Here is a 57,671-nt window from a genome sequence, read left to right on the forward strand (position 1 = left end):
GGCAAAGCTAAATGTTATTGCTCGATATAAAGAACCTGACCATTGAGCTGGAAACCGCCGATGGTTTGGTGCGGGCGGTTGATAGAGTAAGTTTGAGTCTGCGTGAAGGTGAAACCCGAGGCTTGGTTGGAGAATCAGGTTCGGGTAAAAGTCTGATAGCTAAAGCCATTGTTGGCGTTCTGAACCGCCGCTGGCAGGTTACAGCAGACCGCTTTCATTGGTTGGGTAAAGATCTACTACGGCTTAGCTCAGAACAAAGACGGCAAATTATTGGCCGGGATATCGCCATGATTTATCAGGAACCAAGCCGCAGCCTTGATCCTACCGCCGTTATCGGAGAACAACTGGAAGAAGCGATTCCTGATCATCTGCTTAATGGCCCCTGGTGGCGCCGCAGAGCCCTCAGACGCAAAAAAGCGATAGGCCTGCTGCATAAAGTTGGTGTGCGTGAACATCAACGGGTATTGCAAAGTTACCCCTATCAATTGTCAGAAGGGATATGTCAAAAAGTCATGATCGCGATGGCTATCGCTAAAAATCCCAAATTACTGATTGCTGATGAGCCGACTACGGCATTGGAAAGCACCACGCAAGCCCAGCTTTTCAGGTTACTGGCGAGTTTTAATCAGCTAAAAGGGATGTCAGTGCTATTGATAAGCCATGAACTGGAAAGCGTGGCCCGCTATACCCAAAAGCTCAGTGTTTTATATTGTGGCCAGTTGGTTGAAGCCGGTGAAACCCGTCAGCTACTGCACGCCCCCTTGCATCCTTACACCGATGCTCTGATTAAAAGTGTGCCAGAGTTTCAACCAGATTTAGCCGCCAAAACGCCGCTTTATGCGCTACCGGGTAGTATACCAACGTTACAACACGTACCAATCGGCTGCCGCCTGGGACCACGCTGTCCCAATGCCCGCAAAGAGTGCGTGAAAACTCCGGCATTGGAGCGCCAGCAAAATCATTATTTTAGCTGCCATTTTCCATTAACGACGAAGGGTAGTTAATGAGTGATTTACTGGAAGTTCAGGCACTGGGCAAAATGTACAGTAAACAGCGCGGCTGGTTTGGCCGTCAACATATTACTGCGTTGGAGAACATCAGTTTTACCCTGGCAGAGGGAAAAACGCTGGCGGTTGTAGGTGAAACCGGATCAGGCAAGAGCACGCTTGCTAAACTATTGGTCGGTATTGAAAAACCTGATAGTGGTCACATTCTGCTGGCGGGTAAACCGGTCCAAATCAGTCACTATAAGAAGTACAACCATGTCATCCGATTTATTTTTCAGGACGCGGGACGTTCGTTAAATCCATCACAAAAAATAGGTCAGATGCTCGAAGACGTATTATGTTTCAGTACAGTACTTGATCAACAACAACGCCGGGTTAAAATTGGGCAAACCTTAAAATTACTGGGTTTACTGGACGAACACGCTGAATACTACCCTCATATGTTTTCGGGCGGTCAGTTGCAGCGTGTGGCGTTAGCCAGAGCACTGATCTTAGACCCTAAGCTGCTGATCCTTGACGAAGCGCTGACCGCGTTAGACCCGACGTTACGAGCACAAATTGTTAACTTGCTACTGGAGTTACAGCAAAAATCAGGCTTGGCTTATTTGCTTATCAGTAACCAACTTCGATTAGTACGCCATATCAGCGACAGCATTCTGGTGCTCCATCAAGGACACGCCGTTGATTACGGTACTACCGCAGCGGTGTTTGCTGCTCCGGCCCATGAATACACTAGAAAGCTTATTAACAGCTCTGGGGTCTGATGCAGATTAGCCTGGCAGTAATTGTCAGCCAAAAATAAAAAACCGTGCTTAAAGCACGGTTTTTTTAGCTAAGCGCTACTAATCCACTTAGTTTTGTTCCGGGGTAGCTGCTCGTAAATTACGACTGATTTCGGCATTAGCTTTTAATGCGGCAACCAACGCAAGATAACCCTGCTCAGCCTGTCGCTGCGCCATGCTCTCGAGTTCTTCCTCTGAGGGGACGGTCGTAACTTCTACGTCCTGCACGCCAGACACCGCAACGATTGCAACATCACCGCTGGCTAGTGTTACCGAGTCAATGCTAGGCTTACCCGCAACCGGCCGCGCCATTTTAAACGCCTGACTGCGAATCTGCGGATCTAAGCTGCCACCGAAGCGTGGGGTTGCCGCCGCGGTTCGCAACGTTACACCAGCCTGCTCTGCCATACTGCTGATATCGGCCTGTTCAGCCAATAGTGCTGCAACTTGCTCCTGAGCCAAACGAGCTTGTTGCTCAACTTTCAGAGCCTGAGTAATTTGGTCTGAAACTTCTGCCAGCGGTAAGGTTCGGGCTGGCTGGAATTCCTTTACCCTGACGACCAACAAATGCTGATTCCCAATTTCTATAGGATCACTATTCAAACCATCACTAATAAATTGCTGATCAAAAAGCTTGTTGATCACGGCTGGATGGGTCAGAGGCTCAGTGGCCTGCTCTTTGCTGAACAATGGCGTTGAACGTACACGCTCACCCAGCACGGCTGCAGTCTCATCCAGATTGTCAGGTACTTCAAACGCCACTTCAGCCATTCGGGTTTGCAGCTGATAGAATTGCTCTGTCGCCTGCTCCTGTTTTAACCGCTCTACAATGCTTTCCTGAACTTCAGCTAATGGCTGCTGCTGTCCCGGGGTATAACTAACCAGTTTAATAATGTGATAACCGTATTCGCTTTGTACGACCTCACTTAACTGGCCGGCCTCAGTCAGGGCAAAAGCAGCCTGCTCGAAGTCAGGATCCATTTGTCCGGGTTCCACAGTGCCCAGTACGCCGCCATTCTCTGCTGAGAAGGTATCCGCAGAACGTGTTTTGGCTAACTCGGCGAAATCTGCGCCCTGGCGTAACTGGCTTAACAACGCAGCTGCTTCAGCAGCAACGGCATCGTCAGCACCTTCAGATTCCAACATGATATGAGCAACCTCACGCTGTTCATCAGTGCTGAAACGTGCCTGGTTGGCGTCATAGTAAGTCTGGACCTGCTGTTCAGTTATCTCAATATCTTCGGCAATAGCTGCTGCAGATAACTCCACATACTCGGCAGCCACTTTGGGCTCGGTTTCAAAGCGCTGCAGTTGCATTTGATAGTAGTCTTCTATCATTTGCTCACTGATTGTTACCTGTTCTGCAAAGTTTGCCGCTTTTACCACGAAATAGCTGATGTCCCGGCTTTGTTGTTCAAGCTGACGAATTTGCTGGATTTCAGAGGGTAAATAGAACTCACTGGCAAATACACCAGCACGGAATTGACTGGCCGCCATATCTTCCCGCACCATTTCACGGAAATCAGCGCTTTGATAGCCCATCTGCCGCAACAGGGCGATATAACGGTCATTGTTAAAGGTACCGTCTACCTGAAACTCACCCAGGTTTCGGATAGTATCTCGCACCTGATCATCACCAACCCGAATGCCCAGTTTGCGCACAAATTGCTGTTGCAACGTTTCATCAATCAGTCGCTCCAGCACTTCACCGCGAAACCGGCTGTTATAAGCCGGATCGGCAGCAATGGTCTCGTACATTTCACCAAATTGCTGCTGCATACGGGCACGGTCACGTTGTAGTGCTTGTTCAAACTGAGTCTGATTAATTTCTTCGCCATTTACTACTGCCACCGCAACTTCGGTTGGCGAGCTTAAGTAACTGCCAACGCCCGCCAGGGCAAAAGTAAGAATGACCAAACCCAAAATGGTTTTGGCAATAACCCCCTGGGAGCCTTCTCTGATTCTCTCTAACATCTTCGGGACATCTCTATATTCAACTTACGCTAAGTTGTCTTAAAAAAAAAGCGCATCTTAACAGATGCGCCTTTTTTAATGAAGCCCGATAACTCATCCGGGCTTTACAGGCTGCCCCGGCGCGCCGGGGCAAGCAACCAGTTAGTTTACGGCGTCTTTTAACGCTTTACCTGGCTTGAAAGAAGGAATTTTCGCAGAAGCGATTTGAATAGTAGCGCCGGTTTGCGGGTTACGGCCTGTACGGGCAGCACGCTCACGTACGCTGTAAGTACCAAAACCAACTAAAGCTACAGAGTCGCCTTCTTTAAGAGCATCAGTAACAGCGTCAATGAACGCGTCCAGTGCACGACCAGCTGCCGCTTTTGAGATATCTGCATTAGCAGCAATTTTGTCGATAAGTTGAGACTTGTTCACAATATCATCCCCTTCAATTGTTATTATTTTCTACAACTAGTAGTTATTAGCTTTTCTAGACTGCGCTTCGTTATAACAAGCATCTTGATGTCTTGCAAGCAGAAGACGCTTTCAAACTAATATTTTTTTGCTTTAACCGCAGCCCTTATTTTATAAGGGCTGGGTCGAAACTGACCATAACTTAGCACAGCCAACAGGAATGAAAAGCCCCTAAGCAGGATTTTTTGTGGTTTTTTTGCTATTTGCTGGATTTTTTGCCGTATTTACCACGTTAATGCGGTCTGTAGGCTCCTGCAATGCATATTGAAGCACATCTTCTATCCACTTCACCGGCTTGATCTCAATATCCCCTTTAACGTTATCCGGTATTTCTTTTAAATCACGGATATTGTCATGAGGGATCAGAACCCGTTTAATGCCGCCACGATGCGCTGCCAGCAACTTCTCTTTCAAACCGCCTATAGGTAACACTTCACCACGCAGGGTAATTTCGCCGGTCATTGCCACATCTGCCCGCACCGGATTACCAGTTAGGCTTGAAACCAAGGCCGTAACCATGGCGATACCTGCACTGGGTCCGTCTTTGGGTGTTGCCCCTTCCGGCACATGAACATGAATATCACGTTTCTCGTAAAAGTCTTCGTTTATCCGCAATACTTCAGCGCGACTGCGAACGACGGTCATTGCGGCCTGGATAGACTCTTTCATTACGTCTCCCAGTGAACCGGTATAGGTAAGCTTGCCTTTACCAACCACAGATGCAGCTTCTATAGTAAGTAAGTCACCACCCACTTCGGTCCAGGCCAGGCCTGTCACCTGCCCTATCCGGTTACTGTCTTCAGCTTTACCATAATCATGCCGCTGCACCCCCAGAAACTCTTCCAGGTTATCGGCGTTAATCACAACTTGTTTGGTATCTGAATCCAACAATATTTGCTTAACCGCTTTGCGACACAATTTAGAAATCTCGCGCTCCAAACTCCGCACGCCGGCTTCTCTGGTGTAATAACGAATCACACCGATAATTGCGCTGTCTTCGATAGTAAGTTCGTGCGGCTTTAAACCGTTTCTACTGATTTGCTTGGAAATTAGATGCTGTTTGGCGATATTCAGCTTTTCATCTTCGGTATAGCCCGACAAACGAATAACTTCCATTCTGTCTAGCAATGCTGCCGGAATATTCAGGCTGTTTGATGTCGCAAAAAACATCACATCCGATAAATCGTAATCCACTTCAAGGTAATGGTCACTAAAGGTGGCATTCTGTTCAGGATCAAGCACTTCTAACAACGCTGCCGCAGGATCTCCCCTGAAATCAGACGCCATTTTATCGATTTCGTCCAGTAAGAAAAGCGGGTTACGAACGCCCACTTTTGCCATTTTCTGAATAATTTTGCCAGGCATAGAGCCGATATACGTGCGTCGGTGCCCGCGGATCTCGGCCTCATCACGCACACCACCCAAGGCCATCCGCACATATTTGCGGCCGGTTGCCTTTGCTACTGATTGCCCCAAAGAGGTTTTACCTACGCCAGGAGGGCCGACCAGACACAAAATCGGGCCTTTTAACTTATTTACCCGCTGTTGCACTGCCAAATATTCAATAATGCGTTCTTTGACCTTTTCTAACCCGTAATGATCAGCATCCAGAACCTGCTCTGCGGCCGCCAGATTCTTTTTCACCTTGCTGCGGGCTTTCCAAGGAACGGTGGATAGCCAATCAATATAGCTGCGCACGACTGTGGCCTCAGCTGACATCGGCGACATCATCTTCAGCTTCTGCAGCTCAGCCCTGGCTTTATTTGCCACTTCCACCGGCATTTTCGCTTTTTCAATCTTTGCTGCCAGCGCTTCAAACTCGTCTGGTGCGTCTTCCAGATCGCCAAGCTCTCGCTGAATCGCCTTCATCTGCTCATTAAGGTAGTATTCGCGCTGGCTCTTCTCCATTTGCTTTTTGACCCGGCTACGAATACGCCGTTCAACCTGCAAAATATCAATTTCGCTTTCCATCATGGCCATCAGATATTCAAGACGCTCGGTTACATCAACCAGCTCCAGTACCTTCTGCTTATCATCGACCTTAAGTGGCATATGGGCAGCCATGGTATCGGCAAGGCGTGCCGCATCGTCAATACCGCTTAAGGCAGTAAGCACTTCTGGCGGGATTTTTTTATTAAGCTTGATGTAACCCTCAAACTGGTTAATGGCAGAGCGCAGAAACACTTCCTGCTCGCTGCTATCAATATCAATGGAAGGAATAAGCTCAACGTGCGCAGCAAAAGCGTCTTCTGTTTCGGTAAACTCGGTCAGTCTGGCACGCTTGGCACCTTCGACCAGTACTTTGACAGTACCATCTGGTAACTTAAGCAATTGCAGAATAGTGGCAACCGTACCTATCTGATACAAATCATCAGCACTGGGGTCATCCAGGGTAGCGTCTTTTTGCGCGACCAGAAAAATCTGCTTGTCATTGTCCATTGCCGCATCTAAACACTTAATAGACTTAGCCCGACCAACAAACAGGGGGATCACCATGTGGGGGTAAACGACGACGTCACGCAACGCCAATACCGGCATATGCAAACGTTCAGTTTGTTCTACTGTCATTGTTTATCTCTCGAATTAATACTGCGGGCGACACCTGATAGCCAGTATATGGGGTTAATTTGGCAAACTTCAATTGTGTATACGAAAAAGGAGCTGATTCAGCTCCTTTTTGTTAGTTTGATAGCGTTATTTTGACTGTGCGACTTCCGGCTCACTGTTTTCATAAATCAGTATCGGCTGAGTTTCGCCACGGATCACCGTTTCATCAATGACCACTTTACTGACATCTTCCATCGACGGCAGTTCATACATAGTATCAAGCAGCACACCTTCTACAATTGAGCGCAAACCACGGGCGCCTGTTTTGCGCTCCATTGCTTTTTGACCAATTGCTTTTAAGGCATCGTCACGAAACTCCAGTTCAACATCTTCCATTTTAAATAACGCAGCGAACTGCTTAACCAACGCATTTTTTGGTTGACTAAGGATTTGTACCAGTGCATCTAAATCCAGTTCAGTTAAGGTAGCCACCACCGGTAACCTGCCAATAAATTCTGGAATTAAACCATATTTAACTAAATCTTCAGGTTCTACATCACGGAACGATTCACTTAAACTACGAGTGCTTTCCTTACTCTTGACCGTGGCACCAAAACCGATCCCGGCGCCTTTGGCACTGCGCTGCTCAATGACTTTATCCAGCCCTGCGAAAGCGCCACCACAGATAAACAAGATCTTAGAGGTGTCAACCTGTAAAAATTCCTGCTGAGGGTGTTTACGGCCACCTTGTGGCGGTACTGAGGCGATGGTGCCCTCAATCAGCTTTAAAAGCGCCTGTTGTACACCTTCACCGGATACATCGCGGGTTATCGAAGGGTTGTCTGATTTACGAGAAATTTTATCAATCTCATCAATATAGACTATACCGCGCTGTGCCTTTTCAACGTCGTAATCACATTTTTGCAGCAGCTTCTGGATAATATTTTCAACGTCTTCGCCTACATAACCGGCTTCAGTTAACGTTGTAGCATCCGCCATGGTAAACGGCACATCCAACAATCTTGCCAGTGTCTCAGCCAGCAATGTTTTACCACTTCCGGTTGGGCCAATTAGCAGTATATTACTTTTGCTAAGTTCAACTTCCTGTTTATGCTGAGCACTGCGCAGACGTTTATAGTGATTGTATACTGCCACGGCCAATACTTTTTTGGCATGCTCCTGACCGATGACGTAGTCATCCAGATGTGAGCGAATCTCGCGTGGTGTGGGTAACGTATCAGACTCGCGTTTAGGCGAAATATCTTTAATTTCTTCACGGATAATGTCGTTGCATAAATCAACGCATTCATCACAAATATACACTTGCGGGCCTGCGATCAACTTACGCACTTCATGCTGTGATTTGCCACAAAACGAGCAATATAATAATTTGCCGCTTTTATCGCCGTCATTGCGGTGATCAGACATGTAACTACCTCTTTTTACGTCGCTGGCGGCCTCAACACTGGCCACCCGGCTTCAATTATTTCGCGTCTCTTTTACTTAATATGGTGTCAATCAGGCCATAATCCAAGGCTTGCTGTGCGCTTAAGAAGCGATCGCGTTCTGTATCATTAACAATTTCTTCGTACGTTTTGCCTGTATGGTCGGCCATCAGACGATTTAATTTTTCCTTAATACCCAGAATTTCGCGGGCATGAATCTCAAAATCGGTCGCCTGGCCCTGAAAACCACCCAATGGTTGATGAATCATCACCCGGGCATTGGGCAGACAATAGCGCTTACCTTTGGTACCGCCTGACAATAAAAAAGCGCCCATACTGGCAGCCTGACCAACGCACACTGTAGCGATATCTGGTTTAATATAGCGCATTGTATCGTAAATTGATAAACCCGCGGTCACAGAACCACCTGGCGAATTGATATAAATGTAGATATCTTTTTCCGGGTTTTCCGATTCAAGAAACAAAAGCTGTGCCACAATCAGGTTAGCCATATGGTCTTCAACCTGACCAGTCAAAAATATAACCCGTTCTTTTAACAACCGGGAAAAAATATCATAAGAACGTTCACCTTTCGCGGTTTGCTCAACCACCATCGGTACTAAAGCGTTAACGATGTCAGTCATCTCACGTGACATTGGCATAAAATAGGGTCCCTTAATGAAAACTCGGAATTGTTTGGCCGGAAAACAAAATGGCCCGAACTGCTGTTCGAGCCATTAAAACCGTCATACCACGATAAGTCAATCTTAGTTGGTGGCTTGCGGGTTCATTATCTCGTCAAAAGCAGCAGCTTGCTCATTGACCTTAGCTTTAGTAAGAATTAATTCTATTGCCTGCTCTTCCAGTGCCACATTACGCATGCTCTGCATTAATTCGTTATTGCTATGGTAATACTGAACAACCTCAGCCGGATCTTCATAAGCAGACGCGACGTTAGCAATTAATTCTTCAACTTTGGCATTGTCTACTTTCAGGTCATTAGTTTTGATAACTTCACCTAACAGTAAACCTACTTTAACCCGATCTTTAGCCTGCTCTTCGAACAATGATGCAGGTAATTCAGGTAATTGTTTAGGATCAACGTTATTGCCAAAACGTTGTAATGCTTGCTTACGCAGCACTTCAACTTCGCCACCAATTAACGACTGGGGTACTTCCACTTCGTTATTGGTAAGTAAGCCTTTAATCACCTGCTCTTTTACTTTGCCTTTAATCGTTTGCTTAAGCTCGCGTTCCATGTTTTTACGCACTTCAGTTTTCAACGCGTCGACACTGGCTTCTGCTAAGCCAAATAAGGTGGCAAACTCATCGTTTAACTCCGGTAAAACCTGCTCTTCTACGGTATTAACGGTAACAGCAAAGCTGGCCGCTTTACCTTTGAGGTTTTCTGCATGGTAATCTTCAGGGAATGTCACTTCAACCGTGGCCTGCTCACCCGCTTTTTTACCAACAACGCCATCTTCAAAGCCTGGAATCATCCGGCCCTGGCCCAGCTCTAACTGGAAGTCGCTTGCCTTGCCGCCTTCAAACTCTTCACCGTCAATAGAGCCGACAAAATCCATTGTTACCCGGTCGCCAGTAGCCGCGGCACCTTTTTTCTCCTGCCATTTCGCATGTTGCTTGCGCAGCGTTTCCAGCATTTTTGCCAGATCATCTTCACCAATTTCAACCTTTGGCTTATTAACTTCAATTTTTTCCAGATTTGCTACTGTAACATCCGGATAAACTTCAAATGTTGCTGCGAATTCTAAATCTTTACCCGCTGCTAAGGTACCTGGAGCAAAAGTTGGTGCTCCGGCTGGGGTTAATTTGTTTTCGATGACGGCTTCGTAAAATGAACGTTGCATTTGTTCTGATGCAACTTCCTGCAATACAGCCTGACCGAAACGTTTCTGGATAATTGACACCGGTGCTTTACCCGGGCGAAAGCCATCAATACGCTGGCGTTTTGCCAGATCACGCAAGCGGTTTTTTACTTCTGAATCAATCTTATCAGCCGGTACAGTAATCGTTAAACGGCGCTCTAAACCCTGGGTGGTTTCCACAGAAACTTGCATCTTGCTACCTCGAAATCAAAATCAGGCGTCTGAAATACGCCGTGCTTGTATGGCCGGGACTCGAAAAACTTAAGCTGAACCTGACCTGTTATAAAATTGGACGCGGCATTATAGCGGGCTAAATCCTCATAGTCGAGCCTTTAGCCCTGCTTGTTTTCGCTGTTAATCTTGACAAAAAATAAAAAACAGACTTAACCTATTAAAGTTAAGTCTGTTCAATACGTTAACTAATTATCTATTAGCGTTTCCTGCCAGTTTTAGCGATTGATACAGCATTGCCACACTAATTGCGAATTTGACCGCTACCGGTAACGACGTATTTTTCAGTGGTCAGCGCTTCCAGGCCCATCGGACCATAAGCATGCAGCTTGCTGGTCGATATGCCTATTTCAGCACCTAATCCCAACTCACCGCCGTCAGAAAAACGCGAAGACGTATTATGCATCACCACGGCCGTATCAACAGTGCGAATAAATCGATCAGCATTGGCTTGATCTGCAGTGCAGATTACCTCTGTATGCTGACTGCCGAACTGATCAATATGCTCAATGGCCGCGTCCATGTCATCCACCACTCTGATAGCGATTTCCGGCGCCAGGTACTCCTGACCAAATTCATCGTCAGCAATGGCCGAGGCACCACTAAAGTAGCCGACGCTTTGTTTACAGGCATGTATTTTAACCTGATGCTCGGCCAGTGCTTTAGCAACCATTGGTAAAAAATCGGCCGCCTGATGCTTATTTACCAGTAAGCCTTCGAGTGCATTACATACTCCGGGCCGTTGCACCTTACCATTAATCAATAAGTTAAGTGCCATGTTTAAATCAGCACTTTGGTCAACATACAGATGACAAACGCCTTTAAAGTGCTGAATGACCGGAATACGGCTTTGCTCAGTAACAAAACGAATTAAGCCTTCACCACCACGAGGAATAACCAAATCAATAAACTGATCCTGTTTAAGCAATGCGAGTAACAAATCCCGATCAGGATCCGGCACGATGGTAATCACTTCTTCTGGCAAGTCATGGTCGCGTAACGCCTGACGCATTGCAGACGCAATAGCCAGGCTGGTGTTAATGGCTTCACGACCACAGCGTAAGATCACCGCGTTACCTGATTTAAAACACAATGCCCCCGCATCAGCAGTAACATTTGGCCGGGCTTCGTATATCATACAAATAACACCAAGAGGAATGCGTGTCTTTGCAATATTTATCCCATTAGGCCGCTGCTCAATTTGCCGGGTAGACCCGACTGGATCAGGCAACTGAATAATCTGTTCAATCGCCTGCGCCATCGCTTCAATACGTTCAGGGTTTAAGGTTAAGCGGTCTATCATCGCCGCACTGGTTCCGTTACTGCCAGCCTGGGCAACTTCATCTTTATTTGCGGTAATAATCGCACCGGTAGCTTCACGTATACGATTAGCAACGCTTTGTAGTACAAAGTTTTTTTGCTCTGTTGATAAGATAGCAACAGCTTTGGCAGCTTTAGCTGCCTGAGCAGCCAACGTGGCTGCAACATCAGAAATCATAATTTCTCCAATAACATCATTTCACTACGGTGAATTACTGCATCACTGCCTGCCGGACAGTAGCCCAGATATTTTGGAATATCCCGGCTTTGTTGCCCTTTAATAGAAAACAGTTCCGTAGCACTAAAACGGCTTACACCCTTGGCAATGCGACGCGTACCTTTAGCACAGCGAATAATCACGGCATCACCTGAATCAAATTCACCTCTAATTTGAACGATACCACTGCTAAGTAATGATGCCCCATGTTGGCTTAATGCCTCCACACAGCCGTCATCAACCCATATTTCACCCTTAGCCCGCAGGGTATGGCGTACCCAATGCTTTTTAGCCGGTAACGGTTTGTGCTGGCCAAAAAATACTGTGCCAGGATTCTCACCCGCTAAAAGACACTCAAAGGTTTCCAGCTGATGACCATCAACGATCAGGGTATCGACACCCTGCGCGGTGGCTTTTTCAGCAGCTTCCACTTTAGTACGCATACCGCCGGTGCCTACTGCAGAAGCAGCACCACCTGCCAGGCTATAAATAGCAGCATCAATTTTGTTTACTTCCGGAATAAGCGTTGCCAACGGGTCTTTACTCGGATCCGCGGTATACAGTCCTTTAACATCAGAACAGATAATCAGCGCGTCAGCCTGAACAACGGTTGCAACCATCGCAGCAAGATTATCGTTATCACCGACTTTCAGCTCATCCGTAGCAATGGTATCGTTTTCGTTAACAATAGGCAGGACCTGATGATCCAGCAGTCGGCGTAAGGTATTTTGAATATTGACATGACGCACTCTGTCACTGAGGTCGCCATGAGTCAGCAATACCTGAGCACAAGGAAAATCAAAGCAGTTGGTCCAGAAGTTCATCATCTGGTTTTGACCGACAGCAGCCATCGCCCTTTTCAGAGCCATCGGCACCCGTTGATGCGAAAAATTAAAATGATGACGGCCTGCCGCCACACTACCAGAGGACACCAGGATAACTTCCCGGCCTTGCTCTCTGCACTGGTGGATAAATTCAGCGATTGGACGTAAATATTGTTCGCTACATCCTTCGTTGTCTGGCGCTATCAGGGCACTACCCACCTTTAGTACGACCCTACGCCAGCTTGGGTTTATCATAACTCCTCCGGTATTTTGACCGCCGGCAGTATAGCAAAAACACCCACCCGGCACCACCGGCTAGCAACATCAACCCAAGCATGACAGCGGAAAATAAGCATTAATATTCATTAATTTAGCATTTATTCAGGCACTTTTCGACAAGCAACTGATTGCTTTTTAACCGGTAAAACTGTAGTTAAATTACCGTTTTAGCCAATATTTGTGCCTTATGATCAAAGACAAATACGAATGCATAAAAGCCCCCATTATAGATTTGATGAATACCTGGTATAAACGATATAAAATAAGGAAATGAAAGAATCGGGGGTGCAAAAAAGCTGATTTATTTAGCAGGATAGAAAATTAGGTTAGGTGTAGAAGGTCAAAGCAGGTGATGCAGGATTTGAACCTGCGACGCGTGGGATCAAAAAACACCCAAACCAGGCGCGCTATTTTAACTTAAGGGAGAATGGTCGGTGATGCAGGATTTGAACCTGCGACCCCTTGGACCCAAACCAAGTGCGCTACCAAGCTGCGCCAATCACCGACAATAAAAACTCAGGGAAAAGATGGGGTGGATGATGGGGTTCGAACCCACGACAACCGGAATCACAATCCGGGGCTCTACCAACTGAGCTACAACCACCACTGAAACTTTCTTGCGCTTGTTATGGCGCGCCCGATAGGATTCGAACCTATGACCCACGCCTTAGAAGGGCGTTGCTCTATCCAGCTGAGCTACGGGCGCAATATCAAAAGCCCTACCAAGCTATAAACTTATTGGTTGGTGATGCAGGATTTGAACCTGCGACCCGTGGATTAAAAGTACCCAAACCACGTGTATACCAGACCTTTTTAAAATTGGTCGGTGATGCAGGATTTGAACCTGCGACCCCTTGGACCCAAACCAAGTGCGCTACCAAGCTGCGCCAATCACCGACTTCGCTGCACTGCTGCAACGGGGCGGAATATTAACGCCCGCCACCTGAAGCGTCAAACCTTTTTTTTCAATAATCAGCCGATTGCTGATTATTTGAACCTTTATTGGTATTAAATGCTCAGGATGGAGTTATGACAGCGGCTGTGCGAAAATAGCCGGATTAAAAATGTGACAGAGAAGCCCCAACATGACAGCGCAAATTATTGATGGTAAAGCAGTAGCCCAGGCAACAAAGGATAAAGTAGCCGCTCAGGTCAGAGCACGAGTTAAGGCAGGAAAACGAGCACCAGGGTTAGCTGTCGTTTTGGTAGGCGTTGATCCGGCGTCGCAGGTATATGTTGGTAGCAAACGTAAAGCGTGTGAAGAAGTGGGCTTCCATTCGGTGTCTTACGACTTGCCGTCAGATACCACTGAGCAACAACTGACAGACTTAATTGATAAACTAAATAGCGACAGCACGGTAGATGGCATACTGGTGCAACTCCCGTTACCTGCAGGCCTCGACTCATCGGCTATCTTAGAGCGGATCGTGCCTCACAAAGATGTCGATGGCTTTCACCCGTACAATATCGGCCGCCTGGCTCAGCGCATGCCAGCGCTGCGCTCTTGCACCCCTAAAGGCATTATGACATTGCTGCAAAGCACCGGTGTCAATGTCAAAGGTATGGATGCCGTTGTGGTTGGCGCCTCGAATATTGTTGGTCGGCCAATGGCGCTGGAGTTATTGCTTGCTGGATGCACCACTACGGTATGCCATAAATTCACCAGAAACCTGGAAGCTCAGGTACGCCGTGCCGATTTACTGGTCGTCGCCGTCGGCAGGCCGGAGTTTATCCCTGGTGACTGGGTAAAACCCGGAGCTCTGGTTATTGATGTTGGTATAAACCGACTGGACAGCGGCAAATTGGTCGGCGACGTGGAGTACGGCACAGCAGTTAAACACGCCCGCTACATCACACCAGTGCCGGGTGGTGTGGGCCCGATGACAGTGGCCAGCTTAATTGAAAACACGCTTGAAGCCTGCGAGCTTTATCACGATAAGCACTAAGCTAACTGTTTAAGTAATAAAAAACCGCCAGCTGGCGGTTTTTTAGTGGTAGCTCACTGGCAGGCTTTACGCTTTGCGCCAGCTGGTCACGCCATTTTTATCTTCAACAATAATGCCTTTACCGGTTAGCGCATCGCGGGCGGCGTCTGCTGCTGCCCAGTCTTTGTTAGTACGGGCACTATTACGTTTGGCAATTAGCGCTTCAATTTCTGCCACATCGTCATCCGACGCACCGGACTGCAAGAACGTCTCTGCTTCGCCTTGCAGCATACCTAAAGCACCCGCTAATAGTTTAAGCAACGCGGCTAATTCAGACGCTTTTGCTGGCTCAGCTTCTTTAAAGCGGTTTACTTCCCGGGCTAATTCAAACAGCACCGGTAATGCTTCCGGGGTGTTAAAGTCGTCATCCATCGCAGCTTTAAACCTGGCGATATACGGGCTTTTTAAATCGATACTATGGCTTGGTGTCACATTGCGCAATGCAGTATATAAGCGGCCTAATGCAGCATGCGCCTGTTCCAGGTTTTCCGCCGAATAGTTTAATTGGCTGCGGTAATGGCTGGATAATAAAAAGTAGCGCACCGCTTCGGCATTATATTGCGCCAGCACGTCTTTGACAGTGAAAAAATTGCCCAAAGATTTCGACATTTTTTCTTTATCGACCTGCACCATACCGGTATGAACCCAGGTATTGACATATTTGTGATTATGCGCACAGGTAGACTGGGCAATTTCGTTTTCATGATGCGGAAACTGTAAGTCAGAACCGCCCCCATGAATATCAAAATGCTGGCCTAAATGCTTCGCGCTCATGGCCGAGCATTCAATATGCCAACCAGGCCGGCCGTCGCCCCAGGGTGATTGCCAGAACGGCTCACCTGGCTTCGCGCTTTTCCACAACACAAAATCCAGCGGGTCGTCTTTATTGTCTGCTACTTCTACCCGCGCGCCGGATTGCAGCATTTCGAGGTTTTGCTGGCTTAGCTCGCCGTAGGCATCATATTTGCTGACATCAAATAATACGTCACCGTCGTTTGCAACGTAAGCAAAGCCCTTTGCTACCAATGTTTCAATCAGGCTGATTATCTCAGCCATATGGGTCGTTACTTTAGGCTCAATATCAGCCGGCAATAACCCCAAGGCGTTAAAGTCGCGATGCATGGCTTGCGTAAACCGGGCTGTCAGGGCATCACAGCTTTCGTTATTTTCCGCCGCGCGCTTAATAATTTTATCGTCGACATCAGTAATATTGCGCACGTAAGTAACATCATAACCAGAAAAGCGTAAATAGCGATTCATCACATCAAAAGCGACATAGGTACGGGCGTGGCCCACGTGGCAATAATCGTAAATGGTGATACCACAAACATACAAACCTACTTTGCCAGGCTCAATCGCGTTAAATACTTCTTTTTTACGGCTTAGGGTATTGTAGATTTGTAACATGAGCATCCTCAAAAACGTCGGTATAACGGCTTAACATTCAGCCTGCTAGTGTACCATCGGCAAACTGAAGCCGCTATCCTTGCTTTATGAAATGCGCCACCTGAGTTACAATAGCATCATTAAAACAGAGGACATTATTTAATGATTAAATTACATACCAATTATGGCGTTATTACTCTTAATTTATTTGCCGATAAAGCCCCGGTTACCGTGGAAAATTTTATCAGTTATGTAAAAGAAGGGTTTTTAGATAATACGATTTTTCACCGGGTAATTGATGGCTTTATGATTCAGGGCGGTGGCTTTACCCCGGATATGGAACAGAAAGAAACCAAGGCATCGATTAAAAACGAAGCAAACAATAAAGTGCCCAATAAAAAAGGCACCATTGCCATGGCACGCACTAACGATCCGCATTCTGCTACCTGCCAGTTTTTTATTAATATTGCTGATAACAGCTTTTTAAACCACACTGCAGAATCAAGTCAGGGCTGGGGCTACTGTGTATTTGGTGAAGTTAGCGAAGGCATGGATGTGGTAGACAAAATTCGTCAGGTCAAAACCGGCCGTTTTGCCGGGCACAGTGATGTACCAGTAGAACCTGTAGTCATTGAGAAAGCTGAGCTTATTGCTTAAGCACCGCTGATGCCCAGTCCACACACCCTGTTTATCGCCGATCTGCATTTGTCTGCAGATCGGCCCGATATCACCGCCGCCTTTCTACGCTTTTTACAAGAACAAGCTGTAAAGTCCGAGGCGCTATATATTCTCGGTGATTTGTTTGAAGTCTGGATAGGCGATGATAACCCAGAGCCATTGCTCGACACGGTGGCAACAGCATTAACTACATTAAGCCGTCAGTTACCCATCTACTTTATTCATGGCAACCGGGACTTTGTCCTGCGTCAGGCCTATGCCAGCCGCGCTGGCATGCAATTATTACCGCAGCAGCAGGTCATCGACCTGTATGGCACACCTACCCTGATTATGCATGGCGATAGCTTATGCACCCTGGATATTGCTTACCAGCGATTTCGTAAATGGTGGAATCAGCCCTGGTGGCAATGGTTGCTGTTAAAAACGCCGTTACCATTTCGGCAGGCGATTGCAGCAAAAGCCCGGCGTAAAAGTGCTGCAAATAAGGCGCGCTATGCCGCACAGCAGCAAGTGCAAATAATGGATGTTACACCGGATGAAGTTACCAGAGTAATGGCTGAAGCCGGCGTGCAGAAACTTATCCATGGTCATACTCACCGACCGGCAGTGCATCAGATTGAGGTCAACGGCAAGCCAGGTGAGCGCTATGTATTGGGTGACTGGTATAGCCAGAGTAGTTACTTAACCGTATCGGCTGACAACTGGCAGCTGGTATTTACGCCGCTGACTGATCACTAGCTGCTGCCTGAGGGCAACCGCTGTGAAACTTAAAGTCAGCGTCCGGGCTGCTAATCAATTCGGCTTCCACCTTACCAAAATACGCTATCCGCTCACTAATATCAGCACAAGCAATTTGCTGCGCTAACGTCAGGTAATCCTGGTAATGCCGCGCTTCAGAGCGCAACAACGAGATATAAAATTCGGCAATTCTGGCTGGTAACAAGGGGGCCAATCTGGCAAACCGCTCACACGAGCGTGCTTCAATATAAGCACCGCAAATCAGCTTATCTACCATCGCCGCCGGCTCATACGTTCGGACATGGCGCAGTAAGCCTTTGGCGTAACGGCTGGACGTCGTTTTTTCATAAACAATATCGTGCGCAGCCATGACTTCCAGCACCTGATAAAAGTGGTGCAGTTCTTCTTTTATCAGCAACACCATTTTATCTATTAAATCCTGCGCATGGCCGTTGCTCGCCTTTGGGATCATCGACTTTCTCAGACTTAGGTCCGCCAGTGTGCGCCAGTCTCCCTGTTGGCGATAGGTAAAATCTTCAAAAGGCTTTAACCACTGCAATAAAGCATCAGCACTACTGTCATCAATTGCATAACGGCGAATAAGATACATGGCGCTTTGCGCTGCTTTTAACTCGCAAATCAGATGATCCCGCAACAAGGTTGGCAGATTCTCAGGTTTAGCGGCTTGTTCCAGCCAGCTTTCAGGTGTACTGCAGCCTAAAAAACGATTGATTGGTTGTAACAATTGTTGCCATTCACTGCTTTGCATAGTGTGAGCTGTGCCAGAAAAATTTGCGGTATTATAACCAAAGCCCATAGAACGACCAAGTTTGATCTGGATATATGCTTTGTTGAAAATTAGTGCAAGTTGCTTGACGAATGCGCAAGATTTCGTCATAACTGAGTTAAGGGTGGCTTAGTAACTTAGTTGCCCGATATATGGGGCGTAGTAAAAAGGATAATAATTATGATACTAAACCATTTATGGGGCATTTATGCCCACCCGAAAGAAGAATGGCATACCATTGATGCCAGACATGAAAGTTTTCGCTACAGCATGGCGCATATCATGATCGTGGCTCTGATACCCGCAATCTGTGCCTATTTTTCTGCTGTTCATTTAGGCTGGAGTATTGGGGTCGGCGACCCCATTAAGCTAACGTCACAAAGTGCATTAATTATGTCTGTTGCAATGTATTGCGGCTTAATTATTGGCGTGTTTACTCTGGCGTGGCTGGCACACTGGATGGCGCATACTTTTGGGGCTGAGCCAACGTATACCCAAACCGTAGAGTTATGCTCTTACACCTCAACGCCTCTGTTTATGGTAGGGTTTGCCGCACTGTATCCTGAACTGTGGTTCGTGGTAAGTGTCGGGCTGGTGGGCTTAGCGTACTCGGTATACCTGTTGTACGTCGGTATCCCTATTTTAATGCATATTCCGGAAGAGCGAGGCTTTATCTATGCCAGCTCCGTGGTTACCGGCGGCTTAACCCTGTTAGCAGTGTTAATGGCAACAACGGTTATCTTGTGGATGTCAGGCTTTGGCCCAACCTATACCCACTGACAATCTTATTAAAATAGAACCCTGCTGATCACACAAGGCGCCCAAAGGCGCCTTGTTAATTTCTATATCGTAGATTAAGCAGCGCTTAACCTTCGTTATATGTTTCCAGATTTGTTGCCATTGACATCGCGGTATGAGCTTTTGCATCATCACTGCGAGATTGGTCAAGCCGGTTTAAGTAATCCTGATCAATATCATTCGTTACATAGTGGCCATCAAACACCGAGGTTTCAAAACGCTTGATATCGGGGTTTTCAGAGCGAACCGCAGCAATGAGGTCTGGCAATGACTGGAAAATAAGACCGTCTGCACCAATAGTTTCGCAAATACTTTCCACATCGTGGCCATGGGCAATTAACTCATTTGCCGAGGGCATATCAATGCCGTAGACATTCGGAAAGCGAATTTCCGGAGCCGCTGAAGCAAAATATACTTTCTTAGCCCCGGCTTCTCTTGCCATTTCAATAATCTGGCCAGATGTCGTACCACGGACTATAGAATCATCAACCAGCAATACATTTTTACCTTTAAACTCCTGCCAGATAGCATTAAGTTTACGCTTAACCGATTTTTTCCGCTGCACCTGACCAGGCATAATAAAAGTACGCCCTATGTAGCGGTTTTTTACAAAACCCTGGCGGAAAGGTAACTCGAGTTCATTGGCTATTTCTAACGCAGCATCGTTACTTGTTTCTGGGATAGGTATTACTACATCAATATCCAGATGCGCCCACTCCCGCTTAATTTTCTGGCCCAGCACCTTACCCATCGCTACTCTGGAGGCATACACTGAAATATTATCAATGGTAGAGTCAGGACGGGCGAAATACACATATTCGAAGATACACGGCGTATAATTCGGATTCTCGGCGCACTGTTGGCTATATAACTCGCCCTGCTCAGTAATATATACCGCTTCACCCGGAGACACATCCCGCAATACCGTAAAGCCGTCTGCGTCGAGTGCGACACTCTCCGAAGCCACCATGTATTCGGTTCCGGCAGCGGTTTCTTTTTTACCCATTACCAGCGGCCTGATGCCATTCGGATCACGAAACGCCACCAGGCCATGACCAATAATCAAGGCAACCGCTGCATAACCGCCCCGGATTTTACGGTGAGCGCTGGCCACCGCATTAAAAATCTGCTCAGGCTCCAACTGCATCGTCGATTTTGCCTGCAGTTCATGCGCCAGTATGTTCAATAAAATTTCAGAATCAGAGGTGGTATTTATATGACGGCGAGCCAGCCTGAACATATCTTCTTTAAGCTCGTGAGAATTGGTTAAGTTGCCGTTATGGGCCAGTGCAATACCAAACGGGCTGTTCACATAAAACGGCTGGGCTTCGGCAGTACTGGATGATCCCGCTGTAGGATAACGGACATGACCGATGCCAATATTTCCTGACAATCGCTGCATGTGGCGGGTTTCAAACACATCTTTTACCAAGCCATTGGCTTTGCGTAATCTGAGAGTATTGTTATCAACCGTAACGATACCTGCGGCGTCCTGGCCCCGATGTTGTAACACTGTCAGACCATCATACAGCGCCTGATTGACCGGATACTTACCTACGATTCCAACGATACCACACATTGATTATTTCCTCGCCAGCCTTAAGGCTTTTGCATAAAACTTGAATGATTTTCCAGATACTCAAAAAACCATTCGATGATAAAACCAAACTCGGGGATCAATACAGACTGCTGCCACCACTGTGCTTGCGCCGCCGGGGTGAACGCATCCATGAAAAATAATACGGCACTGACAACCAATACACCACGCAGTGCGCCAAACACCAGCCCCAGCACTCTGTCTGTGCCCGACAAGCCTGTGCTTTGAACTAATTTAGCGATAACAAAGTTAATTAAGGCGCCCAGAATTAACGTGCAAATAAACAAAATGGCAATCGCAGAGGCATTGCGAATAGTGGGATCAGTGATATTAGTAAAGAGTGTTGCAAGTTTTGGATAGTACTGGCTGGCGATGAAAAAGGCCAGAAACCATACTACCAGTGAGATAGCTTCTTTGACGAAACCCCGGATCAGACTGATAACAGCCGATAAGGCAATAATTGCCAGTATAACAAAATCAACCCAAACCATTTGCTACCAAAGGATGCCTGATGACGGCGCGCATTCTATCAAACCGGCTGGCGCTTGGCTAATTATTTTCAGTCACCTGATAGCGGCTAACAACCAGCCGGGCTATACCTGTCAGTTGCTGCAGTTGCTCAACTTTTTGTTCCAGATGGGATTTTCTAAGCTCAGGCCCCACCAGCACACTGGTTAGCTTTTGACCATTACTATTAGTAATGTCCCGGGTAAAAGTGACATAACCTTCCTGACGAAGCTTGGCGACCAGCGCATTGGCATTTTGAGGATTACTAAAGCTACCTACCCGCACCACCCAGGCATTATCAGTTACTGTATTGCCCGCTGCCATATCAGCAGGTGCTGCGGCCGCTGCAGTGGTCGCGTCAGCCGGCGATGGTAACGTAACCTGAGCGTACGCTTGCGATGGCAGACTCTCCGCCTCGTTCTGGTCGGCTGCCGGGCCGGCAGTAGTTTCGCTATCCAGCGCTTTTTCAGTCACCTGACTCGCTGCAGCAACGCTGCTGGCACGGTCAAATTCCGCCTGGTCAAAAGTATCAGGTTGCTGGACCCCCTGAAATTCGGGGCGGTCTGGTATCACTTTAAAATCATCTTTTACTACTTGTTTTTCACCATCGAGTAAATCAGGTAAAAAAATGATACCGGCTAATATCAAAATAGTGGCACCGAGTAATCTGTGCTTAAACCCTGCGGTCATGTTACCTCCTGATAATAGCTTGCCAGCACTGCTGAAACCGTGACAAATGAGCCAAAAATAACAAGTAAATCATCTTGTCGCAGTATGGTCCTCAAATGCTTAAACGCCGTTGCCACGTCCGGATACTGTTGAGCGTCAACTTGTGTCAGTGCGCATGCCAGCTGAGCAGCAGACGCACCGCGCGAGCCTGGCAGGCTGCTAAGATGCCACTGATCAATTACAGAGGTCAAGGGCGCCAGGGCCTGAGCAATGTCTTTGTCTTTTAACATCCCCGTCAGGGCAAGGACTCGATTGTAGCCCGGCTTTAACTCCGCCAGTTTAGTGGCGAGATAGCGTGCCGATTGCGGATTATGCGCCACATCAATAATGATAGCAGGATTGCGTTGCAAAAATTGCATCCGGCCTGACAAATTCAGGGTGGCTAGCACTCTTCTCAAATCAGTGGGGTCTGGTAGCAAAGAGAGCTGGCTAAGTACGGCCAGACTGGTTGCGACATTCTGCACTGGCAAGCCGGGTATTGGCAGCTGTTGATAATCAACAGAACCACATTGCCAGCTCCAGCTGTCTGTTGATAGCTGATAAAAGTAATCCTGGTTTACCAACAGTTGTAAACAATTTAACGTTGCCGCTCTGGCCAGCACGCTACCCGGCGGCAATAATTCACCAATGACCACCGGCTTGTCTTGGCGAAACACACCGGCCTTTTCAAAACCTATAGTTTCCCGATCGTTGCCCAGCCAATCCTGGTGGTCCAGATCGATGGTCGTGATAACACTGATATCAGGACTGACGATATTTGTCGCATCCAGTCGCCCGCCAAGCCCTACTTCTATCAGACAGAAGTCGACAGGTTTACTCTTTAATACACAGAACGCCGCCAGCGTGGTAAATTCAAAATACGTCAGCGCAATGTCGCCCCGCAGCGTCTCGACCTTAGCCATCGCTTCAACCCACAACGCATCGTCAACATCCTGATCATTGATCCGAAGTCGCTCGTTGAACTTCAGCAAATGTGGTGAACTGTATACACCGACACTAAACCCCTGAACCAACAATAATTGTTCCAGAATGCGGGCGGTAGAACCCTTACCGTTAGTTCCGGCAATCAGAATCACTTTGCCGGGCAACTGCGCCAAATCAGCACGATCGGCAACCTGGCTTACCCGGCCCAGACCCAGTTCAACTTTATCAATGGGATGGCTTTGCTCAATGTAATAAAGCCAATCGGCCAGAGTGTGGCACGATTGGCTCGATGTTATCGTATCTGGCATATTTTCCTAAGCATATTCCTAAGCAGCGTCGTGCTCAGATACCGGTACAGGCAGCTGCATAAACTTAGCCACAAGGCGGGCAATAGTATCGCGCATTTTCCGACGGTCAACAATCATATCAATCGCGCCGTGCTCCAGTAAGAACTCACTGCGTTGGAATCCCTCGGGCAATTTTTCCCGTACAGTCTGTTCAATAACCCGAGGACCGGCAAAACCAATCAACGCTTTAGGCTCGCCAATATTAATATCGCCTAACATCGCCAAGCTGGCAGACACGCCGCCCATAGTGGGGTCAGTCAGCACAGAAATATAAGGTAAACCCTGCTCACTGAGTTTGGCCAGCGCCGCTGACGTTTTTGCCATTTGCATTAATGAAAATAATGCCTCCTGCATCCTGGCACCGCCGCTGGCAGAAAAACAGACAAAAGGGACTTTGTGAGTAAGAGCATACTCTACTCCGGCGACAAACTTGGCGCCGACCACCGATGCCATTGAGCCTCCCATAAATTCAAACTCAAACGACGCAGCAACAATTGGCATACCATGCAGTGTGCCGTGCATAACAATCATCGCATCTTTTTCATTGGTTTGTTTCTGGGCTGCCGCTATCCGATCTTTGTAGCGTTTGCTGTCTTTAAATTTAAGTAAATCCTGCGGCTCTAATTCGCTTGCCAGTTCCGACGTAGAATGGCTATCGAAAAAATGAGTTAAGCGGGTCCGGGCATTAACCCGCATATGATGATCACACTTAGGACATACCCCTAAATTACGATCCAAATCAGCTTTATATAACACAGCGTCACATGAGCTGCATTTGGTCCAGACGCCCTCGGGAATATTACGGCGCGACGAAGTGGAGGTTCTGGGCAGGATCTTTTCTAACCAACTCATAATACATTCCTATCAACAGGGATCAGGCGTTAGACCTAATAATAGACAAAATACGTCAAAAAACGCCGAAATAAAACTAAACGGCTGCTATTAAAGCATAAATACCCGCTATCAGAATATAAAAAACTGGTCTTAGCAGCAGTTATAGAAATAATGGACCTGGTGCTGCTTTGGGGATCGCATAGGCCTCGGGGTAATCAACATCAACCAGATAAAGCCCGCCGGGCTTCGCCGTTGCTGCGGCCAGATTACGATTACGGCTTTGCAGCAATTCTTGCAACCAATCGACAGGCTTTCGACCCATGCCGATCTCTAACAAACTCCCGGTGATGTTACGCACCATATGATGTAAAAAAGCATTGGCTTTAATATCCAGCACCAGATAGTCACCTACCCGGCTCAGCTGCAAGTGATGAATATTGCGGTACGGCGTTTTTGACTGGCATTGCATAGCTCGAAATGCGCTAAAATCATGTTCACCAATTAATGCTGGTGCAGCTTGTTGCATTAGGCTGATATCCAGCGACTGATGATAGTGACTGAGCCCCGAGCGCAAAATTGCGGGTCTGAATTTTTGATTATAAATAATATAACGATAGCGGCGAGCAGTGGCACTGAAACGGGCATGGAAATCGTCCGGCACCGGCATAGCCCAGCGCACAGCGATTTGATCTGGTAAATGACTATTGGTACCCATTATCCAGGCTTTGGCATCGCGCAGCGCGTCTGTGTCAAAATGAACGACCTGGCCGGTGGCATGGACGCCGGCATCGGTACGGCCTGCACAAAACACTTCAACCGGGCCGTTGGCAACTTTAGCCAACGCCATTTCCAGCTCTTGTTGGACACTGTTTACTTCCCGCTGGCGCTGCCAGCCGAAGAAGCCGGTGCCGTCATATTCAATTCCTAATGCTATCCGCATGGCGCCCCCTCTGATAAACCGCGGCGATTATAGCGCAGAGTCCATCGGATAGCAGCCCGTCAATCGAGCAGGCCTGGTTTGTCTTCACTCCGTTTTTTGCTGGAGCGCTTTTGCTTCAGTTTTAACATGCTCAGGGGCGTCTGAATCAAGCATTTCGCCAATAATATGGCTGGCACTCTCAAGATCATCTATCTCAATATAAGCACGCACCAAGTCAAGTTTAGCGCCATATCCATTATCTTCTTTATCAACATCCTGCGGATTGTCATTACCAATTACATCAGCGAACTCGTCTAAACCGACATCAACATTTAATTGTTCAAAGCGCCCATCGTCTTGCTGCAGATGTTCAGTGTTAGCTAACAAATTATCAATTTCGACAAAATCAGCATCTGACAATGCTGCCGAACCTTCGTCGTCTGTGGTCTGGCTGAATACCGAGTCAACATCCAAACTTAACTCTTCGCTGTCATTCGCCGTAGTTTGTGCCATAGCCTCCAGTTCAGTTAGCAAATTGTCAAACTGACTGTCATCCAGCTTTGCCAGATTTTGATCTGCGTCTGGATCGGCGGGTGCCAGTTCAACACTGACGGTATCATCAGGCAGTGTGACATCATCGCCAAGATCTTCATCGGTCAGCTCCAAGTCTGGATAACTATCAAGTATCTTACTTGGGTTTTCAACTGATAAGGCCGCTTCAGAAGGTTTAGAAACCGAGTCATCTTCGTTGTTTTGTAAATCAGGCCCCTCATTATCAGGCGTAATATCGATGTCATCGGCTAACTCATCAGCTTCGGTTGCCATGGGATCCGCTGATGTTGACTCGGGCTCACCGGCCTCAACCTGTTGCAACAATTCATCAAGTTCTGCACTAAGTAACTCTGATGCCTGGTCATCTGCTGTTGTGTCAGGGTTTTGACTATGTTCATCTCCCTCCAGGGCCAGAGACTCGGCAAAAGCATCAAGCTCAGTTCGGTCAAAAGTCTGGTCTTCAACCAGGCTGCTGATCTGGGCATCAGTTAATTCGTCATTGCTCAGATCACTGGCAAAAGGCTCACTAACTAAAACCTCACTATTATTATCAGTTTCCACCAAAATAAGTTCATCATCGCTTTTTGGCGCAGCGTCGTCATCACTCAGGCTGGTTGCAGGCTCGGCATTGTGCTCTGGTTCAGCTAATAGCACGCTATCTTGTGAATCATCCGGAATATCAAGCTCTATTTCCTCTAGCAAGTCGTCATCATCACTCTGCTGCTGTGGCATGTCAGCCTCAGATGTCAGGTCTTGCGCTTTGGAAGATATATCATGCTGATCAAACTCAATGACGTGTTCTTCTTCCGGGACATCAGCCTCTGCACTGCCAAGATCAAACTCGTCCTCATCCAGTTCTATAATCGTATCGTCATCATCTTCTGCTGATAATAATGCGTTCAAATCGCTGTCTGACAAAATATTGTTCGCATCGAATTCCGTACTTGCAGGTTCATTACTCAGTTCAGGTGTGCCCAGAACATCGTCCAGCAAATCATCTGCTGCTGTGCTGGTATCTTGGCCGCCTGTGGCAAGTAAACTGTCGTCATCCAGTAATATATCGTCCTCTAACAGGTCGTCGTCCAGCAGAGCATCATCGTCAAAATCAGGCAGGCTATCGTCCAGCACGTCACTTGTGCCAAAGTCACCATTGTCGGCAAACGCATCGTCTAACAAGCTTTCATCAATATCGAATAATCCGCTATCGTCTGTATCATTATCGTCAAGCGGCGGCAAAGGTGACGTGTAATCAGCTGGCGGGGCCGTTGCACTGGTGGCTGCAACTACCGCAGCCTCAGTTTGCTGCCCGCGTCGCTTTAACCATAACACCACCAGGGATAAGATAATCAACGCTGGAATTGAAGCCGCTAACACCCATGTTACCGGGTTATTAAAAATACCAGCGCTTTCTTCTTGCTCCGCGGCCAATGCTTTGGCGGCCTCTGCTGCCTGTTGTTCCTGAGCTTGCTGGGCAGCAAGGATCTCAGCTTGCTGCTGCAGCAGTGTGTTCAGTTGCAGTTGCAAACTACTGTCTTCACCTAACTGTTGTTGCAGAGCTAACAATTCTGTCTGAACCTTGCTCAGGGTAGATTTCAGCTCATTATTTTCTCTGGCGATCGCTTCAATCATCAGCAGCGAATTGCCAAACTGATCTTTTAACTCAGTAAGCTGTTGTAGTTGTGCCGCAGACACCGCGGGAGGTCCTGCATTTTGACTACTATTTTGCTGATTGTTAGCCTGACGGCTGGTTCGCACTGCCCAGGCCCGATCATCGGCATCCGATTTAGCACGCGCTACGTTGTTGTCTACCAGCCTTATTTCCCGCAGTTGAGGTAATTGTATAGTAGACCCGGGGCGTAGGTGGTTCAGGTTACCCTCAATAAAGGCATCAGGATTTTTCAGGTAAATCGCATACATTACCTGATACGTACTGACATTAGCGCCTTCAGGTTTAACCTGTTCAGCAATTCGCCACAAGGTGTCGGTAGCACTTAACGGCCCTAATTGACGCTGCATTAATGCAGTATCAGTGTCTTTTGGACCACGTAAAGCGGTAGAAACGGGCTCATCAGCAAACGCACTTCCCGCCAGAAGCGCCGAGAAATTGACAATTAACAATAAAGACAAGAGACGAAGTGGCATTACCTTTCCTTACCCGGGCAACTTAAGCTGATTTAGGCTTTATGCATGACAACACTGATTCAATACAAATATTAATGCAAACAGTGTTCCAAGATTAATACAATATTTACCAAAATGTACGCAGCAAAATATAAAACAGTAATGGCATGGTTACCAGCATAAACCGAAATCAGAAAAAAGGCTCCAACAGGAGCCTTTTATTATAAGTAATCGCGAATAAGATGCTCAGCAATCTGAATGCTGTTGGTGGCAGCACCTTTACGAATGTTGTCGGCTACAACCCACAAGTTAAGACCATTTTCATGCGAAATATCCTGTCTAACCCGACCTACAAATACCTCGTCCTTACCGGTAGCACTACAAACCTGAGTAGGAAAGTCACTATTGTCCTCAAGCAGCACCACGCCCGGTGCATCTGCCAGCAATGCTTTGGCTTGCTCCACACTTATCGGCATCCGGGTTTCAATATGAATTGCTTCTGCGTGGCCATAAAATACCGGCACCCTGACCGCCGTCGCATTTACTGCGATACTGTTGTCGGCGAAAATTTTCTGGGTTTCCCAATGCATTTTCATTTCCTCCTTGGTGTAGCCATTCTCCATAAAAACATCAATTTGCGGAATGACATTAAAAGCGATCTGGCGTGCAAACTGACCTTCCCCCTCCAACGGCCGACCGTTCATCAATTGCACAGTTTCAGAGGCAAGCGCATCTACCGCTGACTGCCCGGCGCCGCTAACGGATTGGTAGGTCGCCACATTGATCCGGCTGATACCCACTGCGTCATAAATAGGCTTTAGGGCCACTAACATCTGAATAGTTGAGCAGTTGGGATTAGCAATAATGTTACGGTTGCGAAAGTCAGCAATAGCTGCGCCATTCACCTCGGGTACTACCAACGGAATATCTGCATCGTAGCGAAAATGTGACGTATTATCGATAACAACGCAGCCAGCGTCGGCGGCTTTTGGTGCATAAATGGCAGAAACACTGCCTCCGGCTGAGAACAGGCCAATTTGTACCTGACTCCAGTCGAAGCTGTCTGCATCAAGCACCGTTATTTTCTCTCCCTTAAATGTCACTGTGCCACCGGCAGAACGACTACTGGCAAGCGGAAATAATTGTGCTACCGGGAAATCACGTTGCTCCAGAATCTCTATCAAATGTTGCCCAACCAGGCCAGTTGCGCCTAAAATCGCCACATTGTATTGTGATGAGTATTGCGATGTCATGCTTAAACCCCTTTTTACTGACTTATAAAGCCTAACTGCGTCATCCAGTCCGGTACCTGCGTGCCCGCAAGTTGTACCGAGCTAAACTCACGTCGCGCTGGATATGACTTTCGCAACCAGTCAAACCCTTCCCGTTGAATGTGAAACCGGAACAATGCATCATCCCGACGCACATCATATAACATTCGCGCCAAACTTTGGACATCTGGAAGCCCAAAATTTTCAGATAATTGCACTTTTTCCACTGCTGGTATGGCCAACAAATGTTCTAGCTGACAAAGTGGTGCCTGCCCAAGTTGCTGACAAAGCCGCTGATAAAGCATTGCAGTGCCACGGGCTTTACCTTCGACGCTATGGCCGGCAATATGCGCGGTGGCGATCTCAAGATAAGGTAATAATGCTTGCAAAATAGCCGGCTCGTTTTCCCAGACATCAAGCACAACTGGGCGGTGGTAGCGCTGCAATGATTGCAGCAGTGCCTGATTGTCGATGATTGCACCACGCGCAGCATTGATCAGCGCACATTCTGGTTTTAACATCGCCAGTGACTCCGCATTCAATAAATGCTTCGTCGGCGTCGGGCCGGTGTTTATCATTGGTGTGTGAAAACTGATAATGTCGGCCTGGCGACACACATCTGCAAATGGCGTATGCTTAAAATCAGCTTCTGCCACCGCCCGAGGTGGATCACAGAGCAGCACATTCATATCAAGCGCTGCAGCAGCCTCAGCCAGACGCTGGCCAATATTACCTACTCCGACAATACCGAGGGTTTGGCGGCTCAATTGCCACTGATATTTTTCAGCAAGATGCCATAACGCACTTAGCACATATTCCAGTACAGACTGGGCATTGCATCCTGGTGCTGAACTGAAACTAACCCCTCGCTTGATCAGATAACTCTGCTCAATATGGTCCATGCCAATGGTAGCAGTGCCAACAAACTGCAAAACGTTATTTTTGGCCAGTAACCTCTGATCAACCTTAGTCACCGAGCGCACCAGCAATACTTCAGCATTTGCCACGTCAGCGGGTTGTACATTACGCCCATCAAACAGGGTTACCGGACCGAGATGGCCAAAAAACTCTGCCACCAAAGGCATATTTTCGTCAGCATAGATTTTCATCAATATGTGCTTTCTTTTAATTGGAAAAATAATTATCGTTATCTCATGACGGCAGCAGTCTAGCAAAAAAAACAAAAAGCCAGGCGACTTATCGCCTGGCTTCTTTCACAACAACCGCATAGCAACTCAGGGACGGTAACGTTGCATCACCAACGTAGCATTCGTACCACCAAAGCCGAAACTGTTAGACATAATAGTGTTGAGGGTCGCTTCTTTCGTTTCATTAATGATGTTCAGGCCTGCAGCAGCATCATCCAGTTCAGAGATGTTAATAGAAGGCGCGATAAAATTGTGCTTCATCATCAGTAATGAATATATAGCTTCATGTACACCCGCGGCTCCCAAGGCATGACCTGTCATCGCTTTAGTCGCACTGATTGCTGGCGATTGACCAGCAAACACCTGTTGAATGGCGGCCAGCTCTTTGACATCGCCCACCGGAGTACTGGTACCGTGCGTATTAACGTAATCAACCGGACCTGTAACACCTTGCATTGCCATTTCCATACAGCGCACAGCGCCTTCACCACTGGGCGCAACCATATCGAAACCATCTGACGTCGCGCCATAACCAACAATTTCACCATAAATTGTCGCACCACGGGCCAGCGCATGTTCAAGTTCCTCTACCACAACAATTCCGCCTCCACCGCTGATCACAAAACCGTCGCGCTGTGCATCATATGTGCGGGAAGCCAATTCTGGTGTTTCATTATAGCGGCTGGACAATGCGCCCATGGCATCAAATTCCATTGCCAGAGTCCAGTGCACTTCTTCGCCACCACCGGCAAATACGACATCTTGTTTGCCCAATTGAATCAGCTCAACCGCATGACCGATACAGTGCGCGCTGGTTGCACAAGCTGAACTGATGGAATAGTTCACCCCTTTTATTTTAAAAGGCGTAGCCAGACAGGCCGAGCATGTGCTGGACATCGTTTTAGGCACGGCATAAGGCCCAACTCGTTTAACCCCTTTTTCACGGAGGGTATCAGCCGCCTCAATCTGAGTCTTCGAAGACGCACCGCCAGAGCCAACCACCAAGCCAACGCGTGGATCAGAAATTTGCTCTGCCGTTAAGCCGGCATCCGTCATCGCTTCCTGCATGGCTATGTAGGCATAAGCAGCCGCATCACCCATAAACCGCATTGCTTTACGGTCAATGTGTTCTGCGGGGTTCATTTTAATGTTACCCCAGACCTGCGAGCGTAAACCAAATTCAACAAACTCGGGTGAAGCAGTAATACCAGAGCGGCCTGCTTTTAACGACTCCAGCACTTGCTCCTGATTATTGCCAATGCTTGAAACAATACCCATGCCAGTGATAACGGCTCTTTTCATCTTTGCTCCCATGTCTGCTTATCAGCAGAGTAAATAATTATAGTGCTGCCTATTGTACGGACTTTGTAATAAAAACTGGTCAGCTTTCAGCGTACAGCTGTACACTTTTTAATTTTGCGTCAGCTTCGGGTAAACTACAAGCCGATTTTTCTGCCGGACACCAAGATGCCTTCGCTAAACCATGCCAATATTTACTTTAACCAACAGGGTACCCCAGTTGCCACTGATTTTGATGATATATATTTTTCTAACGAGGGTGGATTGGCAGAAACAGACTATGTTTTTTTACAGCACAACGGACTGCCGAAGCGCTGGGAGGATCACAGCCAACGATATTTTCATATTATTGAAACTGGTTTTGGCACCGGTGCTAACTTTTTACTTTGCTGGCAGCGCTTTCGCCAGTTTCGTCAGCAGCACCCGGCAGCACAGTGTCGCAAACTCTATTTTTCAAGTTATGAAAAGTACCCTCTCACATACAGTGATCTTGGCAAAGCACTGCAGCTGCTTCCTGAGCTTAGTGATCAGTGTCAGTTATTACTGGCGCAATACCCTCCTGCGGTAGCAGGATGCCAGCGGCTGATTTTTGACGAGGGCAGTGTCGTTTTAGATTTATGGCTGGGGGATGTCAATGAGTTGCTACCGCAATTACCCTCGAAAAACCGGGCTGATGCTTTTTTTCTTGACGGTTTTGCGCCAGATAAAAACCCGCAGATGTGGCAACAAGCGTTATTTGATCAGATGGCGAGGCTGAGTCACATAGGCACAACAGTCGCTACGTTTACCTGCGCCGGCCTGGTCAAGCGCGGCCTGCAACAAAGTGGCTTTGCCATAAAAAAAGTAAAAGGTTTTGGCCGTAAAAGAGAGATGTTAACTGCCTCATTTCAACCGCCAGCTGATGCCGATAATGAACCCCAGGCGGTCACTAACCATAGCGCCAACGGCAAAGTGGTTATTGTAGGCGGTGGTATTGCGTCGCTTTGTCTGGCATTGCAGCTGATCGATAAAGGCATTACGACTGAGCTTATCTGTGCAGACAATACCGTGGCTCAGGGTGCGTCTCATAACCTGCAGGGCGCTGTATATCCTAACCTGCATGCATTGCCAACCCCTGCCAGTCTGCTACATTGCCAGGCTTTTCATTTTGCCCGCCATTTTTATCAACGGTTAGCAGCGCAGGGCCTGGCATTCGCGATGCAGTGGTGCGGTGTCTTGCATCTTGCTACGAATCCGGCACTTTCACAACGTCAGCAAAAAATAATCGACAACGGCGCATGGCCAACAGAGCTGGTCTATCCGGTCACTGCAGATCAGGCAAGTCAGATTGCCGGAGTAGTACTTGAGCATAGCGGCATTTTTTTGCCGCAAGCAGGCTGGCTTAGTCCGCAACAATTTTGTCAGGCCGCCTTAGCGGTATTACTGCAGTCGACATTATTTCAGGTGAAATTTAACAGTAAAGTCACTGCAATCACCACCATTGCGACGGACGTCAAGCCCGCGCCACTTTGGCAAGTATGGTGTCAGGGCTCGGCACCCACCAGCACCTGCTCGCAACTGGTACTGGCTAATGGTGCCGATATATCTCAATTTCATCTTAGTAGCCACTTACCGGTTAACCGGGTACGCGGCCAGGTTACTCATGTAAAAAGCCATGGTATGAGGCCATTAAAGACAGTGTTATGTCACAAAGGTTACATCACTCCGGCGCTGAATGAATGCCATGCTGTCGGTGCTACTTTTGACCGCAATGCCGGTTCAGCATTTATTTCGGCAGCTGACAATGAAGAAAATCTGGCGCTGGTTAACCATCAGCTGCAAAAGCCAACATGGTTTGCCGACGCAGAAGCAACAGCAGCGCGAGCTGCGTTCAGAGCAACGGTGCCCGATCACCTGCCCTTGCTTGGGGCTGTCACTAATCATCAGGGCTTGTTCGTGTTCGGCGGTTTAGGTGCGCGGGGAGTTTTACTGGCGCCCTTGCTGGCAGAAACCCTGGCCTGTCAGATTGCTGCTCAGCCACAAGCGATGACCACAGATAATTTAGCTGCAATTGCCGCCGAGCGCTTTACCAACTGAGCAATCAGGTAAAACCATCTTATGATTGCTATTTAGCTTAACCACTGTTTCTGCTGGTCAAACTCCGCTAAAGTTTGGTATGGTGACAAGGTACTATCGCACTGCATACAAGGAAATAAAAATGCGATCTTTAGCTCTGTGTCTGGTTTCTGCTCTGTTTACAACATTATCATTCAACGGCTCTGCAGACAGTTTTTATCAGGTCCCGCTTACCGCCGATGCCCGTGAATTTGCCAGGCTTGAAAACAAGCTGCCTGCGGTACTTAGCTATTTTAGCCGCCAGTCGCTGGCTGAATTGCAGGAATTCTATCGCCAGCAATTAGGCGAGCCTGACAACAGTGCGATGATCCATAATCGTTTAAATCTGTATTATCGGGTGGATCAGCAGCAAGTCAGAATACTCATATCCGAACAAAATGACTGGCGCCAGATCGATATCATGGTGCAATAAATCACTGAATTATCAATTTCTGGCACAACTCTACCCCGCTGTGCGGCTAATAATTGGCCAATAAATTGGATTAAGGTCTGGCCATTTGCAGCACTACCCGGCGGTTAGTGGCACGTCCGAGGCTGGTTTGGTTCGACGCAACATGGCGCCGTTCACCAAAGCCATCCACCTGAACTTTTTCGCCGGCAACGCCGGCCTCGGCTAAGAACTGCTTAATTTTTTCAGCTCTTTTGACCGATAGCTGCTCGTTCATCCAGCGCCCACCATAACTATCGGTATAACCCTGTAACTCAACAGATTCAATCTGTGGGTCGTGTTGCAAATACTCAGCTATCTGACCAAGACGACGTTTTGATTCAGGCGTCAGTTGGTCACTTCCAGACTCATAGCTCAGCACCGTAAAGGCAATATCTTCAAAGCTAAAAGGTAATAGCCTGGCAACACACTCTGTAAACGCAAAATAGCCCGGAGGAAACTGCACCGGATTAAGCCTGGCTGCCACCTGGTCGTAGGGACTATACCAATCAGCGTAATAGAAGGTTGGGCTGAACCCCTGCTCCAATTCCGTTAATAAAGTCCAGGCTGTTTTTTTCGGTAACTCTCCATTGAATTGCTTTAATAAACTCATGCTTGCCACACTTTTGCCCGGCTCGCCTGGCCGCCACGCCGGCGGTAGCGACAGCACCTCAGCCAGGCTGTATGCATCCGGCAGTCTGAGCATTTTAAGTTCAAAATTCAGGTTAAGAGCTTTACTGGCTTTACTTTGAAAAACTGCACTACCAAAATTAGGAATGACATGTTCCAGCTGACAAAGCAACGGTGTTTTTGCCGTTAGCTGCCACGCTGACTGTTCAATACTGGCAGAATATTGACGTAACTGTTTCGCGTCGGCAAAACTGCTTTGTGCAGCCAAAGCGCACGCTAACGATATAAATACTAAGCCATAATTTTGCATTTACTCTACCTTGTCACCCAATAGCACATTGATTAATCCGTCCAGCTTGCGGCAAACTTTAACAGGAGGCCAGCCCCCTCTCGCTTTAATAAGCAAACACTATGCCGAATACAAGACGCTGGCATTTTTTTTTGGCATAATGCGCACTGTATTTGTAATGGTTGGCTTATGACAGAAAAAAAATCTCTGCTCGCGCAACGATTCCGTGGCTATTATCCAGTAGTTATCGACGTTGAAACCGCAGGCTTTAACGCACAAACTGATGCCCTGCTTGAGATTGCGGTAAACCTGCTGCAGATGGATGAGGATGGCAGGCTCATTCCGGGTGAAACCCTGCACTATCATGTTGAACCCTTTGAGGGTGCCAATCTGGATGCCAGCTCTCTGGCATTTAATGGAATAGACCCTTTTAATCCGCTGCGTGGAGCCGTACCCGAACGCGAGGCGTTAACGGAAATATGTAAAGCGGTGAGGTCGGCGCAAAAAGCTGCAGGCTGTCAGCGCACAGTAATTGTGGCCCATAATTCAGCCTTTGATCAGGGTTTTGTCAATGCTGCTATTGCCCGCACCAATTATAAACGGTCGCCTTTTCATGCCTTTGTTTCTTTCGACACAACCAGTCTTGCCGCTCTGGCATTGGGCCAGACCGTGTTGGCCAAAGCATGTCAGCAGGCTGGCATTGCTTTTGACAGTAAAGAAGCACACAGCGCGCTATATGACACCGAACGCACTGCTGAGTTATTTTGTTATATTGTCAATAAGTGGCAGCTGTTAGGGGGCTGGCCCCTGCCTGTCAATGATGACGCAGAAGACTCTGATTAATTTAAAAAATCAGGGAGCGTCGCTCCCTGATTTACCAGCTTAACTAAGGTTTAGTTTTGCTCATTCAGCGTCTGTTGTTGCATCAGTGCCCGCCGATTTTGCAGCGGTGTCTTTTACCAGAGGCTGTAACTCGCCCCGCTGAAACATTTCAAGAATAATATCACAACCGCCAATTAATTCGCCATCAAGCCATAATTGCGGAAATGTTGGCCAGTTAGCATATTTTGGTAACTCAGCCCGAATATCGGGGTGCTGCAAAATATCGACAAAGGCGAATTGTTCACCACAAGCAATCAGTGCTTGCGAGGCCTGAGCAGAAAAACCACAACTGGGGAATTTAGGCGAGCCCTTCATAAATAACAGAATAGGGTTTTCAGCAATTTGCTGCTTAATTTTATCCAATGTCTCCATTTTCACCTCTGCAGAAACTTATTAAGTTGAACCATTTTACGCTTATCTTTCACTACTAACACTTGAGTTCATAAAAAAAAACCCAATATCAGCTCTACTGTTACAATTATTACTTAAAATAATCTCTCGCCATGTCAAAGAACTGGCGAAGCTTGTGAAGCGTAAAACTGACTGAGTTAAAACTTGAGTAAATTAGTCAGGTTTTGTAGTTTACGCGATGCAGACATCTTTAACAACGATAACGGAGCATAACAATGGCCTTTGAATTACCCGCATTACCATATCCAAAAGACGCTTTAGCACCGCATATTTCAGCGGAAACCCTCGAGTACCATTATGGCAAACATCACAACACCTATGTGGTAAAACTGAACGGTTTAGTTGAAGGTACCCCGTTTGCCGGTAAGTCTCTGGAAGAAATTATTCGTAGCGCTGAAGGTGGTGTTTTTAACAACGCAGCTCAGGTATGGAATCACACGTTCTACTGGCACTGCTTATCACCAAACGGTGGCGGTGAACCAACCGGTTCTTTAGCTGACGCCATTAATGCTAAATGGGGCTCTTTCGCTGAGTTCAAAAAAGTCTTTAATGATAAAGCAGTAAATAACTTTGGTTCAAGCTGGACCTGGTTAGTCAAGAAAGCTGACGGCAGCCTGGACATTGTAAATACCAGCAACGCCGCTACACCGGTTCAAGATGCATCAGTCACGCCTGTGCTTACTGTTGACTTATGGGAGCATGCTTATTACATCGATTACCGCAATGCCCGCCCAACCTACCTTGATGCATTCTGGGCTTTAGTAAACTGGCAGTTTGCCAGTGATAATTTTGCTAAATAAAGTATCTGACATTAATCGGTTTACGCGTTAAATCAATTGAATCTCCACCCAAAATACCCGGCTTTGCCGGGTATTTTTTTACCCTTCAGGAACTTAACTTCGCTTTTCCTCTTGCCGTTTTTTTCAGCAATTTGCAGTAAACCTGGTGCGTATGCTTTACGTATTGCGCAACAAGTGTGTTCATAAATCTTAAAATTTTTCGGTGAATTAGACAGGCGAAGATGATTTTTACTGTCTAACCTTAAACGTAGCAGCAACGACAACAGGTTTCCCACGAGCAATGGCTGGAGGTGCGTATGGGCATTTTTGAGCACTACAAATCACGATATGAAGCCACCCGAGAGGAAGAGTTCAGTATTCAGGAATATCTGGCACTTTGCAAAGAAGACAAAAGCTGTTACGCCACAGCCGCAGAGCGATTATTGCTGGCAATTGGTGAGCCTGAACTAATAGATACGGCTCAGGATCCGAAACTGAGCAGGTTGTTTTCTAACCGTGTTATTGCTCGCTACCCTGCCTTTTCAGAGTTTTACGGCATGGAAGATGCGATAGAACAAATCGTTTCATACCTGAAGCATTCCGCCCAGGGTCTGGAAGAGCGGAAACAAATTTTATATTTATTGGGCCCGGTTGGTGGTGGTAAGTCGTCACTGGCCGAAAAACTAAAGTATCTGATGCAACAGGTACCTATTTACTATCTGAAAGGCTCACCAGTATGTGATCATCCCTTGTCGTTATTTGATGCCAGCGAGGATGGTCGCCTGTTGCAGCAAGAGTATGGCATTCCCCCCCGCTATCTGCGTAATATCTTGTCGCCTTGGGCAACAAAAAGGCTGCATGAATATAATGGTGATATCAGCCAGTTTAGAGTGGTCAAAAAACACCCATCAATTTTAGATCAGATAGCGATTGCCAAAACTGAACCTGGTGACGAAAACAATCAGGATATTGCCGCATTGGTGGGTAAGGTAGACATCCGCAAATTAGAGCATTTTGCCCAGAATGACCCTGACGCCTACAGCTATTCGGGTGCCCTTTGCCGGGCGAATCAGGGCCTGATGGAGTTTGTTGAGATGTTCAAAGCGCCGATCAAAGTACTCCATCCGCTATTAACGGCAACCCAGGAAGGCAACTACAATGGTACAGAAGGCCTGGCGGCGCTGCCTTTCGATGGTATTATTCTAGCGCACAGCAACGAGTCTGAATGGCAAACTTTTCGAAATAACAAAAACAACGAAGCTTTTCTGGACAGGGTTTATATTGTCAAAGTGCCGTACTGTCTGCGCCTGAACGAAGAAAAGAAAATCTATCAGAAATTACTGGAGCATAGCGAGTTAAATGCCGCGCCCTGCGCACCTGGAACCTTAAGTTCACTGGCTCAGTTTGCTGTACTATCCAGGTTAAAACAGCCCGAAAACTCCAGTATCTATTCAAAAATGCGGGTATACGATGGCGAAAGCCTGAAAGATACCGATCCGAAAGCAAAATCTTACCAGGAGTACCGCGATTACGCCGGCGTAGATGAGGGAATGACCGGACTCTCTACCCGTTTTGCTTTCAAAATTCTATCCCGGGTATTTAATTTTGACAGTACCGAGGTTGCAGCCAACCCGGTTCATCTGTTTTATGTGCTGGAGCAGCAAATAGAGCGAGAACAATTTGCCGCAGATACCGCAGAGCGCTACCTGGAGCATCTCAAAGGCTATCTTATTCCAAAGTATATTGAATTTATTGGTAAAGAAATCCAAACCGCCTATCTGGAGTCGTATTCTGAATATGGCCAGAATATCTTCGACAGATATGTCATTTATGCTGATTTCTGGATCCAGGATCAGGAATACCGTGATCCTGAAACGGGCCAGTTGTTTGACCGGGCAGCATTAAACGCGGAACTGGAAAAGATCGAAAAACCAGCTGGAATCAGTAATCCAAAAGATTTTCGCAATGAAATTGTTAATTTTGTGCTGCGAGCCAAAGCGAAAAACAACGGCAAAAATCCGATGTGGACCAGTTACGAAAAACTCCGCACCGTCATTGAAAAGAAAATGTTTTCAAGTACCGAAGAGTTGCTGCCGGTGATTTCATTTAATGCTAAAACCTCCACTGAGGACCAGAAAAAGCATGATGATTTTGTTAACCGGATGATGGAAAAAGGCTACACCCGTAAGCAAGTCAGACTGCTGTCGGAATGGTATTTGCGGGTTCGCAAATCACAATAATGCCGGGGGTGGTATGGCGCACTTTATTGACCGACGACTTAATGGCAAAAACAAAAGCGCGGTAAACAGACAACGCTTTATCAGACGGTATAAACAGCAAATAAAAAAAGCCGTGGCCGATGCGATCAGCGAGCGAAGCGTTACCGATATCAATAGTGGTGAAAACGTTACCATCCCTAACAAAGATATTACTGAACCTTTTTTTCATCAGGGTAAAGGGGGGCGCCGTCAGATTGTCCACCCGGGCAACGATCAGTTTAGTGAAGGTGACCGGATTGCCAGGCCACAAGGCGGTGCCCAAGGCCCTGGTCAGGGCGACGCCAGCGCTGACGGCGAAGGCAGTGATGACTTTGTATTTTCCATTTCTAAAGAGGAATATCTTGATTTACTGTTTGAAGATTTAGCCCTGCCGAACCTGCAGAAAAACCAATTAGATAAATTGGTACAGTATAAAAGTGTCAGGGCAGGCTTCCGAGCTGATGGCGTACCAAGCACTATTGATATAGTGCGTTCCCTTCGTGGTTCATTGGCCAGACGCGTCGCCTTGACGGCAAGTAAAAAAGCAACGCTAGCAGAGCTTGAGCAGCAATTGTCCGACCTGGAACAAGAGCCGGTACAAGATCAGCAGCTACGCCTTCAACTTCTTGAACAAATTGCTACTGTGAAAGCCCGTATTGCGGCGGTTCCCTTTATTGATAGTTTTGATCTGCGTTTTCGCAATTATCAGAAAAAACCAGAGCCTACCGGCAAAGCTGTGATGTTTTGTCTGATGGATGTGTCCGGGTCAATGGACCAACCTACCAAAGATATGGCCAAACGTTTTTATATTCTGTTGTATTTATTTCTCAGCCGCAGCTATAAAAATGTCGACGTAGTTTATATTCGCCATCACACCCAGGCTAAAGAGGTAGACGAGCAGGAATTTTTTTACTCGCAGGAAACCGGCGGCACTATTGTGTCGTCGGCATTGCGACTAATGCACGAAATTATTACTGATCGCTACGACCCTACTCTGTGGAATATTTATGCTGCTCAGGCATCTGATGGCGATAACTGGACCGATGACAGTGCCCCTTGTGCGGCGCTGCTGGCCAATAAGCTATTACCTTTAGTGCGCTATTATGCCTACATTGAAATAAGCCCGCGCGCACACCAGAGCCTGTGGCACGAGTACGAAAAACTATTGACTCAGCACGACAATATGGCCATTGAGCATATCAGGGAATTAGCAGACATTTATCCGGTATTTCGCCAGCTATTCAAAAAGCAGGCTGCCTGAGGAGGTATTATGGCTAATGCAGACACCCGCCGTCACTGTCTGTCCGACGGCCCGGACTGGACTTTCGATTTGCTCGAACAATACCACCAGGAAATTGCCCGGGTGGCCGGCATTTATCAACTTGATACCTACCCCAATCAAATCGAAGTGATTACTGCGGAGCAAATGATGGACGCCTACTCCAGTGTCGGCATGCCACTGGGTTATCATCACTGGTCTTATGGTAAAAAGTTTATTCAAACCGAACAGAACTACAAGCGAGGCTACATGGGGCTTGCTTATGAAATCGTTATTAATTCCAACCCCTGTATTGCCTACCTGATGGAGGAAAACACCATCACGATGCAAGCTTTGGTGATGGCGCATGCCAGCTATGGTCATAATTCTTTTTTTAAAAATAATTACCTGTTTAAAACCTGGACTGATGCCGACTCAATTATCGACTATCTGGTTTTTGCCAGAAACTATATTAGCCAGTGCGAGGAAAAGTATGGCATTACCGAGGTGGAAGACACGCTCGACTCCTGTCATGCTCTGATGAATTATGGCGTAGACCGTTATAAGCGGCCTCAAAAAATTTCGCTGGAGATCGAACAGAAGCGCCAGCAAGAGCGGGAGGCATATCTGCAGAGCCAGGTAAATGATCTATGGCGGACCATCCCATTAAAGGCCCCGACACAAGCGCAGGACTTGAGCCGTTTTCCGGCAGAGCCACAGGAAAACCTGTTATATTTTATAGAAAAGAATGCGCCGTTACTCAAACCATGGCAGCGGGAAATTGTCCGGATTGTTCGCAAAATATCTCAGTACTTTTATCCTCAGAAACAAACTCAGGTAATGAATGAAGGCTGGGCGACCTTCTGGCATTACACCATTTTGCAGCACTTATACGATGAAGGTAAAGTCAGCGACCGCTTTATGCTGGAGGTATTGCACAGCCATACCAATGTGGTCGCACAGCCGGAATACCACAGCAAGCATTATTCAGGCATAAATCCCTATGCCCTGGGCTTTGCTATGTTTACTGACATTCGCCGGATCTGCGAACACCCTACCGCTGAGGACAAAGAATGGTTTGCTGATATCGCCGGTACTGACTGGCTTGAAACCCTGCACTTTGCCATGCAAAACTTTAAGGACGAAAGTTTTATCAGCCAGTATTTATCACCAAAAGTAATCCGTGACTTTCATTTATTTGCCATTGTTGACGATGACCAGGCAAACACACTGGAGGTTAGCGCGATTCACAATACTGAAGGTTACCAGCGGATCCGCCAGATGTTGTCCGCCCAGTATAATTTAAGCCAGATTGAACCGAATATTCAGGTATACAATGTCAACATAAATACCGACCGTGCATTGACCCTTCGTTATATCCCGCAACAACGGGTGCCGCTGGCTAAAAATGCAACTGAAGTGTTAAAACATTTACATAGGTTATGGGGCTTCGAGGTTATTCTCGAGCAGTTAAATCAAGATGATAACAACGAGTTGCTGGCACGTTGTCCACAGGCATCAGATTCAATATCAGCCAGTAGCGATGCTCTCACTCTGCGTCCGGGCTATAGCAGGTGACTTTATTTCTGCCATCAACTTTAGATTGATATAGCGCTTTATCGGCAGCTTCTATCCAGTGCCGGTGCTCCTGCAGGCTAATATCGCGCTCTGCCAGACCAATACTGATGGTAACATTGAGCACTGTTTTATTAAACGCAATACTTAACACGGCTACCTGTTGTCTGATTCGCTCTGCCAGGCATAACGCCTGTTCGAGCGACGTATCAACCAGCAGGATAGCAAACTCCTCACCGCCATACCGGCCAGCTAAATCGGTCGTTCTGGTGTTAGCTTTAATCACATCGGCTACTTTGCGGATCACTTCATCACCCGCGGTGTGGCCGTAGGTGTCATTCACCCGCTTAAAGTGGTCAATATCACACATTAACAGCGTGCTATGATGCTGGGTGTAACGTTGTAGCCGGTTAAACTCCTGAATAAGCGCATCTTCCCAGTGCCCGCGGGTACTTAACTGGGTCAGAAAATCGGTTTTCGATAATTGCTTCAACCGCCCATTCATCGATTCCAGTTCAGATCGACTTACCGCGGCATCGGTAACATCGTAAATAATAATACACAAATGAGTGACCTGACCCCGGGTATCCGTCAGCGGGAAAATAGTACTATTTTGATACATATATTCGGCGCTTCCGGTAATAGGCCGGTAGTTCTTAAACTTAAAAATATAGGGGCGTTGCTCCCAGATAGTAAAAGCACGGTTTTTTAGTAAGATGACCGGATCGCACTTACGCCGCAACCACTCTTCATCAATTTCCGGAAATAAATCAAATAAATAACGTTCTCTTACCTGACGTGGCGTTAAGCCACTATGACTTTCCATAAAGCCATTCCAGACCTGGATCCGGTAGTCACTGTTTAATACAACCAGCCCGACATCCACGGTCTGAAACATGTCCATCAACCAATGAACTTCAGAAGCATCAAACTCGGCATTGGTTAAACTCATGGTTATTCTTCCAGTAAAAAAGCAACTTTATGCTTCATGGTTTTAACACTGTCTTCGGTAAACAACAACAGTAAGTCACAGTTAATGTTATAATTTTCAATACCATAACTTAGCTCTATCGCCAACGTTTTACGCCAGCGTCTGGCGTTTGTTTTAATAAGCTCACTAACCGGAGCATGTTGACCAAGCACGACCGGATGCCCTTGACTAAAGCTCATATCGAGTTGCTCGGCAATACCCTTAAGTACTGCGCCAATCAAAATATTGGCGACATCCATTAGCAATTCCAACTCGGTTGAAGAGGTTAAGTCACCCTGAAAATTTAGCAGGTTAGCAATATCTTTAAAACTGGAGTCAGTAAGGATCAGCAGTGCTTCCCCTGCAACGCCACCTCCGATAAAACCCTGACATACCGCAGAGGTAGAAGAATGTTGCTCTACTGACGCCAGTGCCATGTGCAGCTCACTGACTTCAATAACATTGACATTCGGAATGGGTAATTTAACAAAAACATTCAGCAGCCTGGCCAATAGATCCCCGGCCTGCCCCATCGCGACGTTGGTAATTTCCTGAAACACATCGCGCATTTCTGCATTGAGCTCAGTGTCGACACTGCGCTTATCCTTTGATACAGGCGTTGACTTACGCAAGGTAGTATTTTGAAAAATAACCTGCAACTTGGTGGCATCAACCGGCTTACGAATAAAGTCAATCGCCCCTAATTCCATTACCCGTTGATAAGCTTCAGGCTGTACATCACCGGATACCACCACAACATTGACTTGTAGTTGACGCTTCTTCAGCTCAGCCAATACCTGATAGCCATCCATGATCGGCATATTTAAATCAAGAAACAGCCAATCAATCTGCTCTTTCTCCAGCGTCGCCAGGGCGTCAGCCCCATGGCCAGCAAAATGAACGCTGTCTTGCCAGTCCTGTGGTAAGATCCTTGCAAGTTGTTTGCGTGCCAGATTCGAGTCATCACATATTAGTACTGCGGCGGTCATTGAGCACTCACTTTAATACTGCGTTTGTTTATAATAGACGCAAAACGGTCTTTGATAACAGCAATAGCGGCAAATAAATTGTTTTATTGCGTTAAATACCACTACATTCCAGATAATTAGGATATTCATTATGTTAACTCAGTTTAGAAAATCTTTGATCTTCAGCGCAGTGTTTTTTAGTGCGGTTTTTAGTCTACCAGCAACAGCAATTGATCTCACGGCAAAATTGCCGAGCAGGATCAGTGATGTTAAAGCAGGCAATCAGCAAGTGGTGTTGTTAGGGCAAGAGTTGAAAACTGGCCAGCGCGCACCGGCTTTCAAAGTCGTCGACAATAATTTTAAGACCGTTCAGTTAAAAGATTTCATTGGTAAAACCATGTTAATCAGCGTTGTCCCAAGTATAGATACCGGTATATGCTCCCTGCAAACCAAGCGTTTTAACAACGAAGTCGCTAATTTACCCGATAATGTGGTGTTACTAACAATAAGCACGGATTTGCCTTTTGCACAGAAACGTTATTGCCAGCAAGAACAAGTCGCAGATATGGCCGTTTTATCCGACGCGGTATGGCGCGATTTTGGTAGCAGTTATGGCCTGTTGATTAAAGATATGGGCTTGCTGACCCGGGCGATTTTATTAATTGATAATGAGGGTAAATTGCAATATCAGCAATTAGTGCCGGAATTGGCGCAGGAACCTGATTACGACGCGGCACTGGCAGCACTGAATAATTTGTTGAAGAAGTCTTAGTCTTTGTTGCTTAAAAGCGACCATGCAAAAAAGTTAATGTCCTGTCTTGAAAAATAACTATCCAGCCTTATTTATGTAGCAGGTGGCCTGATAAGGCACCTGCTACAGCTTGTCACTACCACAACTGCTGACCTGCTGCTTACCCGTTCAATAGAAGGGTATTAATTAACCATTTTGCTATCTACAGAGGATTTGGCGATGAATAATTTAGATTTTACTCCGTTTTACCGCTCCTTTATCGGCTTTGACCACCTGGCAAACCTGATGAACGCAGCAGCCCGCAACGAAAAGCAACCTGCATACCCGCCATACAATATTGAGGTTACCGGTGAAGATGAGTACTGCATCACTATGGCTATTGCTGGCTTTAGTGAACAGGAATTGTCGATCGAGACCGAACACAATACCTTAGTGGTGCAAGGCCAGAGAGACAATAAGGATAATGGCCGTCATTTTGTCCATCAGGGTATTGCAGAACGTAATTTTGAGCGAAAGTTTCAGTTATCTGAATATGTAAAAGTAACCGGCGCTTCGCTTGAGAATGGTTTACTGCACATCACTCTGGTACGAGAAGTACCTGAGGCGTTAAAACCGAGAAAAATTACTATTGGCAAGAGTAAGCAGCCACACCTGGTTACTGAAGAGAGGAATAGTCAGCTGGAAACCAGTAAGGTAAAAGCTGCTGTAAACAGCTAAAATACAGGTTGCTTACCCAGTATGATAAAAGCCCTCAACCGAGGGCTTTTTACTTAATTACCCAGTAAACTTATCGACCGGGTACAATAATACAGCAAATGCTAATCTAAAAACGCTACCAGTTGCGCGCTTATTTCATCAACCGGCTTGGTACCTTCTATATAATGGTACTGGGTTTCACCAGCGGCGGCGGCTTTGCGGTAATAACCAACTAATAATTCAGTTTGCTGATGATATATGGCCAGGCGTTTACGCACAGTTGCTTCAACATCGTCTGGACGAATAATCAGATCTTCACCGGTTTCATCGTCTTTGCCCGCCACTTTAGGTGGATTATAGGTCGTGTGATAAACCCGTCCAGAGGCAGGATGCACCCGACGGCCGCTCATACGCTCTACAATAACATCGTCAGGCACATCAAACTCAATCACATGATCGATTTCTATACCCTGTTCCCGCATTGCGTCTGCCTGGGGGATAGTCCGCGGGAAACCGTCAAGTAAAAAGCCTTTACTGCAGTCTTCTTTAGCAATTCGTTCTTTTACCAAGCCAATGATAATATCATCTGAAACCAATTGCCCGGCATCCATTACCTGTTTTGCCGCCAACCCCATTTCAGAGCCTTCTTTGATAGCAGAGCGCAACATGTCGCCGGTTGAAATTTGTGGGATCCCATATTTATTCATTAAAAACTGAGCCTGGGTCCCTTTTCCGGCACCTGGAGCCCCCAACAAAATGATACGCATAGCAACACCCTCGTGTTCTCGGATTGTTCAAATATTTATAAACCCGAATCTTTACACAATGCGCCTGCTGAGACAAGAATTTTGTCTACTGGTGCTACCTGAAGCAGCGTATTTACTAGCCTTTAGTCGATAGCCTTGTTAACAACAGTCCCTGACGCGATTTATTCGCCAAAACGGCAAAAACTGACGTTTTTTGGTCTAATTGAATCGAACTGTTCTACTAAAGTCTGAAGCGACGCACCAGCTCCTGTAATTGTTCCGCCAACTCTGACAGCGCACGGCTGGCACTGGCTGACTGCACAACATTCTGACTATTTTGCGCCGCCACATCACTTATCCGGTGAATATTTTTGTTGATATCACGTGATACCGTAGTTTGTTGCTCAGTAGCGCTGGCGATTTGATAAGCAGTGCTACTAATAAGCTCTACCGCCTCACTGATTGCCTGCAACGCGTTGCCTGCATTTCCGGCGCGCTCTGCTGTCGATTTTGCGGCTTCCTCACTACTCTGATTGGCTTTTACAGCTCGCTCTGTGCCAGTCTGCAACTTGTCAATCATGTGTTTAATTTCGGTAGTAGAGTCTTTAGTGCGGCTGGCCAGAGTTCGCACCTCATCGGCTACAACAGCGAAACCCCGACCGCTTTCGCCTGCTCTTGCCGCCTCTATCGCCGCATTGAGCGCAAGCAGGTTGGTTTGCTCGGCGATGCTCTCAATCACTTGCAAAATACTACCTATATGATCGCTATCTTTCTTGAGCAGATTAATGATTTCCGAAGCATTGCTAACCTGCGTGGTAAGTTTAATCAAATCGTTTAAGGTCGTACTGACAATTTGCTGGCCAAGCGCTGTTTCACGCTCTGCTGCGGTTGCCGCCTGCGCGGTCTGTTGTGTATTGCGTGACACTTCTTCAAGAGAGCTGGTCATTTCATTCATTGCTACAGCAGAACTGTTAATTTCACTGTTTTGTTGTTCAATGCCATCGCGGGTTTGGCCATTTATCTGAGCAAGTTCTGTCGCTGCTGAGGCGACCTGATCCGAATAATCACCCACCTGACTAATCATTTGCCGTAAATTCTGCTGCATAGTGGTAATCGATGCTAACAGGCTGTCGCCATCTCCTGGTTTGAGCTTTATATCTGTCGTCAGGTCACCAGCCGCTACCTCACGAACAACGGCTGCCACATACTCAGGTTCACCGCCCAGAATTTTTGTTACATTTCTGACCAGAAAAATACAAATTAGCGCGGCTATAGCGACTACAATTGCTGAAATAAGCAGTAGCGTCCATAACATACTGCGAACTGCAACAAGCGCTTGTGCTTCACGACTCTCCAATACCAGTGACCACCCAAGCATCGGAATAAAGTTATAACTACCTATTACTTTTTCAGCAGCAGCGTTTGCATATTGACCTACACCGCTTCGCTTATTTCTGGTGGCCTCTGCTGCCTCAGTACTTAATGAACCGCTGACGCCTTGTAACGAGGGAGCATCGGTAATAGCATCGCCTGCACTGTCCAGCAGGTAAATCTCGGTGTAGCTGTTTCTGCTCAGCGCGTTTACCATCTCAAAAATAGTACTAAGCTGCACTGCGCCACGCATAACACCAACAATCTGACCATTGTCGCGAATTGGAATAGCGATGGTACTCACTCTGGCACCGGTTGCTCTGGAAATAATCGGCTCGGAAAACGTATCTTGGCCGGCGATAGCTTGTTTAAACCAGGTCCGGTCCGCTACGTTGAAGTCCTGCGCCTCTGCTGATGAAAGCATCCTGGACTGGCCATTGGCATAACTAACGCCTACTTGGCCACGACCGTCCGGGCCTACCACAAATATCGTATCGTAGTAGCCCTGACTCTGTGCCATCGCTTGTAGTAACTGAGCGCTCTGGTTCACATCTCCCTGCTGAACTGGACTCAAGCTAGCCAGATAACGCATCTCTTCCTGTCGCACCAGCAGCCACTGGGTAAATGCTTCAGAGTTTGCGCGGCCATTATCCTGTAAACCACTCAATACGGCTTCAGTGCGGGCATTTTTATATTCAACAAATACCAGACTGGTCAGGGTCACTATTGACAATAATATCAGCCCGACCATACTTGCCGTCAGGCGCACACCAAAGCTAAGATTCTTCCAGCTCGACAACATTACCTACTCCTAAACCGCCAACGGATAATGGACTGAGTATAGTTAGCCAACAGTAAGATGCGAGCAGGATACAGAAATAAAAAAACCCGCTGGGGCCTGAGCACCTAGCGGGCTTGCATTGGATAACTGACCGTTACTTTGCCAGCGACAACAATAAGTTATTCAACCGGGTTACATAACTGGCAGGATTTTTTAAACTACCACGCTCTGCCAGTAACGCTTGCTCAAACAGCACCTGCGCCCATTCATTGAAACGCGAGTCATCAGCTTCATCGGCAATGTGTTTTACCAGTTGATGCTCTGGATTCAGCTCAAATATAGGCTTCACATCCGGCACCTTCTGACCCACTGATTCCATCAGTTTCATCATCTGAGTACTCATATCGTGCTCATCAGTAACCACACATGCCGGGCTGTCGGTTAAGCGATGACTCACCTTAACCTCTTTTACTTCATCACCAAGTGCTGTTTTGAACCGCGCCAGTACACTGGCAAACGCCTCTGCTGTTTCTTGCTGGGCTTTTTGGGTTTCTTCATCATCCAGTTTGGACAAATCTAAACCACCTTTAGCTACCGAGCGTAGTTTCTTTTCGCTAAACTCAGGTAAATGCTGAATTAACCACTCGTCAATCCGATCAGAAAGCAGCAGCACTTCAATGCCTTTTTTGCGGAACACTTCCAGATGGGGGCTGTGCCTGGCAGCCTGATAGCTATCGGCTACCACGTAGTAGATTTCGTCCTGGCCTTCTTTCATCCGGCCAATATAATCTGCCAGCGAGACATTCTGAGTGGCGTCATCGTTATGTGTAGACGCAAAACGCAACAAACCGGCAATCTGCTCTTTGTTGGCCATGTCTTCAGCCGGGCCTTCTTTCAGCACCTGACCAAACTCATCCCAGAACAGTTGATATTGCTCAGGATCCTTTGCCAGTTTATCCAGCATTTTTAAGGTACGATTGGTGCAGCCTTTGCGCAGGCTCTGAGTAACTTTGGTGTCCTGTAGAATTTCCCGCGATACGTTTAGCGGCAAATCACTCGAGTCCAGCACGCCTTTGATAAAGCGCAGGTAACTTGGCATAAACTGCTCGGCGTCATCCATGATAAATACGCGCTGTACATAAAGTTTCAGACCATGTTTCGCTTCGCGATTCCACATATCGAACGGTGCTTTTTTCGGCACATACAATAAACTGGTGTAATTGCTGCTGCCTTCAACCTTATTGTGGCTCCAGCTAAGCGGCTCACTCCAGTCATGAGAGATATGCTTATAAAACTCCTGATATTCCGGCTCAGTTATTTCTGATTTGTCACGGGTCCATAGTGCGGTCGCTTTGTTCACTGCCTGCCAGCTACCTTCGGTAGCGGGAACGGTTTCGCCGTCTTCTTCACGTTCTGGCGAGCCTTCCTGCCACATTTCTACCGGAATACTAATATGGTCAGAATATTTGGTAATAATACTTTCTACTTTCCAGCGGCTTAAAAATTCATCTTCGCCGTCCCGCAGGTGCAGAATAATGTCGGTACCACGACTGTCTTTGGAAATCGGCGCCAGAGTATATTCACCTTCACCGGCGGACTCCCACTCCACCGCTTGATCTGTACCGGCTTTACGGGTACGCACCGTTACTTTGTCTGCAACGATAAACGCTGAATAAAATCCGACTCCAAACTGACCAATCAATTTAGAGTCTTTGCTTTGGTCGCCAGATAATTGCGAGAAAAATTCTTTGGTCCCTGACTTGGCAATAGTCCCCAAATGAGAAATTACCTCTTGCTCAGTCATCCCGATACCATTGTCGCTGACGGTCAGGGTCTTATTAGCTTCATCCAGACTGATCCGGACTTTTAATTCACCATCATCGCCATAAAGACTGGAATCAGATAAAGCAAGAAAACGCAGTTTATCTGCGGCATCGGAAGCATTTGATACCAGTTCACGCAGAAAAATTTCCTTGTTGGAATACAGTGAATGGATCATCAGGTTCAGCAGTTGTTTAACTTCAGCCTGAAAGCCATGAGTCTGCTTCTGTCCAGGGTTAGTGGCAGTATTATCACTCATTATCGGGTCCTCGAACGTAGTGTTAGCAAAAATAATAAAACGCGGCTGCGTTGATCAGTTGCCAGTTATATGGGGTAACCGGCGACAGAATTCAAGCTATAAAAATACGCGGGTATTACGCAGGTATAAAATAATCAGAAGGATTTGCGGCCACTAAAGGCATGGGACAAGGTAGTACCATCGATGTACTCGAGCTCACCACCCACCGGTACCCCCTGAGCTAAACGGGTGACCGGAATAGTATATTTATGGCATAACTCTGCCAGATAAAATGCGGTCGCATCGCCTTCCACCGTAGGATTAGTTGCCAGGATAACTTCAGTGATATGGCCCTTTGCTAACTGTTTATCCAGTCGGTCCAGCCCCAGCTCAGCAGGCCCGATGCCATCCAGGGGCGAGATATACCCCATTAATACAAAGTACAGGCCGTTAAACTGACCGGTATGTTCAATCGCCAGCTGATCAGACGCTGAGCCGACAACACACAACGTACCTGCCTGCGCTCGGGCAGGATCGGCACAAAGCGCGCACAACTCTGTTTCACAGAAAGTGCGGCAACACTGACAATGCCCTACTTTTTCCATCGCTTTTGTCAGGGCAGCGCCCAGTCTTGCGCCCCCTTCGCGGTTGCGTTCAAGTAACTGAAAAGCCATACGCTGCGCAGATTTAGGCCCCACACCGGGTAACACCCGCAAGGTTTCTATTAATTGCTGAACTAAAGGGGCCAATTTACTCATAAGGATTAATTATCTTAATTAAAATGGTAGTTTCATACCTGGAGGTAATTGCATGCCACCTGTTACTTTGGCCATCTGCTCTTTGTTGTTTTCTTCAACCCGACGCACCGCATCGTTCATGGCCGCAGCCACTAAATCTTCCAACATTTCCTTGTCATCGGCCAGCAAGCTGTCGTCTATTTCAACCCGGCGGACATTATGGCCACCTGTCATGGTAATTTTAACCAGGCCCGCCCCCGACTCACCGGTCACTTCCATATTGGCAATCTCGGCTTGCACCTTCTGCATTTTTTCCTGCATGGCTTGCGCCTGCTTCATAATATTGCCCATACCACCTTTAAACATAATTTAATCTCTCTTTTAACATTGCTGGCGTCAAGATAATCAGTAACGCCATAAATTACAAGATAACCCCTACTGGCGCAAAGGCTAGTTTACCTGCAAGGTGTCTAACAACAAACTGGCATCAAATTGCTGTTGCAATTGGTGTACATTAGGATCGTGCTGCATCAGCCTGCTGACATAGCTAAGCCGCTCCTGCTCAATTCGCTGCTGAATTGCCAACGGGCATTGCTCGACGTTGTTGCTGTAATTGATTGCCAGCTGCAACGATTGGCCCATGGCATCCGATAATAAATTCTGCAACTGGTTACGAAACGCTTCGTTATCCAGATGCTGTTGACTCTGCTGTACCTGCAAGGTCAGCTGTTGCTGATCCAGTTGCATCGCACTGTTAAGCAAAAAAAGTCGCATCAGACCACCAACCGGCATTTTTTCAATAAGGGCGGCCCAACTATCGACTTCAGCCGCAAATCGGACCGAAAAATTCTGCTCATTAATCTCGCCGTCAAATGCCTTCGCGGGTTCTGCCTGCTGATGGCTTTGCTGCCACAACGAATCGAGCATCGCCTGATTTGCCGGATCCTCAGGATAGAGCTGCTCGGGTTCTGGCTCTGCCTCATCCGGATACTCTGCCATAGCGTGGTGATCAGCCGCTGGTGCGCTATCAGGCCGCCTAACCGGCTGCATTTGCCCAGCAGATTTTGTTACCGCTGCGCCGGGTTGCTCATTGATAACATCCGGGGCTGGGGCTGGCACCGGTGCTGGCCGGTGCTCAGGCTTTTTTGGCGATAAATCACCCACATCTGACGTCAGACCCCGGCGTTTAATAATGCTGGCAGTTAAGGGGTCAATACTGGCGGCAGGGGCCGCTTTCATTGCCTGCACGTTAGCAACGGGTTCAGCGGCACCAGAGTCAACCGTTGGCACTGGCTGCGATGGCGCGACGTTTGGCATAGCTTCTGGTTGAGCAGGCAGCTGGGAGTCTGTCGTTTTCGCAGCCTCACCCTCGACAGCGGCAGGCTGAACAGCATAGGCTGCAGATCCGGATGTTTGTGGAGATTGAGCATCTGCTGTTCTGCCCGCTGGAGTCGGGGTTACGCCAGCTGCGCCAGCCGGAGCTGGCACAAAGGCCAGTGCCCGCAATAATGCCATCTCTAAACCCGTGCGTTCATCCGGGGCATAGCGTAGCTCGCGTTTGCCACTAATCAATAACTGATAATAAATCTGCAATGCTTCAGGGCTTTGGCTGGCAGCCAGCTCCGTTACAAACTCAGGCTGCTCTGACAGCTGCGCTGCCGTCGGTTCAAGCTGCGTTAATGCGCCCTGATGTAGCAGGCTGAGCATGTCATCCAGTACTGAACTGTAACTGTTATGCTGACTGATCAGTGCGTTTAATTCAGCTTGCAACGCCTGGAAATCTTGTCGCAAAATAGCACTGAGCATTGCACTGGCAAACTGCTGGTCTAAAAACCCCAGCATTTCACGCACGGTATCAAGACTAAGCTGGCTATTACTTTGCGCTATCGCCTGATCCGTTAAGCTAAGCGAGTCACGCAAACTACCATTCGCCGCCTTTGCCAGAAGCGTTAACGCCGCAGTTTCAAACGGGATCTGTTCTTGCTGCAATACATAAGCCAGATGGCCAGCAATCTGATCAGGACTCAGCGCCTTTAAACTAAATTGCAAACAGCGTGACAACACTGTCACCGGTAATTTCTGCGGATCTGTGGTCGCCAGTAGGAATTTTACATGTGGCGGTGGCTCTTCCAGCGTTTTCAGCAAGGCATTAAAGCTATGGCGCGACAGCATATGCACTTCGTCAATCAGATAAACTTTAAAGCGACCCCGACTGGGCGCATATTGGACGTTGTCGAGTAAGTCGCGGGTATCTTCGACCTTTGTCCGTGAGGCGGCATCAATTTCCAGTAAGTCGACAAAATTGCCAGCATCAATTTCCTGGCAGGCGCTGCAAACACCACAAGGGGTAGCCGTAATACCAGTTTCACAATTTAAACTTTTGGCAAAAATGCGGGCTATAGTGGTTTTACCGACCCCACGGGTGCCGGTAAACAAATAGGCATGGTGCAGTCGGCTGCTGGTCAGCGCATTGCTCAACGCAACTTTGACATGGCTCTGGCCAACCAGTTCACTAAACTGTTTTGGCCGCCATTTTCTTGCTAAAACCTGATAACTCATGCCACAGCCTGATGCTTAAAGAAGGGATCTGACACCAGCCTAAACTTATTCGCCGCTATACTCAACCAGACTTAGAATATTTAAACCCAGCCCCTGTAACCTATCCACCCCACCAAGTTCAGGTAAGGTAATAACGAATGCGGCATGATCAACTATTCCACCCAGGCGCCGCACCAGTTGCACCGTGGCATCAATGGTACCCCCGGTTGCTAACAGGTCATCAACCAGCAATACTTTATCACCAGCTTCTATCGCATCGGCATGTAATTCCAGGGCATCTTCGCCATACTCCAGAGTATAGCTTTGAGAAATACGCTCGCGCGGTAGCTTTCCTGGTTTACGAACCGGCACAAAAGGAATACCCAGCGCATAAGATAGCGGAGCGCCAAATATAAAGCCACGTGATTCAGTACCAATAATTTTCTCTATACCTTTGTCTGCATAGTATGTCGCAAAAGCATCAATCACTTTTTTAAAAGCCGGACCATCCTGCATCAGGCTGGTAACATCGCGAAAGGTAATACCCGGCTTCGGATAATCAGGCACGGTTTTAATCACTGCTTTTAATTCAGAGGCTAACTGTTGAAAATTCATGGTACTACCTTTTCAGACTGGTTTTCGCTGACGTTTTAAATCAGAACAAAAGTTGTACCCAGCGCACAATTGGCACCAGGCAAAGCAAAGCAACAAAAACGGCCACAAAAGCCAGAAACTGCCAAAAATTAAACGAGTCTTTAAAATTTTCGTCGGCCATGCAATCCACTCTTTGCTGATAATGAACATTTTAAGGGCGCTAATGGTAATGAATTTAATGCGCTTTGAAAAGCATTCCACGCCAATATCCTAAAAGAAAAGCCCCGCGTCATGCGGGGCTTGATATTTAGCTTTGTACTGCTGTCAGCTTAGAAATCGTAAGATAAGTTTACGAATAAACGACGGCCAACAAAATCATACTGAGAATACAGTATGGAGTTACCGGCAGTACGAACACCAGCTGGCGAGCCTTGTGGTGGTTCTTTATCGAACACGTTAGCTATACCAGCTGTTACATCAACACCATAAAACTCTTTCTGCACTGAAGCATTGTGCAGAATGTATGTCGGTGTTTCCGCTACAAAAGTAGACGGCTGACCACGATAAGTGGTTTCATTACCATTAGCAAAATACTGGTAATCGTCTGTTGCAGAGGCGTAACGCAAGCTCCAGGTATAAGTCCAGTCATCACGATTTAATGTCGCACTCATGGTGCCAACATGCTTCGGATCACCGACATCACCGACATACTGTGATGGCTCGCTATCAGGGAATTGTTTGAATGAACGTTCAAACTGAACCGTGTGATCCCAGCGTAAACGCACAGAACCAAAATCGAAATCATCCTGATACGTCAGCATAAAGTCAGTACCGCGAACTTTCTGCTGCGCGACGTTAACATAGCCACCGCGCACGGTATCAATACCGAAATCACCATTGGTACCGTCACGACGGGTAAACTGGTCACATAGTGGATCGGTCGGGAAATTCTCAGACCGGTAACATAAACCAAGCACCGTGCCACCACCCAGGTTAGAAACCTGTGAGCTGATTACGACATCATAGTAATCTGCCGAGAAACCAACCGTATCTTCCGGGCTCTTCCAAACAAGGCCGATACCTTTAGATACAGAAGTTTCAGCTTCCAGTACACCTGCACCACCACCAGTGATAGAGGTCATTGAACTACCCGGATTGACATATTCTGCAGGTACACCATCCGCTTCACAGTTCTGAGCAACACGTGGGTCGATGGTGCCTTCTTCCAGACGACCAGACCAGTTTAAGCATGGATCATTGCCGGTTTGGTTCAGGAAGCCAGTCTGACCTTCCAGGAACAACTCAAACAATGCCGGAGCACGGAATGACGTACCCCGTGAAGCACGAACCTGGAAACCACTACCAATTACCCAGTTTGCTGAAACTTTATAAGTGGTATCTGCACCATAAGTAGAAACATCAGTCCAACGACCTGATGCCGTTACATCCAGTTGTTCCGCCAAAAACATGTCGCGTAACAAAGGAACATAGAACTCACCGTATACTGCTGTGGTATCAGCACTACCACGGGTAATACCGGCACCGGTCGAGCCCCACAGGTTGCCTGCTAACGTGGCTTCACCCGGAATATCATTTAACTTATCTTGTTGGAAAGAGCTACCAACTGCCACACCAACCATACCTGCCGGCAGTTCAAACACATCACCGGTAATATACGCATCAACGGTTTGCTGGCGGTAGCTGGTTTGGCCGTAATCAATATCAAACAGGAAGTCTTTAACCTGCTGAGGCTGGTTACCATTGATATGATCCGGGCTTAACCAATCTACCTCTACACAGCTTTTGCCAGACACAGGTGAAGTCTCACCGGCGCAAGGGCCGCCGTAAACGGCATTCTGAGCCATCAACATGGCATCATATAAAATGACCTGAGTATCGTATTCGCCTTTGTTGTAACTGTTCTGATAGGAAATATCCCAGCTCCAGTCACCAATTGCGCCTTCCAGACCCAGTACATAGCGGCTGTAATTAACCGTGGTTTCATTTCCAGAATGATCTGTCATTGCCACTGGCATAAAGCCGACAGAGCCATCCCAACCATCGACGGTACCGCCAAAAATATAACCGTTGCCAGCAAGTTGCGCAGTCCAGAACTGACGGAAGCTATTCACTTCGGTCTTACGCTGGCTTAATGTCAACTCCGAGTATGCAGAAATGCTATCCGTCAGGTCGTAATCACCCATCATAAAGACTGAAGCAACCTGGCTTTCCGGTATCATGCTTTGCTTGTTCTGGAATGGGTGGTCGGCATCGGCCCAACCATCGGTTTCTTTATCATAAGATACCGGATACCAGCCATCTGGCACGCTGATGTTGTTCGGGCCAGGTGTTGTGATCAGACTATTAAACGTAGGCCGGTCAAACTGCTGGAAGAAACCATCGTAATCGTACTGCGCTTTCATGCCAGAACGGAAGTTTGATGCACCAGGGGCATAGTTAAAAACCCAGACGCCGTATTGCGCAGCACTACAATGGTAATCGCCGGTACGCGGGTCAATCGGGTCAGTCCGCTCACCGGTAGACTGGCTATAAAACATCCGCTCGTTACAAGCAAAGTAATCGCGATCGCCGCGAGCCAGTTCAGTTTGTAAATTATAATCCGCTACAACCCGGAATGAACCGCGGTCGAAAGTTTTGCCATAAGTGGCGTTAATACGATAGTTTTCACCACCGCTTTCAAAAGGTTGGTCCAGGTTAACGGTAACGTTAGCACCATCACCTTTTTTGGTAATAATATTGATTACACCAGCTACCGCATCTGAACCATACAAAGATGATGCACCATCTTTTAATACTTCAACCCGGTCTACCGCAGATAATGGGATAGAGTTCAAATCAAAAGCAGCAACCTGACCACGGGTACCGGCAGGACCAGCACGGCGGCCATTTAATAAAACCAGAGTACGGTTTGCACCCAGACCACGCATAGAAATTGATTCGTTACCTGCACCACCTGCAGTAACAAAACCAACTGATAAAGCAGAAATTAACTGGCTGGAGCCTGCAGCAACAGTAGACGTACGCAATAACTCGCCAAGCGTACTCAGGCCCTGATCTTTGGCAATATCAGCACTGATAATGGTAATAGGCGTAGCATTATCTAAACCGTCGGTACGGATACGTGAACCAACAACCTGAATGCGTTCAGTTTTTTCAGATTTTGCTTCTTCCTCTGAAGTTTCAGTTTGTGCAGAAACCGCTCCTGCTGCCAGCATACTTGACGCGGCACC

48 protein-coding genes and 4 tRNA genes (2 of these 52 only partly in view) are annotated in these 57,671 nt (G+C 47.3%); 16 read left to right on the forward strand and 36 right to left on the reverse strand.

Annotation, left to right across the window (positions count from 1 at the left end):
• The 3 genes in view from B2Q61_RS16655 to B2Q61_RS16665 are tightly spaced (each overlapping or abutting the next) and all read left to right on the forward strand, a layout consistent with a single transcriptional unit that may run on beyond the window.
• Positions 1 to 11 carry the 3' portion of an ABC transporter permease subunit gene (locus B2Q61_RS16655; RefSeq protein WP_290617819.1) on the forward strand. 883 nt of this gene lie to the left of the window's left edge, so the window shows 11 of its 894 coding nt (coding positions 884-894); its start codon lies off the left edge, out of view; it ends in the stop codon at positions 9 to 11.
• The gene (locus tag B2Q61_RS16660) at positions 12 to 1,004 is read left to right on the forward strand and encodes an oligopeptide/dipeptide ABC transporter ATP-binding protein (RefSeq protein WP_290617821.1); all 993 of its coding nucleotides are present in this window, start codon (positions 12 to 14) and stop codon (positions 1,002 to 1,004) included.
• Positions 1,004 to 1,771: an ATP-binding cassette domain-containing protein gene (locus tag B2Q61_RS16665; RefSeq protein ID WP_290617823.1), complete on the forward strand. Its 768-nt coding sequence runs from the start codon at positions 1,004 to 1,006 to the stop codon at positions 1,769 to 1,771. Before B2Q61_RS16660 ends, B2Q61_RS16665 begins: the two co-directional genes overlap by 1 nt.
• A gap of 87 nt (positions 1,772 to 1,858) precedes the next feature.
• Here B2Q61_RS16665 and B2Q61_RS16670 read toward each other — a convergent pair whose 3' ends face one another.
• From B2Q61_RS16670 to B2Q61_RS16725, 12 genes are all read right to left on the reverse strand, one after another.
• A complete protein-coding gene (locus B2Q61_RS16670; RefSeq protein ID WP_290617825.1) occupies positions 1,859 to 3,763 on the reverse strand; it encodes a SurA N-terminal domain-containing protein in 1,905 nt (634 codons plus the stop codon).
• 141 nt (positions 3,764 to 3,904) lie between these two features.
• Positions 3,905 to 4,195, reverse strand: a complete 291-nt coding sequence (hupB, locus tag B2Q61_RS16675; protein ID WP_420834571.1) for a nucleoid-associated protein HU-beta — start codon at positions 4,193 to 4,195, stop codon at positions 3,905 to 3,907.
• Positions 4,196 to 4,387: 192 nt separating this feature from the next.
• A complete protein-coding gene (lon, locus tag B2Q61_RS16680; RefSeq protein ID WP_290617827.1) occupies positions 4,388 to 6,784 on the reverse strand; it encodes an endopeptidase La in 2,397 nt (798 codons plus the stop codon).
• Positions 6,785 to 6,910: 126 nt separating this feature from the next.
• Positions 6,911 to 8,191, reverse strand: coding sequence for an ATP-dependent protease ATP-binding subunit ClpX (gene clpX, locus B2Q61_RS16685; protein WP_290617829.1), 1,281 nt, complete (start codon positions 8,189 to 8,191; stop codon positions 6,911 to 6,913).
• Positions 8,192 to 8,246: 55 nt separating this feature from the next.
• Positions 8,247 to 8,852 carry an ATP-dependent Clp endopeptidase proteolytic subunit ClpP gene (clpP, locus tag B2Q61_RS16690; RefSeq protein WP_290611385.1) on the reverse strand — a complete coding sequence of 202 codons (606 nt, stop codon included), beginning with the start codon at positions 8,850 to 8,852 and terminating at the stop codon, positions 8,247 to 8,249.
• Between the two features lie 123 nt (positions 8,853 to 8,975).
• On the reverse strand, positions 8,976 to 10,286 hold the full coding sequence (tig, locus tag B2Q61_RS16695) for a trigger factor (protein ID WP_290617831.1): 1,311 nt from the start codon (positions 10,284 to 10,286) through the stop codon (positions 8,976 to 8,978).
• A gap of 283 nt (positions 10,287 to 10,569) precedes the next feature.
• A complete protein-coding gene (locus tag B2Q61_RS16700; protein ID WP_278368803.1) occupies positions 10,570 to 11,823 on the reverse strand; it encodes a glutamate-5-semialdehyde dehydrogenase in 1,254 nt (417 codons plus the stop codon).
• On the reverse strand, positions 11,820 to 12,941 hold the full coding sequence (proB, locus tag B2Q61_RS16705; RefSeq protein ID WP_290617835.1) for a glutamate 5-kinase: 1,122 nt from the start codon (positions 12,939 to 12,941) through the stop codon (positions 11,820 to 11,822). Before proB ends, B2Q61_RS16700 begins: the two co-directional genes overlap by 4 nt.
• A gap of 452 nt (positions 12,942 to 13,393) precedes the next feature.
• Positions 13,394 to 13,470: transfer RNA gene (locus B2Q61_RS16710), tRNA-Pro, on the reverse strand.
• Positions 13,471 to 13,493: 23 nt separating this feature from the next.
• Positions 13,494 to 13,569, reverse strand: a tRNA-His gene (locus B2Q61_RS16715).
• A 25-nt stretch (positions 13,570 to 13,594) separates the two neighbouring features.
• Positions 13,595 to 13,671: transfer RNA gene (locus tag B2Q61_RS16720), tRNA-Arg, on the reverse strand.
• Positions 13,672 to 13,785: 114 nt separating this feature from the next.
• Positions 13,786 to 13,862 (reverse strand) — tRNA-Pro (locus B2Q61_RS16725).
• Between the two features lie 188 nt (positions 13,863 to 14,050).
• Between B2Q61_RS16725 and folD the strand changes: the two genes are divergently transcribed.
• The gene (folD, locus tag B2Q61_RS16730) at positions 14,051 to 14,911 is read left to right on the forward strand and encodes a bifunctional methylenetetrahydrofolate dehydrogenase/methenyltetrahydrofolate cyclohydrolase FolD (RefSeq protein ID WP_290617837.1); all 861 of its coding nucleotides are present in this window, start codon (positions 14,051 to 14,053) and stop codon (positions 14,909 to 14,911) included.
• Positions 14,912 to 14,977: 66 nt separating this feature from the next.
• Here the strand turns inward: folD and cysS are convergent, their stop codons facing one another.
• A complete protein-coding gene (gene cysS / locus B2Q61_RS16735; protein ID WP_290617839.1) occupies positions 14,978 to 16,357 on the reverse strand; it encodes a cysteine--tRNA ligase in 1,380 nt (459 codons plus the stop codon).
• Between the two features lie 141 nt (positions 16,358 to 16,498).
• Here cysS and B2Q61_RS16740 point away from each other — a divergent pair, with 141 nt between their 5' ends.
• Together B2Q61_RS16740 and B2Q61_RS16745 are read left to right on the forward strand one after the other, a co-directional pair.
• Entirely contained in the window at positions 16,499 to 16,993 is a 495-nt protein-coding gene (locus B2Q61_RS16740; protein WP_290617841.1) for a peptidylprolyl isomerase, read from the forward strand.
• A gap of 9 nt (positions 16,994 to 17,002) precedes the next feature.
• Positions 17,003 to 17,752 (forward strand): UDP-2,3-diacylglucosamine diphosphatase, encoded by a 750-nt coding sequence (locus B2Q61_RS16745; RefSeq protein ID WP_290617843.1) that lies wholly within the window; start codon positions 17,003 to 17,005, stop codon positions 17,750 to 17,752.
• On the opposite strand, the gene miaE is transcribed toward B2Q61_RS16745, so the two are convergent.
• Positions 17,730 to 18,521 carry a tRNA isopentenyl-2-thiomethyl-A-37 hydroxylase MiaE gene (gene miaE, locus B2Q61_RS16750; RefSeq protein WP_290617845.1) on the reverse strand — a complete coding sequence of 264 codons (792 nt, stop codon included), beginning with the start codon at positions 18,519 to 18,521 and terminating at the stop codon, positions 17,730 to 17,732. The two genes, B2Q61_RS16745 and miaE, sit on opposite strands and share 23 nt — an antisense overlap.
• Before the next feature lie 198 nt (positions 18,522 to 18,719).
• On the opposite strand from miaE, the gene B2Q61_RS16755 reads away from it, so the two are divergent.
• Positions 18,720 to 19,319 (forward strand): Yip1 family protein, encoded by a 600-nt coding sequence (locus B2Q61_RS16755; protein ID WP_290617847.1) that lies wholly within the window; start codon positions 18,720 to 18,722, stop codon positions 19,317 to 19,319.
• An 85-nt stretch (positions 19,320 to 19,404) separates the two neighbouring features.
• Here B2Q61_RS16755 and purF read toward each other — a convergent pair whose 3' ends face one another.
• From purF to fabB, 10 genes are all read right to left on the reverse strand, one after another.
• Entirely contained in the window at positions 19,405 to 20,916 is a 1,512-nt protein-coding gene (gene purF, locus B2Q61_RS16760; RefSeq protein ID WP_290617849.1) for an amidophosphoribosyltransferase, read from the reverse strand.
• Positions 20,917 to 20,936: 20 nt separating this feature from the next.
• On the reverse strand, positions 20,937 to 21,425 hold the full coding sequence (locus B2Q61_RS16765; protein ID WP_290617851.1) for a CvpA family protein: 489 nt from the start codon (positions 21,423 to 21,425) through the stop codon (positions 20,937 to 20,939).
• A 58-nt stretch (positions 21,426 to 21,483) separates the two neighbouring features.
• Entirely contained in the window at positions 21,484 to 22,131 is a 648-nt protein-coding gene (locus B2Q61_RS16770; RefSeq protein WP_290617853.1) for an SPOR domain-containing protein, read from the reverse strand.
• Positions 22,128 to 23,402, reverse strand: a complete 1,275-nt coding sequence (gene folC / locus B2Q61_RS16775) for a bifunctional tetrahydrofolate synthase/dihydrofolate synthase (RefSeq protein ID WP_290617855.1) — start codon at positions 23,400 to 23,402, stop codon at positions 22,128 to 22,130. The genes B2Q61_RS16770 and folC overlap by 4 nt, the downstream gene beginning before the upstream one ends.
• A gap of 18 nt (positions 23,403 to 23,420) precedes the next feature.
• A complete protein-coding gene (gene accD / locus B2Q61_RS16780; RefSeq protein ID WP_290617857.1) occupies positions 23,421 to 24,293 on the reverse strand; it encodes an acetyl-CoA carboxylase, carboxyltransferase subunit beta in 873 nt (290 codons plus the stop codon).
• A gap of 142 nt (positions 24,294 to 24,435) precedes the next feature.
• A complete protein-coding gene (truA, locus tag B2Q61_RS16785) occupies positions 24,436 to 25,215 on the reverse strand; it encodes a tRNA pseudouridine(38-40) synthase TruA (protein WP_290617859.1) in 780 nt (259 codons plus the stop codon).
• An 84-nt stretch (positions 25,216 to 25,299) separates the two neighbouring features.
• A complete protein-coding gene (locus tag B2Q61_RS16790) occupies positions 25,300 to 27,888 on the reverse strand; it encodes a FimV/HubP family polar landmark protein (RefSeq protein WP_290617861.1) in 2,589 nt (862 codons plus the stop codon).
• Between the two features lie 200 nt (positions 27,889 to 28,088).
• On the reverse strand, positions 28,089 to 29,120 hold the full coding sequence (locus tag B2Q61_RS16795; RefSeq protein ID WP_290617863.1) for an aspartate-semialdehyde dehydrogenase: 1,032 nt from the start codon (positions 29,118 to 29,120) through the stop codon (positions 28,089 to 28,091).
• A gap of 14 nt (positions 29,121 to 29,134) precedes the next feature.
• Positions 29,135 to 30,247, reverse strand: a complete 1,113-nt coding sequence (locus B2Q61_RS16800) for a 4-phosphoerythronate dehydrogenase (RefSeq protein ID WP_290617865.1) — start codon at positions 30,245 to 30,247, stop codon at positions 29,135 to 29,137.
• Positions 30,248 to 30,373: 126 nt separating this feature from the next.
• Positions 30,374 to 31,588, reverse strand: a complete 1,215-nt coding sequence (gene fabB / locus B2Q61_RS16805) for a beta-ketoacyl-ACP synthase I (protein ID WP_290617867.1) — start codon at positions 31,586 to 31,588, stop codon at positions 30,374 to 30,376.
• 165 nt (positions 31,589 to 31,753) lie between these two features.
• On the opposite strand from fabB, the gene mnmC reads away from it, so the two are divergent.
• A complete protein-coding gene (gene mnmC, locus B2Q61_RS16810) occupies positions 31,754 to 33,661 on the forward strand; it encodes a bifunctional tRNA (5-methylaminomethyl-2-thiouridine)(34)-methyltransferase MnmD/FAD-dependent 5-carboxymethylaminomethyl-2-thiouridine(34) oxidoreductase MnmC (RefSeq protein ID WP_290617869.1) in 1,908 nt (635 codons plus the stop codon).
• Between the two features lie 121 nt (positions 33,662 to 33,782).
• On the forward strand, positions 33,783 to 34,112 hold the full coding sequence (locus B2Q61_RS16815) for a hypothetical protein (protein WP_290617871.1): 330 nt from the start codon (positions 33,783 to 33,785) through the stop codon (positions 34,110 to 34,112).
• A 70-nt stretch (positions 34,113 to 34,182) separates the two neighbouring features.
• Here B2Q61_RS16815 and B2Q61_RS16820 read toward each other — a convergent pair whose 3' ends face one another.
• Positions 34,183 to 35,067, reverse strand: a complete 885-nt coding sequence (locus B2Q61_RS16820) for a flagellar protein MotY (RefSeq protein ID WP_290617873.1) — start codon at positions 35,065 to 35,067, stop codon at positions 34,183 to 34,185.
• Between the two features lie 168 nt (positions 35,068 to 35,235).
• On the opposite strand from B2Q61_RS16820, the gene rnt reads away from it, so the two are divergent.
• On the forward strand, positions 35,236 to 35,889 hold the full coding sequence (gene rnt / locus B2Q61_RS16825; protein ID WP_290617875.1) for a ribonuclease T: 654 nt from the start codon (positions 35,236 to 35,238) through the stop codon (positions 35,887 to 35,889).
• A gap of 60 nt (positions 35,890 to 35,949) precedes the next feature.
• On the opposite strand, the gene B2Q61_RS16830 is transcribed toward rnt, so the two are convergent.
• Entirely contained in the window at positions 35,950 to 36,300 is a 351-nt protein-coding gene (locus B2Q61_RS16830; protein ID WP_290617877.1) for a Grx4 family monothiol glutaredoxin, read from the reverse strand.
• A gap of 254 nt (positions 36,301 to 36,554) precedes the next feature.
• On the opposite strand from B2Q61_RS16830, the gene sodB reads away from it, so the two are divergent.
• The 4 genes from sodB to B2Q61_RS16850 all read left to right on the forward strand — a co-directional run bounded on the left by sodB (position 36,555) and on the right by B2Q61_RS16850 (position 42,212).
• Positions 36,555 to 37,139: a superoxide dismutase [Fe] gene (sodB, locus tag B2Q61_RS16835; protein WP_290617879.1), complete on the forward strand. Its 585-nt coding sequence runs from the start codon at positions 36,555 to 36,557 to the stop codon at positions 37,137 to 37,139.
• Between the two features lie 296 nt (positions 37,140 to 37,435).
• Complete coding sequence (locus tag B2Q61_RS16840) at positions 37,436 to 39,358, forward strand: PrkA family serine protein kinase (protein ID WP_290617881.1); 1,923 nt, start codon at positions 37,436 to 37,438, stop codon at positions 39,356 to 39,358.
• A gap of 13 nt (positions 39,359 to 39,371) precedes the next feature.
• Positions 39,372 to 40,637 (forward strand): YeaH/YhbH family protein, encoded by a 1,266-nt coding sequence (locus B2Q61_RS16845; RefSeq protein WP_290617883.1) that lies wholly within the window; start codon positions 39,372 to 39,374, stop codon positions 40,635 to 40,637.
• A gap of 9 nt (positions 40,638 to 40,646) precedes the next feature.
• A complete protein-coding gene (locus B2Q61_RS16850) occupies positions 40,647 to 42,212 on the forward strand; it encodes a SpoVR family protein (RefSeq protein WP_290617884.1) in 1,566 nt (521 codons plus the stop codon).
• Here B2Q61_RS16850 and B2Q61_RS16855 read toward each other — a convergent pair.
• Positions 42,184 to 43,161, reverse strand: coding sequence for a sensor domain-containing diguanylate cyclase (locus B2Q61_RS16855; RefSeq protein ID WP_290617885.1), 978 nt, complete (start codon positions 43,159 to 43,161; stop codon positions 42,184 to 42,186). The genes B2Q61_RS16850 and B2Q61_RS16855 overlap by 29 nt on opposite strands.
• A 2-nt stretch (positions 43,162 to 43,163) precedes the next feature.
• Positions 43,164 to 44,168 carry a response regulator gene (locus tag B2Q61_RS16860; RefSeq protein ID WP_290617886.1) on the reverse strand — a complete coding sequence of 335 codons (1,005 nt, stop codon included), beginning with the start codon at positions 44,166 to 44,168 and terminating at the stop codon, positions 43,164 to 43,166.
• A gap of 130 nt (positions 44,169 to 44,298) precedes the next feature.
• Here B2Q61_RS16860 and tpx point away from each other — a divergent pair, with 130 nt between their 5' ends.
• Positions 44,299 to 44,919, forward strand: coding sequence for a thiol peroxidase (gene tpx / locus B2Q61_RS16865; RefSeq protein ID WP_290617888.1), 621 nt, complete (start codon positions 44,299 to 44,301; stop codon positions 44,917 to 44,919).
• Between the two features lie 198 nt (positions 44,920 to 45,117).
• The gene (locus B2Q61_RS16870; protein ID WP_290617889.1) at positions 45,118 to 45,615 is read left to right on the forward strand and encodes an Hsp20 family protein; all 498 of its coding nucleotides are present in this window, start codon (positions 45,118 to 45,120) and stop codon (positions 45,613 to 45,615) included.
• A gap of 101 nt (positions 45,616 to 45,716) precedes the next feature.
• Here B2Q61_RS16870 and adk read toward each other — a convergent pair whose 3' ends face one another.
• The 8 genes from adk to B2Q61_RS16910 form a co-directional block, all read right to left on the reverse strand.
• Positions 45,717 to 46,361, reverse strand: a complete 645-nt coding sequence (gene adk / locus B2Q61_RS16875) for an adenylate kinase (RefSeq protein WP_290617890.1) — start codon at positions 46,359 to 46,361, stop codon at positions 45,717 to 45,719.
• A gap of 220 nt (positions 46,362 to 46,581) precedes the next feature.
• Positions 46,582 to 48,513 carry a methyl-accepting chemotaxis protein gene (locus B2Q61_RS16880; RefSeq protein WP_290617891.1) on the reverse strand — a complete coding sequence of 644 codons (1,932 nt, stop codon included), beginning with the start codon at positions 48,511 to 48,513 and terminating at the stop codon, positions 46,582 to 46,584.
• A 133-nt stretch (positions 48,514 to 48,646) separates the two neighbouring features.
• Positions 48,647 to 50,572, reverse strand: coding sequence for a molecular chaperone HtpG (gene htpG, locus B2Q61_RS16885; RefSeq protein WP_290617893.1), 1,926 nt, complete (start codon positions 50,570 to 50,572; stop codon positions 48,647 to 48,649).
• 134 nt (positions 50,573 to 50,706) lie between these two features.
• Positions 50,707 to 51,309, reverse strand: coding sequence for a recombination mediator RecR (gene recR, locus B2Q61_RS16890; protein ID WP_290617895.1), 603 nt, complete (start codon positions 51,307 to 51,309; stop codon positions 50,707 to 50,709).
• 18 nt (positions 51,310 to 51,327) lie between these two features.
• A complete protein-coding gene (locus tag B2Q61_RS16895; protein WP_290617897.1) occupies positions 51,328 to 51,654 on the reverse strand; it encodes a YbaB/EbfC family nucleoid-associated protein in 327 nt (108 codons plus the stop codon).
• Positions 51,655 to 51,738: 84 nt separating this feature from the next.
• A complete protein-coding gene (gene dnaX / locus B2Q61_RS16900) occupies positions 51,739 to 53,847 on the reverse strand; it encodes a DNA polymerase III subunit gamma/tau (protein ID WP_290617899.1) in 2,109 nt (702 codons plus the stop codon).
• A gap of 45 nt (positions 53,848 to 53,892) precedes the next feature.
• Positions 53,893 to 54,441 (reverse strand): adenine phosphoribosyltransferase, encoded by a 549-nt coding sequence (apt, locus tag B2Q61_RS16905; RefSeq protein WP_290617901.1) that lies wholly within the window; start codon positions 54,439 to 54,441, stop codon positions 53,893 to 53,895.
• A 308-nt stretch (positions 54,442 to 54,749) separates the two neighbouring features.
• Positions 54,750 to 57,671, reverse strand: partial view of a TonB-dependent receptor plug domain-containing protein gene (locus B2Q61_RS16910; RefSeq protein ID WP_290617903.1) — the 3' portion only. The gene runs 51 nt beyond the window's last position; only the last 2,922 of its 2,973 coding nucleotides appear in the window; its start codon lies off the right edge, out of view — the gene reads right to left on this strand; its stop codon occupies positions 54,750 to 54,752.

It is taken from the genome of Arsukibacterium sp. UBA5043, assembly GCA_002415085.1.
GTDB lineage: Bacteria > Pseudomonadota > Gammaproteobacteria > Enterobacterales > Alteromonadaceae > Alishewanella.

Coding starts and splice junctions, on each gene's coding strand:
- apt (WP_290617901.1), bottom strand. CDS start 54,441: ATGAATTTTCAACAGTTAGCCTCTGAATTAAAAGCAGTGATTAAAACC.
- B2Q61_RS16745 (WP_290617843.1), top strand. CDS start 17,003: ATGCCCAGTCCACACACCCTGTTTATCGCCGATCTGCATTTGTCTGCA.
- tig (WP_290617831.1), bottom strand. CDS start 10,286: ATGCAAGTTTCTGTGGAAACCACCCAGGGTTTAGAGCGCCGTTTAACG.
- fabB (WP_290617867.1), bottom strand. CDS start 31,588: ATGAAAAGAGCCGTTATCACTGGCATGGGTATTGTTTCAAGCATTGGC.
- B2Q61_RS16820 (WP_290617873.1), bottom strand. CDS start 35,067: ATGCAAAATTATGGCTTAGTATTTATATCGTTAGCGTGCGCTTTGGCT.
- truA (WP_290617859.1), bottom strand. CDS start 25,215: ATGCGGATAGCATTAGGAATTGAATATGACGGCACCGGCTTCTTCGGC.
- lon (WP_290617827.1), bottom strand. CDS start 6,784: ATGACAGTAGAACAAACTGAACGTTTGCATATGCCGGTATTGGCGTTG.
- B2Q61_RS16665 (WP_290617823.1), top strand. CDS start 1,004: ATGAGTGATTTACTGGAAGTTCAGGCACTGGGCAAAATGTACAGTAAA.
- B2Q61_RS16660 (WP_290617821.1), top strand. CDS start 12: ATGTTATTGCTCGATATAAAGAACCTGACCATTGAGCTGGAAACCGCC.
- accD (WP_290617857.1), bottom strand. CDS start 24,293: ATGAGTTGGTTAGAAAAGATCCTGCCCAGAACCTCCACTTCGTCGCGC.
- B2Q61_RS16740 (WP_290617841.1), top strand. CDS start 16,499: ATGATTAAATTACATACCAATTATGGCGTTATTACTCTTAATTTATTT.
- B2Q61_RS16860 (WP_290617886.1), bottom strand. CDS start 44,168: ATGACCGCCGCAGTACTAATATGTGATGACTCGAATCTGGCACGCAAA.
- adk (WP_290617890.1), bottom strand. CDS start 46,361: ATGCGTATCATTTTGTTGGGGGCTCCAGGTGCCGGAAAAGGGACCCAG.
- B2Q61_RS16700 (WP_278368803.1), bottom strand. CDS start 11,823: ATGATTTCTGATGTTGCAGCCACGTTGGCTGCTCAGGCAGCTAAAGCT.
- cysS (WP_290617839.1), bottom strand. CDS start 16,357: ATGTTACAAATCTACAATACCCTAAGCCGTAAAAAAGAAGTATTTAAC.
- B2Q61_RS16880 (WP_290617891.1), bottom strand. CDS start 48,513: ATGTTGTCGAGCTGGAAGAATCTTAGCTTTGGTGTGCGCCTGACGGCA.
- rnt (WP_290617875.1), top strand. CDS start 35,236: ATGACAGAAAAAAAATCTCTGCTCGCGCAACGATTCCGTGGCTATTAT.
- B2Q61_RS16755 (WP_290617847.1), top strand. CDS start 18,720: ATGATACTAAACCATTTATGGGGCATTTATGCCCACCCGAAAGAAGAA.
- folC (WP_290617855.1), bottom strand. CDS start 23,402: ATGCCAGATACGATAACATCGAGCCAATCGTGCCACACTCTGGCCGAT.
- B2Q61_RS16870 (WP_290617889.1), top strand. CDS start 45,118: ATGAATAATTTAGATTTTACTCCGTTTTACCGCTCCTTTATCGGCTTT.
- B2Q61_RS16840 (WP_290617881.1), top strand. CDS start 37,436: ATGGGCATTTTTGAGCACTACAAATCACGATATGAAGCCACCCGAGAG.
- clpP (WP_290611385.1), bottom strand. CDS start 8,852: ATGACTGACATCGTTAACGCTTTAGTACCGATGGTGGTTGAGCAAACC.
- mnmC (WP_290617869.1), top strand. CDS start 31,754: ATGCCTTCGCTAAACCATGCCAATATTTACTTTAACCAACAGGGTACC.
- B2Q61_RS16795 (WP_290617863.1), bottom strand. CDS start 29,120: ATGACATCGCAATACTCATCACAATACAATGTGGCGATTTTAGGCGCA.
- tpx (WP_290617888.1), top strand. CDS start 44,299: ATGTTAACTCAGTTTAGAAAATCTTTGATCTTCAGCGCAGTGTTTTTT.
- proB (WP_290617835.1), bottom strand. CDS start 12,941: ATGATAAACCCAAGCTGGCGTAGGGTCGTACTAAAGGTGGGTAGTGCC.
- B2Q61_RS16855 (WP_290617885.1), bottom strand. CDS start 43,161: ATGAGTTTAACCAATGCCGAGTTTGATGCTTCTGAAGTTCATTGGTTG.
- purF (WP_290617849.1), bottom strand. CDS start 20,916: ATGTGTGGTATCGTTGGAATCGTAGGTAAGTATCCGGTCAATCAGGCG.
- recR (WP_290617895.1), bottom strand. CDS start 51,309: ATGAGTAAATTGGCCCCTTTAGTTCAGCAATTAATAGAAACCTTGCGG.
- sodB (WP_290617879.1), top strand. CDS start 36,555: ATGGCCTTTGAATTACCCGCATTACCATATCCAAAAGACGCTTTAGCA.
- B2Q61_RS16815 (WP_290617871.1), top strand. CDS start 33,783: ATGCGATCTTTAGCTCTGTGTCTGGTTTCTGCTCTGTTTACAACATTA.
- htpG (WP_290617893.1), bottom strand. CDS start 50,572: ATGAGTGATAATACTGCCACTAACCCTGGACAGAAGCAGACTCATGGC.
- B2Q61_RS16895 (WP_290617897.1), bottom strand. CDS start 51,654: ATGTTTAAAGGTGGTATGGGCAATATTATGAAGCAGGCGCAAGCCATG.
- B2Q61_RS16845 (WP_290617883.1), top strand. CDS start 39,372: ATGGCGCACTTTATTGACCGACGACTTAATGGCAAAAACAAAAGCGCG.
- B2Q61_RS16850 (WP_290617884.1), top strand. CDS start 40,647: ATGGCTAATGCAGACACCCGCCGTCACTGTCTGTCCGACGGCCCGGAC.
- miaE (WP_290617845.1), bottom strand. CDS start 18,521: ATGCAAAGCAGTGAATGGCAACAATTGTTACAACCAATCAATCGTTTT.
- dnaX (WP_290617899.1), bottom strand. CDS start 53,847: ATGAGTTATCAGGTTTTAGCAAGAAAATGGCGGCCAAAACAGTTTAGT.
- B2Q61_RS16830 (WP_290617877.1), bottom strand. CDS start 36,300: ATGGAGACATTGGATAAAATTAAGCAGCAAATTGCTGAAAACCCTATT.
- B2Q61_RS16670 (WP_290617825.1), bottom strand. CDS start 3,763: ATGTTAGAGAGAATCAGAGAAGGCTCCCAGGGGGTTATTGCCAAAACC.
- clpX (WP_290617829.1), bottom strand. CDS start 8,191: ATGTCTGATCACCGCAATGACGGCGATAAAAGCGGCAAATTATTATAT.
- folD (WP_290617837.1), top strand. CDS start 14,051: ATGACAGCGCAAATTATTGATGGTAAAGCAGTAGCCCAGGCAACAAAG.
- B2Q61_RS16770 (WP_290617853.1), bottom strand. CDS start 22,131: ATGACCGCAGGGTTTAAGCACAGATTACTCGGTGCCACTATTTTGATA.
- B2Q61_RS16790 (WP_290617861.1), bottom strand. CDS start 27,888: ATGCCACTTCGTCTCTTGTCTTTATTGTTAATTGTCAATTTCTCGGCG.
- B2Q61_RS16765 (WP_290617851.1), bottom strand. CDS start 21,425: ATGGTTTGGGTTGATTTTGTTATACTGGCAATTATTGCCTTATCGGCT.
- B2Q61_RS16800 (WP_290617865.1), bottom strand. CDS start 30,247: ATGAAAATCTATGCTGACGAAAATATGCCTTTGGTGGCAGAGTTTTTT.